The following is a 57,671-nucleotide window of genomic DNA, read 5'->3' as shown; positions in this document are numbered from 1 at the left end:
ACAAGCCGTGGCTGGGCTACGGAGGTGTCGTGCAGGTGATGCACGGTGAGGCCACCGGCGAGGACGAGCAGAAGAAGATCGTCGAGAAGTTCGGTCTGCGGGACGATCCGGCCCGCATCCTGTTCACCGGCGATGTCGCCTCCGAAGGCGTCAACCTGCACCAACAGTGCAACCAGCTCATCCACTACGACCTGCCGTGGTCGTTGATCCGCATCGAGCAGCGCAACGGACGCATCGACCGCTACGGTCAGCAGCAGCCCCCCGAGTTCCGCGCACTCGTCCTCACCAGCGACATCGAGTGGCGCGAGGACGAGGAGACCAGTGAGATCCTCCCACTCGATGACCGGCTGGTCGGCGCCAAACTACTCCGGCGGGAGGAGGAGGCCCACAAGATCGAAGGATCGGCTGAGGCGGTCACCGGACTGTACCGGGCTCAGGAAGAGGACAACCGTCTCACCAGGGACCTCCTCGCTGGTCGCACCGTCGAGACCTCGATCAGGCAGTCACGCCAGGGCAGCGCCGGCTTCCTCGCCAACCTGCTGGGGAACGTGGGCGCGAAACCTGACAACGCCGAGGTCCCCCTCGCGACAGTCCCGTCAGTCTTCGAGTCCACAGCCGCGTACTTCGACGAAGCGTTGCGCCACATCTGCCCGACCCGTCCGGAGGATGACCTGGCGCTGCGTCGTGACGAGGACGGCACCATCGCCTTCGAACCACCGACTGACCTGCGGTACCGGTTCAAGGCGCTGCCCAAGTCCTATCTCGATGAACAGGGCATCCTGCCGACCTCGGCGAGGCCAGGCCGCCTACGCATCACCTTCTCCAAGAAGCTGGCGGAGCAGCGGCTGAGGGCGGCGCGTGACTCGTCGACGACGCTGTGGCCCAACGTCAGCTACGTGTCCGATGTCCACCCCGTGCTGGACTGGGTGACGGACAAGGCTCTCGCCTCAGTCCGCCACGACGAGGCGTTCGTTATGGCCTACACACCCCACGAGCACCTGGACGGCCCGGTCTTCCTCGTCCAGGGGATCTACTCCAATGCCCTCGGGAGGCCGACCGTTGTCGAGTGGATGGCCGTACTCGGTCTACCCGACAGGCCCGAGGTAGTGCCCATGAACGCGGAGTTCCTGGAACTGTGCGGTGTGGGACCGCGCATGCCTGGCCGTGCTACACCGCAGGACCGGGACGGGCTGCAGCGCCTTGTCCCACAGGCGGTCGAGGAAGCCGAACGGTACCTGGTGCTTCGGGAGAACGAGTACGCGGAGCGCATCGACCGGGTTCTCGAGCCCTACAGCAGGCGCGTGCGGCAATGGCAGCAGGAGGCGCTATTCGCTGCCGGCCGAGGGGGCGAACACGGCGTCAGGCTCACCGCGAGTCGGCGCGAAACCCTCATCTCGTCGTTGCGGACGTCCGGAGCACCGATGCTGCGCCTGCTCGCCGTCCTCGAGCCGCTGTCCGCCGTGGGAGGCACCACCCGATGAGCACCGTCTTCGACTCCTTCACCAACCGGGGCGAGTACTTCTCCGCGCACTACTTCGCGGACCAGCTGGGCGTGGATCTCAAGAAGGGGCTCCTAGCCACCTGGTCACTGCGGGAGAGCGACGAGCACGACCAGCGCAGGACACCGAGGCAGAAGCTGCGGGATCTCCGCGGCGACTACCTGGGCGAAGGAGTCCGCACCTACTTCGCCGAGTGCGCGGAGCAGGACGCGGCCGACGACGACGAGTGCGCCGCGCGGCTGCGCACCCACAACAACCCGGAATGGGTGAAAAGACTCGGCGTCTGGCACCAGAAGGTTCTCGCTGCCCTCGGCTACGTGGAAGGCCCCACCCAGCTGACGGTCTACCGGGCCGGCCGCGAACACGTCGTCGAGACCGCCTGGCACGACGACGGGATCGTCGTGATCGAATGCGGCTGGACCGCCATCACCGACTCGGCCCTCGACACCGACGGCCCGGGCCGACTGCTACATCCGTTGCGGCTGGGCGCGAGCGAGTCGTACGAGACAGGACCGGCCCTCGCCACCTGGTTGTTCCAGAGCGAGCTGGAGGAGGCTGGCGGCGCGCCACCGCGCTTCGTGATCATGCTGTGCGGCGGAGTCATCGTGCTCGCCGACCGACAGGCGTGGGCCGAGGGCCGTTTCCTCGCCGTGAACCTGGACGCGGCGTTGGAGCGCAACGACCGCAGGCAACTCGGCGAACTCGCGACCGCTGCCGCACTGTTCAGCCACGAGATGCTGGCTCCTGGCGGGGACGGCACGGGTCCACTGATCGACGTGTTACTCAAGGCGTCGACCGACAACGCGGTCGGAGTCTCGGGAGAGCTCCGCGAAGGTCTCCAGCGCTCGGTGGAGATCATCGCCAATGAGGTGCTCGCACGGCTGGATGCGGCCGGCATCGAACCACGGCAGGTCGAGGACGCCCGGATCCCGTTCGCCAAAGAGCTCACCCGGGAGACGCTGCGCTACCTCTATCGCATTCTGTTCCTGCTGTACGCCGAAGCCCGACCCGAGCTGGGCATCCTTCCCGCGGACGATGGTTCGTACGAGGCCGGCTACTCGGTCGCCCGGCTGCGCGAGCTCGTCGAGCGCGACGAGCAGCTCGTCGAGGAGGAAGCGAGGAACGGCTTTCACCTCTTCGAATCGCTGCACGTCCTCTTCGACAAGGTCAACAACGGGCACCGGCCCTACGGCACGGAGTCCGACGACGACCTGCCCGGCGACGACGAGATAACCCGGAAGTCGAAGGCGGAACGCCGAAGCGAAGACCGTGGCCTGCGCTTCGAGCCGCTGCGCAGCGAACTGTTCGAGCCAACAGCCATTCGGCTGATCGGCCGAGGCGTCAGCGATCCGCGCGGTGCCGAGAACAGCAGCACCTTCCTGGACCTCCGGCTGCGCAACTCCGCGTTGCACGAGGTCCTGCGGCTGCTGACGATGAAGAAGGCCACCCGGCGCGGCGACCGAGGGGGATTCATCTCCTACCGCAACCTGGGCATCAACCAGCTCGGCGCCGTCTATGAGGGCCTGATGTCCTACACCGGGATCATCGCCGAAGAGGAGCTGTGCGAGGTCGCCAAGGGAGGAGACCCGGACAAGGGATCGTGGCTGATCCCCGCCCGCCGGCAGACCGACTACCCGGAAAGCACGCTCGTCACCTACGACGAACACGACGCACACCGAGGTCTTCGCGGTCCGAAGCGCTACCCGGCTGGCACGTTCGTCTACCGGTTGGCCGGACGCGACCGGGAGACATCCGCCTCGTACTACACGCCCGAGTCGCTCACCAAGGTCACGGTCGAGCTCGCGCTGAAGCATCGGCTCGACCAGCAGCGGGACGCTGAGGGAAACACGATCACAACGCGCGCCGCGGAGCTGTTGACGTACAAGATCTGCGAGCCGGCACTCGGATCCGGCGCGTTCCTCAACGAGGCGATCAACCAGGTCGCCGAGGAATACCTGCGGCGACGGCAGGACGAACTCGGGGTCTCCATCCCGCCGGCCGATGCCCTGACCGAGAAGCAGAAGGTCAAGGCGTACATCGCGTTGCACAACGCGTACGGCGTGGACCTGAACGCGACCGGCGTCGAGCTCGCCGAGGTGTCGTTGTGGCTGAACACCATGCATCCCGGTATGCGGGCGCCCTGGTTCGGCCTGCACCTTCGACGGGGCAACTCGCTCATCGGCGGGCGACGCGCGGTCTACGCCGGGGACGACGTTTCGGAGACGAAGGCATGGCTGAAGTCGAAGGGCGGGCTGGCGCCGACCCCGCTGCCGTTCCTGAAGGACGGCGTGGAGCAGCCGCTGCCACCAGACGCGGTGCACCAGTTCCTCCTACCGAACCCCGGATGGGCGGCGATCGCCGGGGCAGGCGAGGCCAAGAAACTGGCGGGAAGCGAGGCGCGGCAGCTCGCGGCGTGGAAGAAGGGCATCCTGCAGCGACCGAAGCGCAGCACGGCGCACCTGAACAAGAAGACGGGCGAACCCAAGCTCAGGAACGGCAGACCGCAGCCCGAGGCCCGCTCACAGTTCACCCGGCTGCGTGACGTCGCCAGGCGAGTGGAGTTCCTGTGGGCGCTCGTCATCAAGAGGATGGAGATCTCCGAACAGGCGATCGCGCGCCGGATCGACGTCTGGGGCGCCGACCCGGCCGATCCCGAGTACGGCTTCCTCCGTCGGCCGGAGCACGCCGTGCCCAAGGAGCAGGTCTTCGAGGACCTTTTCAACGCCGTCGACACACCCTACTGGCGGCTGAAGACCGTGATGGACGCCTGGTGCGCGTTGTGGTTCTGGCCGGTCGACAAGGTCGCGTTGCTCGACGGCACGGACGGGGCGTACGAGGAAACAGGCACCGTGGACGCCATGGCGGTCACCGCGCTGCTGGGTGAAACGCCAGTCGCGAAGACGTCCTGGCCCCAGGTCGAGGAGCGCTTCGCGTTGTTCGCCGTGGGGCCTGAGCAGACCTCGCTCGCGGACCTGGAGCCGCGGCCAGAGGGTGAACTGATCGTCGAGACCACCAGGGTCAAGCCGAGGTCTTCGCCGAAGGCGAAGCCGAAAGCCGCTTCGTTGCGGAACACCATCCCGTTGCAGGGCCTCGACGACTGGTTGGACTTCCTGGAGGCGATGCTCGGCACCGGGGACGTGCATGAGGACGAGATCATCAGCCAGTTCAACAACCTGGATGATCTGAAGGACTTCGAGGCCGTCCTACCGTCGTACATGGGGATGGACACGGCGGACCCGGAGCAGCGGTTCCCCTGGTTGCACACGGTTCGGGACATCGCGACACAACAGGGCTTTCTGCACTGGGAACTGGAGTTCGCGCTCGTGTTCGCGCAGGGCGGCGGTTTCGACCTCCAGGTCGGAAACCCGCCGTGGGTACGACCCCGGTGGAACGAGTCCGCCGTCCTTGCCGAGCACGAGCCGTGGTTCGAGTTGGACAAAGAGGCGCCCACCGGGGAAAAGAAGCGTCGCACCGATGAGCTCCTTCGGGATTCACGCGTACTCGAGTACGTGCTCGGCGAACTGACCAACACGACAGGCCAGGTCGCCCTGTTCGGCTCGCCGCAGGTCTACCCCCTCCTGGTCGGTACTCAGCCGGACCTGTACCGGGCGTTCATGTCCCAGGTGTGGGCCCACGCCTCGGGGGCGGGAACGGCGGGGCTGGTCCACCCGGGTACTCACTTCACTGGTGACAAGGAGGGGAAAATTCGAGAGGCTGCCTATCGACGACTCCGAATACATGGGGACTTCGTCAACGCGGGCCAACGGTTCTTTCCTCGGCCGGTCGGGGACGTTGCTCACTTTGGTGTGCATATCTACGGTCGCCCGGGAGAGATCAGGTTCGACCACCTGTCGTGGTTGGTCTCGGCGGATGCACTTCGGTACTCGGCTCAGCATGACGGATCGGGCGAGGTGCCGGGAATACGTTACCGCAACGGCGAGTTCGACGAGCGGCCGCACAGGAGCCGGGTCGTTCCAGTCGACCTGGACCAACTCGCCGTCTGGCAACGTCTGCTGGACCAGGAGGATGAGCCGGTTGAACAGGCTCGCCTGCTGTTCCCGGTCAGCACGGCGGAAGCGACGGCCATTCAGGCCCTCGCTGACTACCCGCTACGACTGGGAGCCTTGTCGCCGCAAATCAGTCCTGGCTATCACGAGAGCGGAGCCAAGAAAGAGGGCCTCATCGACTACAATCGTCGAGATGCTGCCACCGGGCAGGAGTACCAGCCTGACAGCTGGCGCAGGGTGATCCTCAAAGGAATCCAGTTGGGCGTCGCCACCCCGGTGTTCAAGCGGCACGACGCCAACAGCAACGACCCAAGCGGTGTGGATCTCGTCAAGCTACCTCCGGACTTCGTGCCTGATACTGAGTACGTGCGGGTAGAGGGGATGACACGCGAATACCTAGCGGCGCAGGGCCGCTGGGTTGACGATCGTGCCCTCTCGCGTCTTCGAGTGGACGAGAAAGCAATCACTCGTGCACGGCAGCAGATCTCGAAAGCCGGGGGAGACGCTACTGCCGACAGGATAGACGCGTTGCTCGTCAGTAGAGCCCGACGCCGATACACTGCTTTCTACCGCCTCGCGTGGCGTGAGATGGTGGCACCGAACACTGAGCGCAGTTTGTACGCCGCGCTCATCCCTCCCGGCCCGGCACATGCGAACGTCGTTCGCAGTTCCTGGATTTCGTCGAACCTGACGACAGCGCTTGTGGCGGGAATGTGGGCGGCGCTTCCGGTTGACTATCTGCTGCGCGCGACCGGTACTCGCCACCTCGATGTCGGTCGTGCTGGGCGTCTACCCGCGCCATCGTCGGAACACCCACTTGCTTCAGCATTGCTGCTCAGAACCTTGCGGCTCAACTGCCTCACGAATGCCTATAGTCGACTGTGGGCTGAGTTGTATTCACCCGTCTGGAGTCAGGCTGAAGGCTGGGTGTACGACTGGCCGGGTCTTCAGCCATTGCACGACGTTGGGCCGGAGTGGCGGCCGGATACTCCGCTGCGATCCGAGCGGGCACGTCGTTCCGCGTTGGTCGAGATCGACGCCCTGGTGGCCGTCTGGCTCGGCATGGACGCGGACGCCCTCATCGCCGCCTACCGGGGCCGCTTCCCCGTGCTGCGGAAGTACGAGGCTGTGACCTGGTTCGACGCCGACGGTTGGAAGCTGGCGGGCAACCCCCGCACCTCCGGTCAGCGGCAGTCGAAGGAGTCTTGGGCCCAGTTCGAGGCGTACCGGGCCGCTCCGGATACCGTCCCGGTGCCGGAGGGGTACACGGCTCCGTTCCACAAGGCCGATCGCGAGACGGAGATGCGGGAAGCGCACGCCGTGTTCCAGGCGCGTCTTGACGCCGCCGTCGCGCGGGGCGAGTGGGACCCGGCCCGCCAGGAGGTGCCGCAGACGTGAGGCCGACGCTCGAAGCACGTGGGCTCAAGGAAAGCCTGCTGCAGTACCTGTCGACAACCTACGCCCTCAGCGACGAGGGCGCACGCGAGTCGCTGCACCGGTTCCTCGGGGATGAGACCTCCGGCATGTTCCGCGGCCCGTTCCTGCGCGTCCGCACGCCCTTCCGGACCGCGGATTCCAGCTGGCGGGAGCTGCTGGACTGGAAGCGCGAGGATGGTTGGACGCCGTACGCCCACCAGGCGGAGGCCTTCGCGCGGCTCAGCTCCTCGGCTGGTCGAACCCCGAGGCCCACCGTCATCACCACGGGCACTGGCTCTGGCAAGACCGAGGCCTTCCTCTACCCGATCCTTGACCACTGCGTGCGGGAGAAGGCCGCCGGCCACGACGGGATCAAAGCGGTCTTCCTGTACCCGATGAACGCTCTCGCCACGGACCAGGCGCACCGTCTCAACACCCTGCTTCTCGAGCACGAGACGCTGAGCGGGCTGCACGCGGGTCTGTACATCGGTGAACGAGCCGCGATCAAGTACGAGAAAGTCCACACCCGCCGCTCGGACATGTGGCTCTCGCCGCCCGACATCCTCATCACCAACTACAAGATGCTGGACCTGCTGCTGCAACGTTCCTCGGACGCTCCGCTGTGGGCCGGGGCGGACGTTCGCTACGTCGTCGTGGACGAGTTCCACACCTACGACGGCGCGCAGGGCACGGATGTGGCGATGCTGCTGCGTCGGCTGGCTGCCGCTGTCGGGACACCCGAGCCCGCTCGTCCACTCGGCCGCATCTGCCCGGTGGCCACCTCCGCGACCTTGGTCTCCGATATCGGCGCCGACACCAGCACCCTACTCGACGTCGCCACGCAGGTCTTCGGTACCGAGTTCACCTCCGACGCGGTGATCGGCGAGAACCGGCAGCCGGTCGACGAGTTCATCCCCGTCCAGGATTTCGATCCGGTCCTTCCGTTCCCCCTGCCCGAGCAGCTCGCCGCCCTGCCTGACCCGGGGACCGATGAGGAGGCGTTGGCGGATCTGGTCGAGGCGGTCACCGGAACACGAGATCTGAACCCGTTCGTACTCGGGGCGAACCTCAAGAAGCACATGCTCACCTCGGCGGTCCTACGGTCGCTGGACGGTGTGGTTCGGACGGGCTCCGAGATCCTGGACATGATGTGGCGTACTGGCGCCCAGTCGTGGGTCCAGGCGATCACCCGTCATCCGGAGGTGGCGGCCAAAGCTCTTGCGCGGTTCGTGGGGCTGCTCTCGATGGCGCGTGACCCCGAATCCACTCCAGAACGATCGCGTCCGTTCGCGCATGTCGAGGTACACCAGTGGGCCCGCTCGGTGTCCCGGCTCGTCCGTGGCGTGTTGCCCTGGCCGAAGGCGGAGTTCCGGTGGGACACAGCCGGCACGAACGACGCGCAGGGCGCGAGCCATGGCCGTACCGCTCCGATGACGGTCGCGACATCCGGGCAGTCCGCGAACCTGTTCCTCCCCGCGATCTACTGCCGCGACTGCGGGCGTTCCGGATGGGCGGTGTTCTCCCCCGAGAGCGACGACCAAGTGGTGGAGTTCGACAGTCACAAGATCCGGCGAGCCTCGACCAGTCAGGACAAGATCAGGGTCCGCAACCTGATCGCCGCGACCGACCGAGAAGCGCGTGACGGCTCCGGCATCGCACCGACGGCCGTAGCGGCCCGACCCAGCAGGGACAAGGGTGCACTCGCCCACGGCGCGGGTGGATTCGTGCGGGTGCTGGACGGCCCGGAACGTCGCCTGAGACCGCCCAGCCCGACGAAGGACTACGAACAGGCGACGGGGGAACCACGTCTGACAGCGTGCGACTCGACCTTCGTTCTGGTCAACGTCGGCGAAACCGCCAACACCGCGGCCGCTGAGGACTGGTGCCCGGCATGCGGAGAGCGCAACGCGATCCGGTATCTCGGAACTGGCGCCGCGGCCCTCGCGGCGGCATCGGTCACCCAGCTCTTCACCGGCGGAGAGCTCGACGAGGACCAGGCCGAGGACAAGACGTTGATGTTCAACGACTCGGTGCAGGACGCCGCGCACCGGGCGGGGTTCGTCGCCAGTCGTTCGTACACGTTCTCCCTGCGTGCGCTGCTGAAGAAGCACCTGTCCGAGGAACGGCCGACCTCCCTGAACGACCTGATCGCCGACGTTGTCGCGGCGACCACCGATCCGAGGACCTTGAGCGCTGTCGTACCAACCGACCTGCACGACCACCGGGGGGTGGAACGGCTGCTCTCGGGGCAGGGGCGAGGTGGTGATCTCAGGACCTGGCGGTTAGTCGGCGAGCGGCTCGCTTTCGAAGCGTTGATGGAGTTCGGCTTCCGGTCGCGCAACGGCCGTACCCTCGAGCTGACACGCACCGCCGCCGCCCAGGTACGAATCCCTGACACCGCCGCGGCGGTGGAGCTCGTCAAGGCCGCGCACCTTGAGAGCCAAGGAGGCGGTCTGGTTTTTGACGAGCAGGATGACCGGCGATACCTGGCGTTTCTGCGCGTACTCCTCGAGCGGTTGCGGACTCGTGGCGCGATCAAGCACCGGTGGCTGGAAGGGTACCTGCGGGAAGCGGGCACCAGTCGGTACCACGTCTGGGGTGGCCGGCCGCCAGGGATGCGGGCGTTCCCGAAGGGCGTGGGGGCCCCGAGGTTTCTGCTCGGTCATCCCAAGGCCGCCAGTGAGTTCGACTTCGCTACTGGGCGCCTGTCCTGGTATGAGCGTTGGGCGCAGCGGTGCCTGGAGCTGCCGCGCGAGCAGGTTCCGGCGTTCTGGGGACGGCTGCTGCCCGGGCTCGCCACCGCCGGTCTGCTGTCGGTCGGCACGCCCAAGGACAGCTCGGCCCGGATCTACGGCCTGCGACCGGGGCACATCGACATCCGGTTGTTGACCGACGACGAGGTGAACACGGCGTTCGTACGTTGCCCCGTGTGTTCCTGGGAGCAGACGGTGCACCCGTCACTGTTGGAGCAGTGGCACGGCCAGCCCTGCCCTTCCTACCGCTGCCGCACCGGCCGTCTCGTCGCCGGGGACCGTCCTGCCGAGCTGGGCATTCACCAGCGGGATCGCGACTACCGTGGTGACTACTACCGGCGGCTGTACCGGCGGGCCGGCACATACCAGGTCATCACCGCCGAGCACACCGGCATGCTCAGCCGACCTGAGCGTGAGCGGGTGGAGGCGGCGTTCAAACACGGATCCGGATTCAAGGATCCCAACGTGCTGTCGTGCACGCCCACACTGGAAATGGGTATCGACATCGGTGACCTGTCGGCCGTCGTGCTGGCGGCGTTGCCGCGCCGCCCGGCCAGCTACGCGCAGCAGGTCGGCCGTGCGGGCCGCCGTACCGGGAACGCCTTCCTGCTGACGATTGCCGACCGCAGCCGCCGCGACCTTTACTTCCTGGACCAGCCCAGGGAAATGATCGACGGGCGGGTCCTGCCACCCGGATGTCACCTCTCCGCGATCGAGATCCTGCGTCGTCAGTACCTGGCACACGTGCTGGACCTCGCCGCTCGGGGTCGTCTGCTGCGGGGCGACGGTGTTCCGCTGCGTGCTCTGCCGCGACAGGCTCCCGCGCTGTTCGGTCCTTCCGGATACCTCGCTGACCTGGTAGAGGTGGCCCTCGCCCAAGGAGAACAGCTCGTCGAGGGGTTTCTGGCACTCTTCCCGGCAGGGGTGAACGAGGAGGCACAGGCCGACCTGCGGTCCTATGCGACGAGGGGGCTGCGGAGCGCCGTGGAGGAGGCTGAACGCGGCTGGCGGCGCAACGAGGACATTCTGCGTACGCGCCTGCGGATGATTGACGAAGCCCACGGTGAGCTGCACGAGTCCGATCCTGAGCAGGCGCGCCAGAAAGCCGAACTCGACGCCGAACGGCGGGCGGTCGGCAAACGCCTGCTTGAGCATGGCATGACGCCCGCGCAGAACGCGATGTGCGATCTCGGGCTACTGCCGAACTACGCCCTGATCGACACCGTGACCACGCTGAACGCCACCCTCTACTGGTCCGAGGGTGCGGACCCTGCGACGGGGAAGGAGCGGTTCACCTCCAGACTCCGGTCCTATGACCGGCCCCGGCGGTACGCGTTGGCCGAGCTCGCGCCAGGCAACACCTTCTACGTCAACGGGTACAAACACGAGATCACCGGACTGGAGATCGGCACGACCGTCCACCGCCAGTGGCAGCACTGGAGGTTCTGCCAGGACTGTGGCTTCGTGCGCACGGAGAACGCGGTCGAGGACCGGTCACCCTGCCCGCGGTGCGGCAGCGCGCGCATCGCCGACGACGGCTCGTGCCTGCATCGGGTGGTCGAGCCGGCTGCCGTCACCTCGAGGGGCAAGCGCGAGGATGCGCGGATCGGCGATGACAAGGACGACCGTGACCGGCGGTTCTACACCGTCATCGACGCGGTGGACATCCCGCTCGACGCGATCGAGCCCGGCACGTCGTGGCGCCACGCGACGCAGACATTCGGTGTCGACTTCTGCCGGAGTGCCACGGTCCGGCGTGTCAATGTGGGTCTCACGCGTTTCGACAGGAGTCTGGAGGACGACCTGGCCGGGCAGCCGGTTCGGCTGAGCCCATTCCATGTGTGTACCGGCTGCGGTGCGGCGACAGCGGACGGGAAACCCGTCTTCGACCACGACACGGATGCCTTGACCTCGTCCGCGGCCCGCAACCCGAAGGTCAAGCACCACCAGCCCTGGTGTCCGCTTCGGCGGGGAAGACGTCAGGGGAACGTGGAGCAGGTGCCGGTACTGCTCGCGCACCAGCTGCGTACCGAGGCGCTGCGCGTGCTGCTGCCCGCAGCGACCGTGCTCATCGACGAGAAGGCGTACTCGTTCCGCGCCGCCCTCCGGCTGGGCGTGGACAGGCACTTCGGTGGAGACCCCCAACATCTGGACACGACCGTGGCGTCGATGCCGGACCCGGAGACGGGGGAGCGGCGCCACTTCCTCGTTCTCTTCGACCGGCTGCCCGGCGGCACGGGATACCTGCACAGGCTCACCGATCCACTTGCGTTCAGGGCTACTCTGGCCGACGCCCGCCGGACCCTGCTCACCTGCCAGTGCAAGGACGAGGGCCGGCTTGCCTGCCACCGGTGCCTGCACCGTTACACCGACGAGCGTTACCAGGACATCGTCTCCCGTCGTGAGGCCCTGGAGATCCTCGGTGACCTCCTGGGCACCGTCGACGACCACGGTAGGACTCTTGCCGATACGTGGGCGGTGGAGAAGGTTCCGCACACCGGGTTGATTGGCCTGGACAAGCAGGTGGAGTCTGACCTTGAGGCCCGGTTCCTGGCGGCATTACGTGGATGGGTTCACACTGACGAGAACGCCACACTGGACGAGGATGGCCGGGCCAGTGGCTACCTCCGGTTCGCGGATACCCACGGCGTCATCAACTGGCGTTTGACGGCGCAGCAGGACCTGGACCGCACCCGCACGGACTTCACGTTCGAGCGGGTCGACGGTCCGAGGCACAGCGTGACTGTCTACCTGGACGGCCACCGTTACCACGCGACCCCGCGCCACAACCGGTTGGCGGATGACTGCGACAAGCGCAACCAGCTACGCATTGACGGACGAGTGGTTTTCCAGATCACGTGGGATGACCTCGACCTGTTCGAGCAACGAAACACGCGGACCAAGCCGGTGTGGCCTCCGTACCGGGGACGTGCTCAGGACGCTGCCAAGGGACTTTACGAAGTCTCGGGCGGACAGCGCGCCCAGCTGGCGGACGCCGTGTTCGTCAACCCGATCAGCTCCCTGCTCGCCTACCTACGACGTCCCGACCCGATGCTGTGGGCACGGCGCGCCAAAGCCTTGGTGGCAGGACTGCTGGCGACCTCACCCACCCCGGTCCACCAAGGAGTCGATCGGGCCGGCGTGGAGGTAGCGCTGCGGGCCGAGCTCGCCGGACGTGAGGTCGACGTGGCCTCCGCGAACGCGGGACCGTGGCACGTCATGCGTGGCACTGACCAGAGTGGGTTGCCTCTCGTCTTCGCCTTCGACACCCACGACGAGGCTTCCGAGGTCGAGACACGCTGGAGCGCCATCGCCATCCTCGACGACAGCGCCGAGGCGCTGCGGGCCGACGAGAACAAGCTTCGCTGGCGTTCCTGGCTCTACTGGACGAACCTGCTGCAGTTCCTCTCCCATGCGGAGGGCGACGGCGTGCAACTCACCACCGGCCGGGCTCCCGCATTTCCGGTCGAGACCCTCCACGTGTGCGGCGGCAGGGAAAAGCTCAGTCTCCCCACCGAACCCACAACGCCGCGAGAGAACGCGGAACCGGACCACGCACTGTCAGTCACCGCACAGGGCGTAGCACGTCTGCCGAGGGACGCCTCATGGGATGAGGAAATCCTGCCAATCCTCGAGGAGGACGAACCGGAGTCAGCGCTGACCAGACTTGCCGCGCTACTGGCCGAACACGGCAAACGGGCACCTGTGTTCGGCCATGAACTCGGCGAGCCGCGTTGGCAGGCGGATTTCGCATGGCCCGATTCCCGTGTCCGTGTCGCCGTAGTCAGCGAACCCGATGGCGATCACGACGTGGAGGCGATGAACCGCGATCGCGCGTACGTGGAGGCCGGATGGACGGCTCGTTCCGCGCACGACTGGCTCGACCACCTCGACTCGCTCCTCGACCTGCTCCCCGACGCGGAAGGTACCGCCGCCCGATGACCGCACGGATCAGCCTCTACCAGAAGGCCGAACAGGAGCTGTACAAGCTCGACCGTTCGGTGAAGGCGAAGTTCTACGACTTCTGCCACCTCTTCCGGGACAACCCCGACCACCCTGGTCTCGACCTCAAGCCGCTCAAAGGTGATCGCCGGGTCTTCCGTGCCAAGATCGATCAGTCCTACCGCGCGCTGCTCGCCAAGACGGGCGTTGACGAGCGGGGACGGGAGAACTGGCTCGTCATCGCTGTCCGCCACCGCAAGAACGTGTACGAGGAGCTGTCCGTCGCGGTCAACCGGGTGACCGGCGAGATCGAGTTCGTAGACCTGTCGGTGGTCGGTGAAAGCGTGCTGAGGCGAGCCGGCGTGACGCTCACACCCGTCGAAGTGGAAGCCGAAGGACCCCGAACCACACCAGCCACGCCGAGCGAACCCCTGACCCCGCTTCTCACCAACATCACCGCCGAGGACCTGCGCGGCCTCGGCGTCGCGGAGCAACTGATCGACCTGGCCCTCGCCGTCACCGACAGCGGTGAGCTCGACCAGCTGCTCTCGGGCGCACCGCTGCTGTCCAAGGACGTCCTCTACGGCCTCGCGGCGGGCATGCCGATGGACGACGTCCGTCGGGAGATCACGGCCCAGGTCGAGGTCGAACTCGGCAACGACTACGCCGACAACCTCAGCGCGGCCGTCGCGCGCACCACGGTCACCACCTTCGACGAGGATCTCAAGGCCGCGATCGAGGAGGGTGACTTCCGTGCCTGGAAGATCTTCCTCCACCCCAGTCAGGCCAAGCTCGTCCGCCGCCACTACAACGGACCAGCCCGCGTCTCCGGGGGGCCAGGAACCGGTAAGACCATCGTCGCCCTGCACAGGGTCAAGCACCTAGCGGAACAGTTGCCGCCAGGGTCAACCCAGCCGATCCTGCTGACCACCTTCACGAAGAACCTCACCACCGACCTGCGGGCCCGCCTTGCCTCGCTGCTGGAGCCCGAACTGCTGGACCGCGTCGAGATCACCCACATTGACCAGCTCGCCGCGCGGGTCCTCAGTGAGAACAGCGGCGTCGGCATCAGCAGGCAACGTGTCTACGACACCGTGGCGCTCAACATTCTCCGGCAGATGCTCGCCGAAATCGACGAGCAACGCTGGAACGCCGAATTCCTTCTGGAGGAATGGGACCAAGTAGTCCTCGGTCAATCATTGAACACCCGCAAGGCGTACTTCGACGCCCGGCGCGCGGGCCGCGGGCGTTCGCTCACCCGCCCCGAACGCAACCAAGTCTGGAAACTGCTGGAACAGTTCACGGCGCGCCTGGAGAAGGAAGGTGTGGAAACCTGGGGCCAAGCGGCGGAACGGGCCGCTCGCTTCGAGATGGAGCGGGCCGCGAGAATCGAGGAACGGCAGAACAACCAGGCTGTTGGCGGGGGTGACACGGCGCAGCCGGACGACAGTTCCGGCAGGCGCTACCTCCGCCACCGTTACCAGCACGTCGTCGTCGACGAGGCGCAGGATCTCCGCGCCGCCCACTGGAAGATGTTGCGTGCGATGGTTCCGAGGAGGCCGAATGACCTGTTCATCGCGGGTGACACCCACCAACGCATCTACGACCACCAGGTCACCCTCGGGACGGTGGGCATCAACATTCGTGGGCGTTCCACACGACTGACCCTCAGCTACCGCACCACGCGGGAAATCCTCGCTCGTGCGATCGGAGTCGTCGACCCGCGGAAGGTCTCCTACGACAACCTTGACGATGGTGCCGACACCCTCGACGGCTACCGCTCGGTGCTCACTGGTCCGACCCCTGACCTGGTGGCCTGCCAATCGTGGGACGACGAACTGGTTCGGCTCGGCGCGGTCCTGACGAGCTGGCGCGCGGAAATGTCCACCGGAGACAACGGAGTTCGGCGCGACCCACGAGGTGACGTGGCCGTCTGCGTGGCGGAACGCGACATGGTCAGCCAGGTCATGCACTACCTCGCGACGCAGGTCGGGATCAGTTGCGCGGAACTGTCCAAGGACGGCCCCAAAGGGGATGGCGAGGTTCACGTCGGCACCATGCACCGGTTCAAGGGACTTGAGTACCAGAAGCTGGCGATAGTCGGCGTGCGCGACGGCGTCATTCCCCGCACGGCCGTGATCGAGCGTTACCGAGAGGAGGACCACCAGCGCGCGGCTCGTGAGGAGCGTAAAGCACGTTCCCTGCTGTTCGTTGCCGCCACCCGTGCCCGCGACACGCTGCGGATCAGCTGGCACGGCAAGCCCAGCCCATACCTGCCCCTGTGAATGATGGTCTGGATCCGTTTCAGCCAACCCGCGTGGCGGGCTCAGCCGGGTCGCTCACGACAGTGGTCGTTCCCGAGGACAGCGGAATCAGGACTCGGTGACCTCGGGACCGCCAGCGGTGCGAGCGCGCGCCCAGTACGCCGCCAGCCGCCCCACGTTCCCCCGAGGCGCGGCCAGGCCCGGAACCGGCACCGGCCTGTCGCTGGCAGGTAGGGCAGCGAGGTCCGCGCGACGCTCGACAACCCCCGGTACACCTCTGGTCGCAGGAAGAGCCCCGCGTGCGCGGGGACGACCCCGTAGGCGAAGCCGCCGGCCAGCCGGCCGGCGGAACAGCCCCGCGTGCGCGGGGACGACGGCCCCGTGGCACCGGGACCCGCTGGAAGGAGCGGAACAGCCCCGAGTGCGCGGGACGACACTTCCTGACCTACGGCCTTACGAGCGGCAGGGTTGATTCTCATTCACTTTCCTGCTGCCCCTTCGTGCCACCACCGACTGCCTCCGTACCAGTATGCCGGCCAGCAGCCGAGTGCGGAATGAGGGTGCGGTGTTGGTTTGGACCCGCCGAGGGCGGGGCCGGGACAACGGGCCCTATCGAACTGGCGGAGTAACAGTATTCAAGCCATGTGGTATTCGGCCGGTTTCGGTGGCTGGGCGCTGGTCAGAGTTCCTCGAACCATGCGCGTACTGCTTCTACTCCACCGGCTCCGAGGGCGACCATGAGGGCGATGCGTGCGTGGGTGGGGGTGAGGCCTCGGGCGCTGATGGCGCCGACTTTGGTGGCGAGTCCGGTTCCATCGTGCGGGTGGGCATGGGCCGTGGGATGGGTGCGAGCGCGGGATGCGAGGACGATGGGGATGTCCCATTCGGTGAGTTCGCTGATGGTGGTGAACAGTTCGACGGGGACGTTCCCTGTTCCGGTGCCTTCGAGCACGATGCCTCTCGCGCCGGCATCGACTGCGGTGGTGAGCAGTGATGGCGTGATGCCTGGATAGGTCTTGATCAGGGCGACGTCGGTTTCGGGTGGTGCCTCGATGGGAGCAGGGCGGGCTGGCGGGGCTGCCGTGATGGTGATGCCGTCTGTGCGGGTCACCTGCCCGAGCGGTGGGTGCGGTGCTGAGGAGAACCCCGATGCGCTGGTGGTGTTTGTCAGAGTTGCCCAGCGGGCGGCGTGCAGTTCGCGGTTGAAGCAGACAAGAGTTCCGAGGCCACGTATTGCGGGGTCAGCGGCTGTAGTGATGGCGGCGGCGAGGTTGTGCGGGCCGTCGCTGCCGGGTTCGTCGAGGCAGCGGCTGGCGCCGGTGAACACGATGCCGCCGTGTGCGGCGACGGGGCCGGTGGTCAGGTCGGTGAGGAAGGCCGTTTCTTCGAGGGTGTCGATGCCGTGGGTGACGACCACGCCGTCGAATCCGTCGCTGGCGAGGGCGGTGTGCGCTCGGCGTGCCAGGGTGAGCATCGTGGCTGGTGAGGTGTCCCAGCTGGGCTCGGCCATGACGTCCTCGGCATGCACGTCGACTGCTGGCATGTGGGCGCCTGCGGCGGAGAGCAGTTCGGTTCCGGTCGCGATCGCGGGCCGGCCGGAGTGCTGGAGGTAGGCGATCGTGTCGCCGGTGGCCACGAGCAGCACGCGGGACATCACATCCCTCCCGTCATGACGATCACCAGGAGCGCAGCCAGCAGGGTTATCCCGGCACGCAGGAGGATTCGCCGCAGTTCCCGCACCAGCGGGTCCTTAGCGGACACCTAACCCTCCTCGGCGGTCAGGCCAGTCTGCTGCTCCAGTCGCTCGATGCGATCGACGATGGGGCGCAGCTCCTGACGGACCATGGTGGCGATCATGGTCGCCGCATCCGCCGGGGATGTGGTGCTCGTTTGGGCACGGAGGTGGGTGTAGCCGGTGAGTGCGGCCACGACCGTCCGGCGGGTGGAGCGCAGGTCGATGCCCAGCTCCCGCAGTACGTGCCCGGCGGTGCCGTCGGATTCGCTGATCAGGCCGAGCAGGAGGTGTTCGCAGCCGACGTAGTTGTGTCCCAGCCCGAGAGCCTCGATCACTGTCAACTCCAGCGCGTTGGCTGCGGGACCGCTGAACTGTGTCGCCGCCGGGGTTTCGGAACTCTCCGGCGCTGGCGAGGCGTTGGCCAGCGCCCGGCCCACGTGAGCGGGATCGACCTCCATGGCGTGCAGCACGTGCAGGGCGAGATTGGTCCCTTCGGTGAGCATTCCGTTCAGGAGGTGTTCCGTGCCGACACTGGCGGTCCGGCTCTCCCGCGCTTGCTCGATACCGAGTTTGATCGCGGTGCGCGTGCGTTCGGTGAACTGCGAGAGCTCAGCCGTTGGGTCGTTGGCCTCCAGGTCACCCAGCACGGTTGCCCGGATCGAGCTCACGCGCCGAACCGACTGCTCCAGCGCCCGCTGACAGATCGCCGAGACAGGCACCCCAGTTGCCTTGACTCCGTCGGCCAGGTCATCGGGTAGATACACGTTGATTTTCGGCATCGCAGCCCCTCCTTCCATCAAGCAAGGTCTAACTAACCCCATTTATAACCCTCTGTGGGGTCATAGTCAACTGTGATGGATTGGGTGATCAACGATCGCGCCGGGACGCTGTGTGGGCGGCGAGGTAGGTGGTCCGGTCGTGTTGGGCGTAGTTGGCCCAGGCGTTGGCGGTGTGGATGTTGAGGTCGAGGAGGTCGGCGAGGACGGCGGCGAGGACGGCGGCGGGGAGTTCGGCGGCCAGTGAGGCGAGGGCAGCGCTGCGGGCGCGGCGGAGGTGGACGGGGAGGTGTTTGCGCAGGGCGCGGTAGAGGGCGTCGCGGGCGGGCCGTCCGGGTAGTCCGCCGGGGAACAGCCAGCGCGGTCCGTCGGTGTCGGTGCGGGTGAGCATGGCGGCGCCGGTGCCGTGCTCGCGCTGGGTGTGAAGCAGGGCGGCGACCGCATCCGGCAGCAACAGTCGGTGCTGGGTCATCTGCAGCCAGCTGGTGCCGTCGGCGGCGGTGTGGATATCGGAGTGGCGTAGGGCGGTGACGCGGCTGACCGCGAGCCCGAAGAGCAGGACGAGCGCGCCAGCCGCGCGGACCTCGGTGGGGCAAGTCCTGTTCGTGCAGGCAACGACGCAGCTGTGTCCAGCGATCGTCCTCGGTGATGGGCTGCGGACTGCTGCGGATTGGCCTCTTCGGGATGCTCACCGCGCCGGAGAGATTGTGTTTCCGTGCCCAGTGAAGGAATTCCCGCGCGGCGTAGGTGGCGTCGGTGGGAGTGGCGGTCAACCACTGGTCGATGGCGGTCTGGTTCACGGTGTCCAGGTACCGGTTCCCCAACGAGTACGGCCTGGCGAACAAGGTCGAACATCCCAGGAACGTGTACCTTGCCGAGCGGGACCTCCTGGGGCCGCTCGATGACTGGTTGAGCAGGTCCTTCGCCCCGCACCGGATCTCCGACACCGTGGACGCGCTGTGCGCCGCCCAGCGGGAGAAGGAGGAGGACCCGGTGGAGACAGCAGCGGCCCGGCTGGTTGGGGAGTGCGACAGGGCGTTGCGTCGTCACAGGGCGGCGTTGGAGGCTGGTGCCGACGCGCGCCTGGTGGCCGAGTGGATCGCGGAGACCCAGGCGCGGCGCGCTGAGGCACTCAGCCGTTCCACGACGGCGGGAGCGCGGCGGGTGTGGACCGGCGAGGAGCTTCACGCGGTTCTCGAGGAGATGGGAGACCTGCGGAGCGTGTTGGGTGCGGCGGACCTGACGACAAGGCCGAGGTGTACCGCCGTCTGCGGCTCCAGGCCGTGTACCACCCGGGAAAACGAACTGTGCGGGTCGAGACGAATCTCGACCCGCACAGTTGGGGTTATAGTACGTGTCCGAGGGGGGACTTGAACCCCCACCCTCTTGCGAGGACTAGCACCTCAAGCTAGCGCGTCTGCCATTCCGCCACTCGGACTTGCTCGCTTCGGCTCTCCGCCGTTGCTGTACATAGATTAGACCATGCCTCCAAGGTCGTTTCCACCACCCCCCTCAAACGGGTCAGGGTGGTAGAAAGTGCAGGTGAGCGAGCAGACCAACACTCCGTCAGGGCTCAGCCTCGCCGAGGACGAAGCCGTCCGCATCACCAGCGAGCTGATCCGGATCGACACCACCAACACGGGTGATGCGGACACCGTGGTGGGGGAGCGGGCCGCGGCCGAGTACGTGGCGGAACAGCTGTCCGAGGTCGGCTACGAGGTGACCTACGTCGAGTCGGGTGCTCCCGGGCGGGCCAACGTCATCGCGAGGCTGGCGGGGTCGGACCCCTCGCGAGGTGCCCTGCTGGTGCACGGCCACCTCGACGTCGTCCCGGCCGACGCCTCCGAGTGGTCGGTCCACCCCTTCTCGGGTGCCGTGCAGGACGACTACGTGTGGGGTCGCGGCGCGGTCGACATGAAGGACATGCTGGGCATGTCGATCGCGGTGGCCCGGCACTTCAAGCGCAACCAGATCGTGCCGCCCCGGGACATCGTGTTCGCGTTCTTCGCGGACGAGGAGGCCGGTAGCTGGTACGGCTCGCAGTGGTTGGTGGAACACCGCCCGGAGCTGTTCGAGGGCGTCACGGAGGCCATCAGCGAGGTCGGTGGTTTCTCGGTCACCTTCAAGGACGGGGTGCGGGCCTACCTGGTCGAGACGGCCGAGAAGGGCATCGCCTGGATGACGTTGCGCGTTCGGGGCCGTGCGGGGCACGGGTCGATGCTGCACGAGGACAACGCGGTGTCGAAGCTGGCCGCCGCGGTCACCCGTCTCGGGCAGCACCGGTTCCCGATCGTGCTCACCGACTCCGTTCGCGAGTTCCTCGCCGGTGTGAGCGAGATGACGGGGTGGGACTTCCCGGAGGACGACCTGGAGGGCTCGGTCGCCAAGCTCGGCGCCATCTCCCGCATCGTCGGTGCCACCCTCAGGGACACGGCGAACCCGACGATGCTCCAGGCCGGGTACAAGGCGAACGTGATCCCGTCGGTGGCCGAGGCGACGGTTGACTGCCGTATCCTGCCCGGTCGGCAGGAGGCCTTCGAGCGGGAGCTCGACGAGATCCTCGGGCCGGACGTCGAGCGGGAGTGGCGGGGGCTGCCTCCGGTGGAGACCACCTTCGACGGCGCGTTGGTGGACGCGATGACCTCGTCGATCGCGGCGGAGGACCCGGCCGCGCGCACGCTGCCCTACATGCTGTCCGGGGGTACCGACGGCAAGGCCCTCAGCCGGCTGGGTATCCGCTGCTTCGGGTTCGCGCCGCTCCGGCTCCCGGCTGACCTGGACTTCTCCGCCCTGTTCCACGGTGTGGACGAGCGGGTGCCCGTCGACGGCCTCAAGTTCGGGGTCCGGGTGTTGGACCGCTTCCTGCGCTCGTCCTGACCGCCCGGGGCCTGTTCGCCGGGCGGGTGGGGTGGTTCGGCGCCCGCCCGGCGGGTGGTCCCGGACGGCCGCCCGAGGTGGCGATGGCCCCTGGCCGGGTCGGACGGGCGAGGAGTGGTCCTTCGTCGCCGCGGTGGCGGTGAGCTGGCCGGGTACGTGGCGGGTGGTCGTCAGGTGTGCAGGCCGGGGATGCCGACGGTCGTCCGCTTCCGACGCAGCCACACCTTGCGGGTGCCGTCACCGAACAGCAGGACTCGCGACAGCTCCCACCCCGCGTACTCGGCGTGGATCGCCAGTTGGGTGCTGGCCGCCCGCCTCGACACCCCCGGCGGGAGTCGCAGCGGGCGGTACTCCCAGTCCCCGTCGATCACCGGCTGGTCCGTCACGGTCGCACCACCTGTATCCCTTCTCCGGCCGCCGAGCCCACGAACACCGCCCCGGTGCTCGGGTCCACGGCCACCTCGTTCGGTTGCCGCACGGTGGGGAAGCGGTGGACCTCCACGGGCTCGCCGCCGAGCATCTCGTACCCGACGAGTTCGTTGGTCTCGGTCAGGGTCACCCAGGCGAGGTCGCGTTCCTCGTCGTAGGCGATCCCGTACGGGGCTCCGGGGACCGGGTAGCGCTGACGGAGCAGGAACGGTTCGGCGGAGAACGCCAGGAGTTCACCGGACCGGGTCTCGGTGACCAGGATGCGGCCGTAGCTGTCGGTGACGGCGTTGGTGGCTCCCTCTCCGGCGCGGAGCCCGAGCCCCTTCTCCCGCTCCTGCTCGTCGAGCCGGATCACGGCCGACTCGGCGACGTCGAGCACGAAGACGCGCCCTTCGGCGGCGATGACCTCCACCGGCTGGTGGAAGCCCTCGACGCGGACCGCCTCGTCCCCGCGGTCCAGGGTGACGACGCCTTCCTCGGCGTGTGCGAGCCCGGTGGTGGAGTCGAACCGGGTCGCGGAGGTGGCCGGCAGTGGAGTGGGGCGTTCGTGCGTGCCCAGGGTGTCCGGGTCGACCTCGACCAGGAGCTCGGCGTCGGGGACGGACACGAGCAGCGGGCCACCCGGGGCGGCGAGGGAGACGCTGGCACCGGGACCTGGCAGGTCGACCTCGTCGGCGGTTCCCTCGGGGTCGTCGAGGGGGAGGACCAGCAGCTGGTCCTCGACGAGAGCGGCCAGCGTGCGGCTGTCGGGGTCGGCGACGAGTGCGGTGACATCGCCTGCGAGGTCCATGACGTCCCCGGCTGGTCTGTCGGCGGCTGGGGCCTCGGCTGGCCGGGCCGGTTCGACGGCCTGTTCGGCGGCCTCGTCCTGGGCTTCGACCCCGAAGCACCCGGTGAGGCCGACGGTGGTGATGGCGAGAATCCCGACCAGGCGGCGCACGCTTGACTCTCCTCGGCTCGAGACGCGGTCCAGGTCGGGCGGCCGACCTGGGCGAGTACTCGTCCAGCATCCCCCATCGGTCGCGGAGGGTCACGCGCAGGCCCGGTCGCGGGGCGGGCGGGGGACCGTCCCGTCGTGGTGCCGGTGAGAGCCGTACGCCGGCCCCCGGTGGCCTCCATTCGGGCGCGGGACTCGACGGTGGGTGGAGGTTCGCGCCGGGCGGGTGGTGGTGGTGCCGCGCGGGTGGGGCCGCCGTGGGGGAGGAGCGGCGGTTCCCGTTCCTGCGCTCACGAGCCCTGGGCTGCCGCGCCATCTGGGGGCGACGAGGTGTTCGGAGGCTCGCCTACCTGGCGGTGGCCTGGGCGCGGTGCCGCGCCCAGGCACTCATCCCCAGTGGGTCGCGGTGACGTCCGAGGGGGTCAGAGACGGTCGACACGACCCGTCTCGAGGTCGTAGACCCCGGAGACGACCCGCACCCCGGAACCGTCGACGAGGTGGCGGACGATCGCGGAGCGTTCCCGCAGGGTGCGGGCCGCGCTCCGCGCCTGTTCCTCCACGCAGGCCCGCAGGTACTCGGCGTCGCTGCCCACACGTGGGGTGCGCAGCACGCCGGCTTCGATGGAGTGGGCCAGGTAGCTGATGCTGTCGTGGAGTTCGGCTCCGTTGTGCACGAGGTCCACGGCGGCCTGCACGGCTCCGCACCCGGAGTGGCCCAGCACCAGGACGAGGGGGGTGTGGAGGTGCTCGACGGCGTACTCGATGCTGCCGATGACCGCGTCGTCGAGTACCTCGCCTGCGGAGCGCACCGTGAACAGGTCGCCGAGCCCCTGGTCGAAGACGATCTCCGGCGGTACGCGGGAGTCGGCGCAGGCCAGGACGGTGGCGAACGGGTCCTGCCCGTCCGCGAGGTCCTCGCGGCGTTCGACGCTCTGGTGGGGGTGTCGGAGGTCGCCTCGTACGAACCGGTCGTTGCCGGCGCGCAGGGCGGTCCAGGCCTCGTCGGCCGTGCGGGGACGCCGGCGGCCGTGCGAGGGGAGGTGGGTGGTGCCACCGGTGGTGTTGGTCGTCGCGCTCGCCGCGGACGCTCCGACGGCCAGGGTGGCGGCGACTCCTCCACCCAGGCCGAACAGTCTGCGCCGCGACAGCCCTAATGCGCTGTTGGAGTTGCTCACATGCTTACGTTAATTGTTGCGCGAAGGAATGAGTACGCGTTTCCGCCGAGAATTTTCCGGACAATCGACGCCTATGGGATCACCGGATTCCGGTGGTGGTGGAAAAGCGCGGGATCGGTGTTCTGTCCGCTCGGTCCTGTCTGGGAGGCATGGGGCGGTTTCACTGGACGAGGTGGTGTTCCGGGTACCCGACGGGCGGGGAGCTGATGTCGTCGAGCGCCGCGCGGATCGCCAGGGGGAGGTGAAGGTGTTCCGTGTTCAACGAGGTGGTGAGCTGGTGCCTCGTGCGGGCACCGACGACGGATGCCGTCACCCCCGGTCGGTCGCGTACCCAGGCGAGGGCCACCTCGAGTGGGCTGACGCCAAGTCCCTCTGCCGCGGTGGCAACCGCCTGCACGATTCGCGCGGTACGGTCGTTCCGGTGGTGTTCGACGTAGTTGGCCATTCTCTCGGAGGCGCCACGAGAATCGGGAGGGGTGGCGTGGCGGTATTTACCGGTCAGCACACCCCGGCCCAGTGGTGCCCACGCGAGCAGGCCCACGCCGTGGTGTTCGGCGGCGGGGACGACCTCCCGTTCGACGCCACGCTCCACGAGCGAGTACTCCACCTGGGCGGAGATGATCGGGGTGCCCCCGAACGGGCGGCGGTGGTGCTGGGTCGTCGCGGCGGTGGCCAGCTGCCACCCCGCGTAGTTCGACACCCCGGCGTACCGGACGCGTCCGCTGGTGACCGCGTGGTCCACGGCGGCCAGGGTCTCGGTCAGGGGCGTGTGCCCGTCCCACGCGTGGAGCTGCCAGAGGTCCACGTGGTCCACGCCGAGCCTGCGGAGGGAACCGTCGAGCGCCGCCAGCAACGCGCCTCGGGACGCCCCACCCCCGAAGGGGCCGTCCTCGCGCCGGGCGACCGCCTTGGTCGCCAACACCACCTGGTCGCGGGGGACGACCTTGTCGAGCAGTTCTCCCACCGTGGTCTCGGCGGCGCCGCCACCGTAGACGTCGGCGGTGTCGACCAGGGTCCCGCCGGCCTCGGTGAAGGCGGCCAACACCTCCGCCGCCTCCTCGGTGCCCGTCTCCTCGCCCCAGCCCATCGTTCCCAGCGCGAGCCGGGAGACGCGCAGTCCACTGTGACCGAGCTGTCGGTGTTCCACGACCGCGCAGCCTAGATGCCTCGCGGCGTTCCCGCTGGATGACGGAGTGCTCCTGGACCGCCTGGCCGCTGACAACTCACGTTACTGGCCGGTAGGGTTCGCCGATGCGACTTGGGTTGAATCTGGGCTACTTCGGCCGCGCCGAGGACGCCGAGCGCCTCGAACTGGCGGTGGCCGCCGAACGGGCCGGCTACTCGATCGTGTGGGCGGCCGAGGCCTACGGGTCCGACGCGCCGACCGTGCTGGCGTGGATCGGGGCTCGTACGCAGCGCATCGAGGTGGGCAGCGCGGTCATGCAGATCCCGGCGAGGACACCGGCCATGACCGCCATGACGGCCGCGACCCTCGACACCCTCACCGGGGGTCGGTTCGCGCTGGGCCTCGGCGTTTCCGGCCCGCAGGTGTCGGAAGGGTGGCACGGCGTGCCCTTCGCCCACCCCCTCGGCCGAACCCGCGAGTACGTCGAGATCGTCCGTGCGGCGTTGCGCAGGGAACGCCTCCGGTACGAGGGGCGGCACTACCAGCTCCCGCTGCCCGAAGGCCCCGGTCAGGCGTTGCGGCTCACGATGGCCCCGCCCCGCCCCGACCTGCCCGTCTACCTCGCCGCGGTCGGCCCCCGGAACCTGGAACTCGCGGGAGAGGTCGCCGACGGTTGGTTGTCCGTGTTCTTCGCACCCGGGCACGCGGACGCCTCGTTGGCCGCTCTGCGGGCCGGCCGCGAACGGGTCGGCCGCGATCTCGACGGTTTCGATGTCGTCGCCTCGGTCCCCCTGGTCGTCGGACCGGACTGGCGACGGTGCGCCGACGCCGTCCGCCCCCACGCCGCCCTCTACGTCGGGGGCATGGGCAGCAGGAAGCAGAACTTCTACCGGGACATGGCCGCCAGGATGGGATTCGAGCGCGAGGCCGAGGAGGTGCAGCGCCGCTACCTCGACCGCGACCACGCCGGGGCGATGGCGGCCCTGCCCCTGGAGTTCCTCGACGCCGTCTCGCTGCTGGGCCCCAAGGAACGGATCACCGAACGGATGACTGTTCTCGCTGGCGCCGGCGTCACGACACTCGCGGTCAACCCGCTTGTCCCCGACGTCACGCAGGCTGCGGATACGCTGCGGATCGCGGCTGAGGCATGGGATGCGTCAGGAGTCGGTTAGGTGACATGGGTCGAGGTCCTCGTCCTGGGGATCGTGCAGGGGCTGACCGAGTTCCTGCCGATCTCCTCGTCCGGACATCTGCGGATCGTCTCCGAGTTGTTCTTCGACGCCGACGCGGGGGCCTCGTTCACCGCCGTCACCCAGCTCGGGACCGAGGCGGCGGTGTTGGTCTACTTCGCCGGGGACATCGGCCGCCTGGTCACGACCTGGTTCCGGGGGTTCCGCGACACCGAGGTGCGCCGAACCGCCGACTACCGGCTGGCCTGGTACGTCATCATCGGCTCGATCCCCATCGGGGTCCTGGGCCTCCTGTTCGCCGACCAGATCCGCACCACGGCCCGCAACCTCTGGCTGATCGCGACGATGCTGGTGGTGTTCGGGATCCTGCTCGGCCTGGCGGAGCGGATCGGGCGGCAACGGCGGTCGATGGACCAGCTCACCGGCCGCGACGCGGTGGCGATGGGATTCGCCCAGTCCCTCGCCCTGATCCCCGGCGTGTCCCGGTCAGGCGGAACGATCACCGCGGGGCTCTTCCTGGGTCTGGACCGTCCCACCGCCGTGCGGTTCTCGTTCCTGCTCGCGATCCCCGCCGTGGTGGCCTCCGGGTTGTCGGAACTCCCCGAGGTGTTCGAGGAAGGGGGGCCAGGGCTCCAACCCACCGGCATCCAGATGGTGGTGGCCACCGTGATCGCCGGTGTCGTCGGCTACGCGTGCATCGCCTGGCTGCTTCGCTTCGTGGAGCGCCACAGCGTGTACCTGTTCGTGTGGTACCGGATCGCGTTGGGCTGCCTGGTCCTCGGCCTGCTCGCGACCGGCGTGATCGACGCGACCTGACGGTGCCCCGCCCGGTGGCGGGGACGGCGGTGGGTGTGTCGGTCGCCGCCGGGAGCCGAGCGCGGACGCTGGCCCCCGGCGACCGGGATGACCTCGGGATGTCGGTCAGGACGAGGGCTCCGTCGACTCCTCCAGCTTGCTGACCTGGAGCGTCACCGTGTCCTCCGCGGTGATCTCGGTTCCGGCCTCCGGATCGGTCTCGTCGACCACCCAGTTCCCGGGCGCGACGATGATGTCGTCCTCGGGGTCCACCGACCGGTACTCGAACTCGGTGATGCCGGCCTCGTCCAACGCGTCCTCGGCGTCCCGGCCGTCCAGACCGATCACGTCGGGCACCGTCACCGGCTCCCCCTCCTCGGCCGGGTCCGAGGTGGGCGCTTCCTCCACCGTCTGGTCCGCCGGTGGTGGGGCCGCCGGATCCGGGGACGTCTCCTCGCCGTTGGAACATCCCACCAACGCCAGCGATAACGCGGCGGCCAGGGAACCGGCGGTGAGGGCACGTCGGGCCATGATGTCCTCCTCATCTCGCGGCCGGTCGTGATCGTCACCGGCCTCTCGACGGCCAACTACCCCGCGATCCCGGCTTTCACACCGGCGATCTCGCCGAGGGTGCCGGTCTCCTCCGGACGGCCCAGCGTGGGTGCCGTGAAGTGCTGGGGACACGTGCCCTGCCGCATCCCTCCCGGGCCGGGACGGAGCGGCACCCGGGGCCGGCCGTGACCCGCTGGCCGGGTCCGGTGCCCACGGATGGTCATGCGAGGGCACCGACCAGCGGTTAGCGTCCGGGTGCCACCCGCTGCCCCGCTGCCCCGGGGCCCGGGTGAGGGCCGTGGGAGGGAGGGACATGGGGACATCGGAACCGCACCCCCCGGGAGCCCGTCCGGCGACGCCCCCGGGCGGCGCGGCGGCCGAACTCCGGGACGCCCTCACCCCGAGGGCCGTGCTGCTGGTGTTGGCGGTTCTCGCGCTGCACCTGGCGTTCGTGCTCTCCTACGCCGGAGCCTTCCACGCCCCGACCCCGCAGCGGGTCCCGGTGGCCGTGGTCGCGCCCCCCGGCCAGGCAGACCAGCTCGCCGAACAGCTCGACGACCTGCCTGGTCAGCCGCTGCGCGCCCACGTCGTCGACGATGAGGCGGCCGCCGTTGCACGGCTCGAGCGACGCGAGGTCGACGCTGCCATCGTCGCGAACCCGGACTCCGACACCGACACCGTGCTGGTGGCCTCCGCGGCCGGAGCCTCCGTCGGGGAGGCCGTGCGCGGGGTGCTCACCCCCGTCCAGCAGGAGCGGGGCCGGCAGCTCCAGACCCGGGACGTGGTGCCCGCCGCCAGTGGCGACGCCCGGGGCCTCACCCCGTTCTACCTGGTCATCGGTTGGATGCTCGGCGGGTACCTCGCCTCGGCCATCATGGGGCTCGCCGGTGGTGAGCACCGGGCACGGCCCGCCAGGGTCGGAGTCCGGCTCGCCGTCCTCGCCGGGTACGCGGTGCTCTCCGGTCTCGGGGGAGCGCTCATCGTCGGCCCCGTGCTCGATGCCCTCCCCTCGGGGAACGTCCTGGTGCTGTGGTGGGTCGGCGCGCTCGTCGCGTTCGCGTCCGGCGCGACGACGATGGCCCTCCAGGTGCTGTTCGGCGTCGTGGGCGTGGGGGTGGCGATCCTGGCGTTCGTCGTGTTGGGCAACCCGAGCGCGGGCGGGGCCTACGACGCCTCGCTGCTCCCGCCCTTCTGGCGGGCCGTCGGTCCCTGGCTCCCGCCGGGTGCGGGCACCACCCTGGTCCGCGACACCGCCTACTTCGGCGACGCCCCGATCGCCGGACCGGTGGGGGTGCTGTCCGGGTACGCGGTGTTGGGTGTCGCGGTCGCCCTGATCGCGGCGGCCCTGCTGTCCCGGCGCCCCGGAGGACGGGGACAACGCCGGCGGGGATCGGCGCCACCGGGAACCCCCGGTGACCGGAGGTGCTCCGGCCACCGGGGCGCGCCTCACTTCCGGTGTGAGCCGGGTACGAGCCGCAACGTCACACCGAACCGGTTCCACGCGTTGATCGTGGCGATCGCGGTGACCAACGCGGTCAGCTGCTCCTCGTCGTAGTACCGAGCCGCGTCCGCCCACACCTCGTCGGACACCCCGTCCGAGTCCAGGCGGGTGGCCTGCTCGGTCAGGGCGAGCGCGGCCCGCTCCTCGGGGGTGAAGAACGGGGCCTCCCGCCAGGTGACCACCGAGAAGAGCCGCTCGTCGGTCTCCCCGCCGGCCTTCGCGTCGTGGCTGTGCATGTCCACGCAGAACCCGCAGCCGTTGAGCTGGCTGGCGCGCAGCTTGACCAGCTCACGGGTGGTCCGGGGCAGGGGACTGGACTCCAGGTAGCGCTCCAGCCCCAGCATCGCCCGGTAGGCGGGGGACGTGGGGTCGATCGTCATCCGGGGTGTCATCTCACTCCTCCTCGCTCTCCGTTCGTCGAACGGAGTCGTGCCGCCGCTCCCCGCGCCCCGTGGGCAGCGGGAAGCGTCACCGTCACCTCCTGGACGGGACAGCGAGGCGTGCCGTGACAGCGACCGACACCCCGACCGATGTGATGCGGGACACGACCTCCTGGTGGGGAGGAGGACCGCCGAACGGCCGAGGGAGCAGCGGCGTGCGGAGCAGGGGGTTCTCGCTGGGCGGCCGGCGCCCGTGGTCCCGGTTAGGCTCGACGGACGTGGCCACCCTCATCCTGCTCCGCCATGCCCGATCCGTCGCCAACAGCCAGGGCCTGCTCGCCGGGAGAGCCCCGGGAATCGGGTTGGACCCGGACGGCGCGGCCCAGGCCGCGGCGCTCCCCGGTCGGCTCAGCGACGTTCCCCTCGCCGCCGTGCACACCTCACCGCTGCAACGCTGCCTCGAGACGCTGCGCCCCCTGGAGCAGGCCCGCGGCCTCGAGCCCGCCGTGCACGACGGGCTGCTGGAGGTCGACTACGGGGACTGGACCCTCGCCGAACTGGGCGCGTTGAGCACGGAGCCGTTGTGGCGGGTCGTCCAACACCACCCTTCCGCGGCGGTGTTCCCCGGCGGGGAGGGCCTCGCCGACGTCCACGCCAGGGCCGTCGCCACCGTGCGCCAGCTCGACCGGCAGATCACCGCCGAACACGGCCCGGACGCCGTGTGGCTGGCCTGCACGCACGGCGACGTCATCAAGTCGGTCCTGGCCGACGCCCTCGGCATCCACCTGGACTCCTTCCAACGGATCGTCGTCGAGCCGTGTTCGGTCAGCGTCGTCCGTTACACCGAACTCAGACCGTTCGTCCTGCGCGTCAACGACCAGGGCGACGCGTTGGGCGGGCTGGCGCCGAAGCCCCAGGCCGAGCCGGGGACCAGCTCGGACGCCGTGGTGGGAGGAGCGACCGGGGGCTGACCGACGGGCGGGGCCGGCGCACCCACGGCCCCGCCGTCGCCTCACCAGGAGCCGCCGCCGCCCCCACCGCCACCTCGACCGCCGATGCTCCCACCCCGGAACCCGCTGCGGCCGCCGCCGAACCCACCGGTGTTGCCCTTCGACCGGGGAACCGTGGGCAGGGTGGTCCGCATCGACCGGTGGAAGTTCTGGTACGCCGGGAAGAAGCCGGCTCGCCCGGGACGCCCCCGGTACCAGCCGTCCGGCTCCGCGGCACCCACGGCCGCGAACTTCTTCGTCCACACCTCGGCCAACCCGAACACCTGGGCGTAGGGCAGGTAGCGGTTGAAGATGGTCTGCCGCTCCTCCTCGCTGATCTGGTCCGCCTCGGCCACCTCCAGGTACCGCCGGAAGTCCCGCGTCTGCGCCAGCGCCGTCGAGCCGAGGGCCGTGCGCGCCGGCATCCGACCGGCGAGCGCCGTCATCGCCAGCCCCGCCAGGATGATCGGGAGGCCCACCAGACCCAGGTCGACGGGCACCAACAGGAACCAGGTCACCAGCGCGGCACCCCCAGCGACCGCGAGCCCACCCATCCGGTAGCCGTCCCGGACCCGGTCGGGGCGGTGCTTGTACCAACCGCGCCGGGTCGTCTGGTCCAGGATCCGCTGCCTGGCCGAACTCTGCGTCTGGTGGAACTTGCCGGAGAGGGACTTCATCGTGCGCTGGCCGTCGCGCGCCCCGGAGAACAGACCGTTGAGGATCAGGCCCTCGAAGTCGGTGAGATCGGCATCGGCTCTCCGCAGCCGTACCAGGACGTGGTCCGAGCCCTTCTCCTCCACCCGCAGGTACCCGCGCACCGCCAGGTCGGTGACCGTGGCCGTCACCTCGGCGGTGTCGGCGTTCTCCTTCAGGATCGCCCCGCACAGCGCGGGCGGGATGTCGTCTGGTGGGGTGAAGCGGACCGCGACCTCGTCGCGCTGTCCGAGGCCCCGGACGGCTTCCTGGGCCTGCTGTCCCTCGGCCGGCGCCAAGCCGGGGGTCTGCCCCACGAAGTAGGAGTCCCGACCGCGCCGCAGGGTCCTGGCCAACAGCGCGCCGGCGCCACCGAGCATGACCGCCGCTCCGCCGAACACCCAGCCCGCACCGATCCCGGCGCCCTCACCGGGCCGGGTCAGGTTGGACATCACCAGGGCGGCGGGCGTCTGCCGGGTCCGCTCCATCGCCGGCGGCACCGTCACCGTGTCCGGGAGCGCCACCACGACCGTGACCGCGTTGCGTGGTCCGAGCGGACCCGCCTGGAAGCGCGCGGTGTCCCCGTCGGAGGTGGCGACCGGGCAGTCCACGTCGGGCTGGGCGGGGTCGCCGGCAGCGCAGCGCACCCTGCTGATCGGCCCAGGGGCGGTGACCGCGACCGACACCGACTCCACCGGCACCTCCCACTGGTCACCGAAGGCGTTCCAGAACAGCTCCGGTTCCCCCTCGGGAGCGTTCAGCAGGCCCCGCATCTCGTAGGAGATCTCGTAGGTGTGGGTCCCGGTGACCTGGGAATTCGGGTCGCCGAGCCGGATGACGTCGGCGGACCCGTCGTTGTCGGCGCCCTCCGGGTTGATGGCCGTCTCCACGGGAGCGCCGTCCATCGTCGCGCTGACGTCCACGACCTCGATGTAGCGCTCCTTGACGTCGTCGACGCTCCCGTCGGCGCGTTCGATCGGATAGGACACGGGGATGTGGCGGAAGATCCCGCGCCGGCTGTACATGCCGAAGCTGTACTCGATCGTCTCCACGACCCGCACGGCGCCGTCCTCGGTGACCTCCGCGTCGATGGCCAGGTCCACGATCCGTTCCCGAAGGTCGCCATCCGTCGTCGACGACGCCACGGCCGCCTGCGGAACGACCAACAGCAGGAAGCCGAGGACCGCGAGAAGAGAGGAGAACCTGCGCAGCATGGCCCCAGTATGGCCGGCGGTCACCCTCCGGATACCCCAGGCGGGAAAACTCGGGTAGACGGTCGACGCACCGCTGGTCGACCGTGACGTACCGTGTGCGATCTCGGGCGCGGTGGCACGCGGCTGGGCGGACCGCTGCCGCCCGCCCCGGACGCCGCGCCGAGCCTGGTGCGAGGGCCCGTGGTGCCCTCGGGGCGGTCGCGGAGAGCGAATTCCGGCCGGCGTGACCGGCACGACCCCCCGGTGTGGGTGTCGGATTCGACGACGCGGCGTCACCGACGCGCGGGGGAGGCGCCCGTCCGCACCGACCGTCCCCCGGCCGGGGTCCGACGCGCCCCGCACGGCGAAGGGGGAGGTCAGGCGAGGCGGCCGGCGACGGGTTCCTCGGCACGCCCTTTCCCGGAGCGATCACCACAGATCACGTCCGTGCCTGGACGATCACATCCCACCTTTTCACCCTATTGACGAGTATTTCCCGCCGTTCTTTCTTGGATCTTCTTCGCTCACTACCGTGGAAATCGTTCGCGCTACTCCCAGCGGACAACGACGATGTGTGGAACAGCGGAATTCCGCGAACATCATTTCTTCGAGAGGTTGAGGAGCGACGATGAGAACCGAGCGAGCGACACGGAACCTGGAAATCGCCCCGCCGACCGAGCTGGAGCTCGTCGCGGACCTCGAGGAGGTCCAGGAGAAGCGGGAGGGCACTCCGCCCCTCTACCGGGAACCCTCCGACCTGTTGTTGGCGGTCGTGCTCTCCACGGGAGAACCGCCCGAGCCGAAGCGGCCCCGCCGCTAGCAGCCAACCGGTCCGGCGAGGGAAGGGAGCTCGAGGTGTCGCGCCTTGACGCGGATCCACCGCCCAGGCTCAGCTACACGACGGCGGTGGACGCCCTCGCCGCCAGTGTCGTCCGCGCCTTCCGGGGCGCGGACGACACGTACCGGGTCAGCGACCACGTCGGCCTGCTCCCCGACCGCAGGGCGGAACTGGCGGCACTGCGGGTCCTGGGGGTCGACGCGCTCGCCCCGTACCTGGTCCGCGGCCGTCCGGTCCTCGCCGATGACCTGGCCGTCTTCGACGAGGTGACCACCGTCTTCCCCTCCGACAGCACCCGGGTCACCACGTCGGTGGTCCGCCGGCTCCGCCACTGGTTCCTGGAGGAGGTCCTCACCGACCTCACCGGAGCGGGGAAGGGCTCCGCCTACCCGAGGTCGGCCGACCAACTCGCCCCCAACGAGGGCACCCCGTGGCAGCCGTGGTCGGTCTTCATGGCCCAGGTCTCCACGATGGCCCTGCCCGGCTGGGTGACGCCGGTGCACCTGGCCGCCAGTCGGCGTACCGAGGACCTGGCCAGGGGAGCCGCGCGGGCACTGCTGCGGGGAGACCCCTACACCGCTGCCCGGCTCGGCCGGTGGCTCGCGCTCCAACCCGACGTGCCACCCGAACTCGGGCTCACCGGACTGCTGGAACACGTGGACCTGCTCGGGTCCCGCGACCCACGCACCCAACTCGAGGTCGCCGTCGCCCAACACCTGCTGGAGGTCGGACGCTCATGAGGGACGCACTGCTCTCCATCGGCCACCACGTCGGTACGAGCGCCCTGGAGTGGTTGGACGGTGCCGCCCACCTGTTCGCCTTCCCTCCCGACGTCCCCGTCCTCGAGGTCAACACCAACCGCCACGTGAAACCGCTCGCCGAATTCGCGTTGGCCGGCTCCATCGCAGTTCGGGAAGGGGCCATCGGAAGCCGGCAGGCCCAGATCTCACCGGTGCTGATGGACTACGCCTGGAACGCACTCGGGAACGGGTCGTTCCTGCACGAACTGCAACTGGCGATGCCGGTCGAGACCTACCCGATGGAGATCTACGCGATGTTCACCCGGGCCGGTTACCGCCACCCGGAACTCGAGGAACTGCTCGCCCACCTGGGGCGGCTGCGGGCCGCGCACGCACGGGAACTGCTCCCCAACCGCCAGCTGGCACTGACCAACTCGGCCAGGCTCATCGGACTGGAAGCACACGCCGACGAAGCCGAGCTGGTCGGCCGCACCTGGCTGGGCAACGCGTCGGAACCCTGGGCCCTGGACTTCGCCACCGCCTACGCGATGACCCACACCGTCTTCCACCTCAGCGACTGGGCCGGCCAACCCGGACGGCTCCCCCCGGCGATGGTCGACTACCTGGGCCGGTGGCTCCCGGTGTGGCTGGACGTCTACCGCGAGGCCCAGCAGTGGGACCTGGTCGGCGAACTCCTCATGGTCGACCTCTGCCTGCCCCACCCCGAGTTCCCGGCCGACACGTGGATCGCCTACGCGACGGCGCAGAACGAGGACGGGCTGATGCCCTTCGGCAGTGAGGCACCACCGGAGGGCACCGAGGACGCGTTCCGCAACTACTACCACCCCACGGTCGTCGCCGCCGTCGCCGGCACCCTGCTCGTGTCCCGGGGGATCTCGACCCTGACCGGCGCCACCGACTCCCGCGAAACCGTCGGCGGATGACCTCCTCCCAACCCACCGGGCGGTCCACCGGACCAGTCGGGTCCCCTGCCGGCCCGAGCGACCCGGCCTCCCCACCTCCCGCGAGACCAGGCCCGACCCAGCCGCCCGACCCGAACCAGGCGACGCGCGCGGCACCGTGGCTGGACGCCGACACGCTCCGGCGCGCCCTGCGGCACGCGGCCCGGGACGCCCGCGCACCAGGTGCCGTGGTGGGCCTGGTGACGGCCACCGGCGGCCTGGCCATCGGCGTCGGCACCCCGGACCGTTCCTCGGACGAGGCCGTCACCGCCGACACCCACTTCGAGTGGGGGTCGATCACCAAGACGGTCACCGCGCTGACCCTGGCACGGCTGGTGGCCGAGGGCGTCGTCCACTACGACGACCCGGTGACCAGGTACCTGCCCGACCGGGCTCGACCCACCGGTCGGCACCCGGTACCGACGCTGCACCAGCTGGCCACGCACACCGCGGGGCTGCCCCGGCTTCCCCGGAACCTCGCCGGCTCGCTGCTGCGCGGCGGCCCGCGCAACCCCTACGCCCACTACGACGCCGAAGCGCTCTACCGAGCGGTGCGCGCCACCACTCCGCGCGACCCGCCCGGCACCAGGGTGCGCTACTCCAACCTGGGATACGGGCTGCTCGGACACGCCCTGGGACGTGCCACCGGCGGCGACTACGAGACCGCCGTCGATCTGTGCGTCGGTCGGCCGCTGGGGTTCACCCCGGCCGCCGGACCCCCCGCCGGGGCCCGTCGCGCCACCGGGCACCACGGGCGCCGCCGCACCCCACCGTGGCGCATGACGGCGCTCGCCGGGGCCGGGGTGCTCGCGGGTAGCGTGACCGAACTCGCCCGCTACGTGCGCGCGCACCTCCGCCCCGACGAGACCGTCCCCCCTGGGCATCCCGCGCTGTCCCGCGCGCTGCGGGACGTGCAACGCCCCCGCGCCGATCTGGACGCCCCCCAGCAGACCTGCCTCGCCTGGCACCGCCGAACCACGCCCGACGGCGTGCCCGTGCTGCTGCACAGCGGTGTGACCTGGGGGTTCACCAGCTTCGTGTCCTTCGCTCCAGCCGCCGGCCTGGGAGTGGTCGCCGTAGCCAACACCGGAGCGGTGCTCAGGGCGCCGGTGACCCGGGCCGCGTACCACCTGCTGCGGGGCCTGGTCGACGACTGGGTGGCGGCGGGACGTCCCTGACCACGTCGCGGCGGTACGAGGGGCACACCCGGCCCAGGAGGGGCGACGATCGTCCGAGGCCGACGGGGTCCGGGAGCACCGCAGCCCCCAGCAGCGACGCCGCTCCCACCGGGCAAGCGCCGCCCGTCCGGGCGCGCCCGGGTTCACCCCGCCCACGTCCCCGCGATCGGAACCCAGCGCTGCGGGGTGGCACCCGCCCGGAGCGCTGCCGGATCACCGGATCGGCCGAACCCACGGAGGACCGGCCTCCCGCCGACCCGGCACGACACCCCCGGGGTGGGGGAGGGGATCCGCGCCGGACACCCAGTCGAGGGGAGCACGTCCCACCGAAGTCCTCGTCCGAGGCCCGGCGTGCGGGAGCGGCCGCACCCTGCGCGGCGGACGGGAGAACGTGCCGGGGCGCGGTCACCACGCGCACGGCGTTGATGCCGCCCCCGGCATCTGTGCTATCGGCCACACCACCCGACGCATTACGGATCGTCTCGCCGCGAGCCTCGCCCGGCGCGGGGCACGCCCTCCGCCGGACTGATCGGGGCGACGCCCCCGACACCGCCAGCGGAGCACCGGCCGCCGTGGGTCCCCTCGGTGGCGAATCCGTAGTCTTCCCGACCAGGCCTAGGCGTGGAACGCGTCACTGCCCCGGCGGGCCCGACCAGTGCGCCCGTCCACATCAGCGCAGGTCACAGGGTTGCGCTGTCGCCGACTGGGGAGAGCGGGGGACACGGACACCGACCTCGACCCCGGACCACGGGCTCCATCGGCGCGCACGGCTGTAATAGTGGGGACGTGCGGCGCGATTCCCCCATCGTGCGAGCCGGAGACCACGAACCGACCGGTCACTCGGGGAGCTGACCACGGCGGTCACGGCCCGACCGGACTCCACGAAACGGTGAACCCCGACGGCCGGCGGAACCCGCTACGGGAACGTAGGCCACCCGTGGTCCCACGCCAGAGCGTGCGGTGGCCCACCCAGTCGGGGAAATCCGGGAAAGCCGGAATAGTTCGCTCGACGTCGTGGTTGAGGGGTGTTCCGGTGCGCACGATCTGGAGCGCATCGCCGCGTACTCCTCGAGCCGGTGAGTGAGCACCGTAGCCACCGTCCGGCCCGGCCCGCCGACAGGCGGCCATCCCTCCCCGCTCCACCAGCACGTGATCAGCGCGCGTGCCGACCAGGACCACGCTCCGGGTCGGATGCCGTGCGTCCCCGTGACGGGCGCCCAGGTGCTCGCCACCGTCCGCTCTCGCCGTTCACCAACACCGGAGGTTCTGTCAGTTGGCTGCGGACCGCACCTCGCGGCAGGCATGGGTCATCTGGACCGCCGCCGTCATCGTCTACCTGGCCGCCGTGTTCCACCGGGGCTCCCTCTCCGTCGCCGGCCCGCTCGCGGGCGAGCGGTTCGCCGTGGGCTCGGCCGCGCTCGCCGTCTTCACCGTTCTCCAGCTCGGCGTCTACGCCGCGATGCAGGTACCCACCGGGGTCCTGGTCGACAAGTTCGGCGCCAAACGCGTCCTCATCGCCGCCACCGTGCTCCTGGGCCTCGGCCAGGTGCTCTTCGCGTTGGCCTCCTCCTACCCGGTCGCGTTGGGCGCCCGCGTCGTCGTGGGCGTGGGTGACGCCCTGACCTGGGTGAGCCTCCTGCGTCTTGTGGCCTCCCACTTCGCGGCGCGCAGCTACGCGATGGTCGTGTCCGTCTCCAGCGCGCTCGGCGCGCTCGGCGGGGTCATCGCCACCGTGCCGCTGTCGATGGCGCTGGGCAGCGCCGGGTGGACCCTCACCTTCATGGCCGTGGGCGCCGTGACCCTCGCCTACACCGCGGCCGTGTCCCTGGGCGTGCGCAACACCCCGGCCGGGCAACAGCCCACCCACGTCGCATCGCAGAACGTGCTCCGGCAGGTTCCCGCCGCGTGGAAGGTGGCCGGCACCAGGCTGGCCTTCTGGGTGCACTTCTCCACCGGGATGCTGCCGGGTGTGCTCGGGCTCCTCTGGGGCTACTCGTACCTCGTCGACGGCGTCGGCGTGGAGCCCGGCACCGCGAGCGTCCTGGTCGCCACCCTGGTCCTCACCGGCGTGCTGGGCGGCCCCATGGTCGGTGCGGTCATCGGCCGTCGCCCCGCCTCCCGCATGGGGATCGTCATCACCTACCTCGCCAGCTCCGTGGGCCTGTTGGCGGTGCTCTCGGCCTGGCCGGGGGGCCAGCCGCCGGTGCTGCTCGCCGCCGTGGCCTTCGTCGTGTTCGCCTCGGGCGGCCCGGTCTCCTCGGTGGCCTTCGCGCTGGTCCGTGACTACAACCCGATGGCCCAGGTGGGAACCGCCACCGGTGTCGCCAACGTCGGCGGCCACTCCGCGACCGCCATCGGGTCCCTGATCATCGGTCTGCTCCTCGACGTCGTCGGTCACCTGCCCGGCAACGAGGCCTACCGGGTGGCGCTGCTCGGCGCGGTCGCCCTCCTGCTCCTCGGCGGGGTCCGCACCGTGGTGTGGTGGCGCCGGGCCAGGGCCCAGGTCTTCGAGGCGGAGAAGCGTGGCGAGCAGGTGCCCGTCCGCCTCCGCCAGCGCCGCTGGGACCTGCCGACGGCGCCCGCTCGGGACACCGAGCCCGTCCCGGCGCCCGCCTGACCCCCACGTCCGCCCACCCACCAGGGCCAGGACGAACCGACCGGAGCACGAGTGCCCCCGCCCACGGCGGGGGCACTCGTCATGTCCACCCCCGGCGAGGGCCGGCACCGGACACCGGTTCCTCCTCCGTGACGGTACTTCCGCCAGGACGCCGGAAGTGCCACCCTGTTCCGCGGTGATCATGATCGGAGGAACCGGGTGGTGGACACCTCGACACGTCTCCCGGCCGAGCTGCGGCGCGCGCGGGTCGCGGTGGCGGTGCTGTTCTTCGCGAACGCCTTCGCCATGGCCAACATCGTGCCCCGCTACCCGGAGATCCGGGATGCCCTCGGCCTGAGTAACAGCGCGCTTGGCCTGGCCATCGCGGCCATGCCCACCGGGGCGCTCGTGGCGGGGCTGCTCGCCGGAGTGCTGTCGGGTCGGTTCGGCAGCGGCCGGGTCGCCGTCTGGTGCATGGTTGGAGCTGGGCTGGTGCTGCCCCTGGTGTCGGTGGTCGGTGGCTGGGCCGCCCTGGCCGCGGTGCTCTTCACCATGGGCGCGTTGGACGCCTGGGCAGATGCCGCCTCCAACGCGCACGGACTGCGGGTGCAACGCCGGTACGGGCGGTCCGTGCTGAACAGCTTCCACGGGGTGTGGAGCGTGGGGGCCGTGGCCGGCGGTGTGGTGTGCAGCGCGCTCATCGGGTTCGGTGTGCCCCTCACCTCGCACCTTCCCCTCGTGGGACTCGTGATCGTGTCGCTCGCGTTGGCCGCGCGCCTACACCTGCTGGCGGGGCCGGAGGCGAGCGAACGGGACCAGGAGAGCGCCTCGTCCCTCCCCTCGGCGCCCCGCGCCGCGTGGCCGGTCCTGCGCATGGTCGTCCTGGGCTGCCTGCTGCTGGCCGCCTGCGCCGTCGAGGACATCCCGTCCTCGTGGGGGGCCGCGTTGCTCCTCGACTCCTACGGTGCTCCCGCCGGGCTCGCCGGCGCCGTGTTCGTCGCCTTCCAGGCCGCGATGACCGTCGGGAGGTTCCTCGGCGACCGCATCACCGACCGGTACGGCCACGTGGCCGTCGGCCGGGCCGGAGGCCTGCTCATCACACTTCCCTTGGCACTGGCCCTTCCTTTCGACTCGGTTCCGGTGTTGATCGCCGCGTTCGCCTGCGCCGGGCTCGGTACCGCCACGCTGTTCCCGTCGGCGGTGCACGCGGCCGGGAACATCCCCGGTCTTCGCAGCGAACACGGGATCGCCATCGTCACCTGGTGCTCCCGTCTCGGCTTCCTGACGGTCCCGCCCCTCATCGGGGTGCTGTCGGACCTGCTCGACCTGCGGGTGGCGGTGGGGACGGCGATCGTTTTCGGGCTCTTGGTCCTCCTGCTGTCCGGTGCTCTGGTCCACCGCGATCGGCGGTGAGCGTCGTCCGGACCACCTCCACCCCCAGCCCGCCGGCGGGAGCCGGGAGGCCGGGTGCCGGGCGGCCCGAGGTGCGCCTCATGGGAGGGACCGGGCAGGGCAGGGAGGCACAGGCCAGTCGATTCGGTGGCACCGCCTCCCCGGCGGGCGGTGCCACCAGGCCCGCGACGCCGCCCGCCGCGTCCCTCCGCGATCATCACCGTCGCACGGCCACCCACCCGCCTTCGCGGCCGCACACCAGCCCGGCGTTCCTCAGCACAGCGAGGGTGGTCGCGGTCACGGCGGGGGCGACTCCGGACAGCACGGACACCTCGGCCGCGCTGCGCGTCCTGGCCGCGTCGAGCGAGTCCAGCACCCGCAACTGCTCCCCGCTCAACGCGTCCGTCGCCCTGGACGGCGAACCCGGACCCTGGTCCTCCGGAAGATCCGACCCGAGACGCCCGGCCGCCTCCGCGACGTCATCAGCGCTCGTGACGAGGAGCGCACCGCCATCCCGCAGCAGATCGTGGCACCCGACCGACATCAGCGAGGTCACCGGCCCCGGCACGGCCATCACGACCCGTCCCAACGCGGCCGCGGCTCCGGCCGTGTTCCGGGCACCACTGCGACGCCCGGCCTCCACCAGGACCAGACCCTCACCCAGTGCGGCGATCAGCCGGTTCCGCACCAGGAAACGGTGCCGGGCTGGGGGAGTGCCCGGTGGGTACTCGCTGACCACGGCCCCGCCCCCGGAGACGATCCTCCGCAGCAGCGTCTGGTGTCCGGCGGGGTACCCGGCGTCCAGGCCGCTGGCCAGGACCGCCATCGTCCGACCCCGCACGGCCAACGCGCCCCGGTGAGCGGCTCCGTCCACCCCGTACGCCGCACCCGACACCACGGTGAACCCCCGCCCGGCGAGGTCGTGCGCCAGCTCCGCCGCGACCTGCTCCCCGTAGCCGGTCGCGGCCCGGGCGCCCACCACCGAAACCGATCGCGCGCTCAGCGCCCCCAGTTCCCGGGCACCCCGGACCCACAGGGCCAGTGGCGAGCGACCCGGCCCCTGACCGGCCAGGCTCGCCTGGTCCAACCGCGAGAGGCGGTCCGAGGGCCAGTCCGCGTGTTCCGGTACCAGCAGCTCCGAACCCACCGCTCGCGCCGCCGCCGCCTCCTCCTCGCCGCACCACAGGTGACGACGGGCCTGGACCTCGTCGGTGACCTCACGAGGCGTCCTGCCGGTGCGCACCAGCTGGGCCGCGCGGACGGGACCGTGCTCGGCGACGAAGTCGCACAGCGACCGACCCGGTGGCTCGGCCACCCTCAGCAGGTAGGCGCGCGCCCGCAACACCTCCTCGCACACCTCGGTCATGCCGGCACCCTCCAATCCCGGAACTCCAACGCGCGGGTGACGTGCTCCGCCGTCGGCCTCTCCTCCTCGGCCAGGTCGCAGAGGGTCCACGCCACCCGCAGGCAACGATCCGCGCCTCGAGCGGTCACCGACCCGCTGCACAGGCCGCGGTCCAACACCGCCAACACCGTGGACGGGGGGCGGAACCGGCCCCGCAACGCCGACCCCGGCACCTCGGCGTTCGTGCGCCAGCCGTGGCCAGCCCACCGCTCACCGGCCCGCTGCCTCGCCCGCCGAACCCGTTCGCGCACCACGGCCGTGCTCTCCGGGGCCACGTCGGCCTCGGTCGGCGTCATGGCCAGCACCGGCCTGGTCCGGACCCGCAGGTCCACCCGATCCAACAGCGGCCCCGACAGCCGACCGAAGTACTTCCGCCGGGCCGTGGGCGAACACACGCAGTCGGTGTCCCGAGGCGGCGCGCACGGGCACAGGTTCGTCGCGAGCACCAGCTGGCAGCGAGCCGGGTAGCGCGCGATGCCGTGACTTCGCGCGATGCGCACCTCACCCTCCTCAACCGCCGTGCGGAGCGCCTCCAGCCGGTGCGCGCCGAACTCACAGGCCTCGTCGGCGAAGAGCACCCCACGATGCGCGCAGCTCACCGCCCCCGGCCGGGCCACCCCGGACCCACCCCCGACCAGCCCCGGCACGGTCGTGGCGTGGTGCGGTGCCACGAAGGGAGGGGAGGTGACCAGCGGTGCGTCCGGGGTCAGCAGCCCGGCGAGCGAGTGGATGGTGGTCACCTCGAGCGCGTCGGCGCGGGACAACTCGGGCAGCAGCCCGGTGAGCCGGCGGGCCAGCATCGTCTTCCCAGTGCCCGGAGGACCAGCGAGCAGGAGGTGGTGGCCGCCGGCCGCCGCGATCTCCAGCGCCCACCGCGCCGCGGGTTGCCCGACCACGTCGGCCAGTTCCGGGGCCTGCGGGCGTTCCGGCACGGTCGGGGCGGTCGAGCTCAGGGGCTCGTCCTCCCGCAGCCACCGCACCACGGCGCCCAGGTCCGCCGCGCCCAGCGCCCGCACGCCCTCCACGAGGGCCGCCTCAGGCAGGGCCTCGACGGGAACGACGGCGGTCCGCAACCCAGCGGCCCGCCCGGCGAGCAACGCTGGTAGCACTCCACGCACCGCTCGCAACCGGCCGTCAAGGGCCAGCTCGCCGAACAGCAGCGTCCCGGCCAGCCGTTCAGCGGGAACGGCGCCGGCCGCGGCCAGCACGACACAGGCCAGCGCGAGGTCGTAACCGGCCCCGGTCTTCTGGAGGGCGGCGGGGGACAACGCCAGGGTGACGCGTTGCCTCGGCCAGCTCTCCCCGACGTTGCGGAGCGCGGCCCGGACGCGGTCCTTCGACTCGTTGACCACCGCGTCCAACCGCCCCAACAGCCGCACACCGGGCAACCCGGCCCCGACATCGGCCTCGATCTCGACCGGCACCCCGTCCACCCCCAGCAGGCCCACCGACCAGGCCTTCGCCATCGCCATGTCACGACACCCCCTGGAAGTGGCGCAGCGTGGCGGGCCCCCGCGTGGGCAACACGACGCTGACCACGTCGAAGCGGACCGCGCACCAGCCGACGTGGTAGCGGGACAACCACGCCGCGGTGAGCGTTCGGAGACGTTTCAGCTTCGCCGGGGTGACGGCCGAGGCAGGGTCCTCCGCTGATGGCCCGAACCGGGTTTTGACCTCGCAGACCACCAGCGTGTCGTCGTCGACCGCCACGACATCGAGCTCACCGTGCCGGCACCGCCAGTTGCGGCTGAGCACCACCAGTCCCTGGCGTTCCAGGTGTGCCACCGCGACGTCCTCACCCCACCGGCCTAGCTCGCGGGTGGGCACCACTCTCGTGGCGACCCCGACACCGCCGCACGTTCCGTCGCCCACCTTCGTCATCGTGGCCCCCGTCCTCCGCTGCTTCCGCGGACAACAGTGGCCGACCACGCCCCGGTTTCGCGGCACCCCGGGCCACGCCCTGTGGACAACCTCGCCCTGTGGACAACTCCCCTCGCGGTTCGGGCCGCCGGGTGCGCCGCCTGCCAGGGACGACGCGGGAGGAGGTCACCAGGGATGCTGCCAAGGACGTCGTCGACGGTCCTCGCCACCGGTCACGACGCGCTGAGGGCGACCAGACGAAGGAGGGTGGACGACGGACACCGGTGGCGATGCCGCGTGGACCAACCAGGGTGCTCGGTCGGCCTCAGGGACACACCTCGACCTGGCGGCCGGGAGCACGCGGGGGCCCCGGGGCCGGCAGCGGAGATCAGGCAGGGTCAGCGGAAGAGGCCGCCGCTGCCGTACTTCTTGTGCACGGCCTGCTTGCTGACACCGAGCACCTCGGCGATGCGGGCCCAGGAGACACCCGCCACCCGAGCCCGTCGCACCTGCACGGCCTCCAACCGTTCGGAACGGCGGCGCAGTTCCGCCGTGGCGCGCAGCGCGTCCAACGGGTCCTCGCCTTCGGCCGCGCTGACCAGATCCGCGAGCACACTGTCCGACATGTCGGCAACATACCCCGAGGCCGCCACGGCCGGGCCACCTCGGGGCCGGCGGAAGGCGGCGGCCAGCCGATCATCATCGTGCCGCCGGTCACCTCCCACCGGCAGCGCTCAGCCGGACGTCGAGAACGACACCGAGTACAGCTGGCCCGGGAGGTCGTTGACCAGGTAGAGCTCGCCGTCGGCGTCCGTGCCGAAGGTGGTCACCTGGATTGGGGTCTCCCCGATCACGGCGCTCTCGTACCCGTCCTCACCCGGCACCACCCCCCAGGCGGTGGCCGAGCAGTAGTCCGCGGTCACGTAGGTGCCGGCGGCGATGTCCTCGTACAGTTCACCCCGGTAGACGTGCCCACCGATGATCGCGCACCCGTCCAGGGACGTGCGGTACCAGAAGACCGGGTCCACGTAGTCGATGTCCTCCTCGCAGCGGGATTCGTCGAAGGTCGCTGGTCCCTCCAGGCAGGACCAGCCGAAGTGGGCCCCCGCGAGGTCCGCGGGCACGTGGTTGATCTCCTCGTAGGCACCCTGCCCGACATCGGCGATCCACAGCGTCTCGTCGACGTGGTCGAAGGAGAAGCGCCAGGCGTTGCGCAGCCCGTAGGACCAGATCTCGGGCTTCGCCTCCGCGTTGTCGACGAAGGGGTTGTCCTCGGGGACGCAGTAGCCGGCGGCCGCGCAGTCCGGTCCCACGTCGATGCGGACTATTTTCCCGAGCAGGGTGCCCAGGTCGGTCGCGTTGTTGTCGGGGTCCCCCGAACCGCCGCCGTCGCCGAGGCTCCAGTAGAGGTGTCCGTCGGGGCCGAACGCCACCTCCCCACCGTTGTGGTTGTTGTAGGTGGGATGTTCCTCGGTGAGCAGCACCTCTTCGCTGGCCGGGTCGATCGCCCGCTCGGCGGCGGTGTCCAGGGTGAAGCGCGAGAGGGTGACGTCGCCGTCGGGCTGGCTGGTGTAGCTCACGTACACCTGCGGGTTGGTGGTGAAGTCAGGGGCGGTGGCGATCCCGAGCAGACCGCGCTCGTTGCCGGCACCGTTCACCCGGTCGACGATGTCCAGCAGGGGAGACGAGGACAGGCCGGTGTCGGGGTGGTAGCTGCGGACCGTCCCGGGTTTCTCGGTGATGAAGAGCCGACCGCTGCCGTCGTCGGGCGCGGCGATCGCGGTGGGGCGGGAGAGTCCGCTGGCCACGAGTGTCGTGTCCAGGGAGAGCTGGTCCAGGTTGGCCGTGTCGGCGTTCTCCGTCGCCTCGGCAGCGGGAACGTGCGCGGTACCGCCGACCGGGGTGGACGTGGTGGCTCCTACTAAGAGGGGGACGAGTGCGACCGAGACGGCCGCGGACAGACGGGTCGTCAACCGATGGTGCGGCATGAAGCCTCCTACCGGAAACGGGTTCTTCGTCGAACACGCGTTGGTATCCCGTGCGAACACAGGTCAGGATTCGGTGCGCCCGCAAGGGTAACGTGGAGTTTCGTCAGGAAAGGAAGTCGCGCGTCATTCGGAGCAGTCCCGGATGGCGCGGACGAACGCACGCGATGGGAATGGGGGACCAGTCCCGTTATTCTGGCCTCTCGGCCAACTGCGTGAAAATCGCTGCCCTCCGTTCTGGGCCTGGCGGCGACGGCGCGCCCCACCCGCTGCCGCTGGGCGATATGGCCGGTGATCAGCGCGTCGCCGAGGTGCGGCCGGCCTTGGGAACACGATGTGGGTCGTTTCGGACACCAGTTGTGGAATGGGTGCCGGAAGTGCGGTCGTCCCGTCTGGTGGGCTGGATCGAATGGCCCAGTTCCCCATCGTTCGTCCGGCCCTGGGCGGATGGCCCAGTCGAACTCCAACCGGGGTTCCGGCTATTTCCGTGCCCGTGGGGTCGGCGGGTGGGGGAATTCGTCCCGGGAGGCCAGAGGTGGCGGGACCGACCGATCACGAACGCGGTGGACGGTCCTCGACCGAATCGCCACGGATGCCCTCGCGAGGTGGCACGGCCAGCCCTTCCGTCGGCTGCGCGGGGACGGGTGTGACCAGATGTACCGGAGCGGAGCTGGCTGTGGGCCCCGAGGACGTCCAACCGCAAACAAATTTCAGAGATATTTATCGCTTCAGTCTCAACTAAAATCAGTACTCAAAAAACCGAAGCAAAAACCCGCCAAGACCCGTCGAAACCCACCTCAGGACGAACCGGCAGCCCTCAGCATTCGAAGGCGGACAGGCATCGCTGTCGAGCTGGACGGGTCACTGGGCCGGCGGGGCGAGGTTGAGCGCGCGGAGAGCGGGCAGATCTCCGCAGCCCGTGCAGTGCAGGGCAACGCGCAGTTCCCACAGGAAGTTCTCGATCCAGGCCCGCACGGCATCCGCTGACTCCGTGGCGGGCCGGAGGAGGGGCCGCGCGACCGCGACCACGTCGGCGCCCAACGCCAGCGCCTTGGCGGCCTCGGTGCCGGTGCGGATACCGCCGGAGGCGATCACGGGGAAGCCCGGCAGGGCTCGTCGGATCTCGGTCAGGGCCTGCGCGGTGGGCAGCCCCCACTCGGCAAGCTCGGGGTGCCGGACGGCTCCGTAGCGGACGTACTGCTCGACCTTGGCCCACGAGGTGCCGCCGGCTCCCGCCACGTCCACCGCGGCCGCTCCCACCTCGGCGACCCGAGTGGCGACTCCCGCTCCCAGGCCGTGTCCCACCTCCTTGACCAGGATCGGGAAGGGGACGGCCTCGATCACCTCGCCGAGCCGGCCCACGAGGCCACGGAAGTCGGTGTCACCGTCCTCCTGCACCGCTTCCTGGAGCGGGTTGGTGTGGAACGCCAGGGCGTCCGCCTCCACGTCCCGGACCGCGCGCAACACCTCCGCGGCGCCGTACCCCTTGTTCAGTTGAGCCGCCCCCAGGTTCCCGATCAGCAGGGCGTCCGGAGCGAGATCGCGCACGGCGAACGACGAGGTGACCTCGGGTCTGGCCAACATGATGCGTTGGGAGCCCAACATCAGGCCCACCCCGAGCTGTTGCGCCGCCGTGGCGAGGTTGCGGTTGATGCGGGCGGCGAGCTCCGCTCCTCCGGTCATCGCCCCGATGAGGAGCGGCGCTCGCAGGGGCCTCCCGAGGAACCTGGTCGACAGGTCGACGGAGGCCAGGTCGGTCTCGGGCAGCGCGGAGTACGGGAGGTCGTACCGCTCCAGGCCGGTGGTCCTCGTGGTGTAGTCGACGTCGTGGCGCAGGCACGCCTCGATGTGCCGTAACTTCCGCGAACGGATGTCCCCACCCGCGTCACGGTCTGCTCGGCTGGTCACGGAATGCGCCCCCCGGATCCCTTCGCGTGCTCCCGGCGGGGGAGCGGCTTGGTCTGGTCGTGTTGGCTGACGGAGGCATTATGACCGGGTGGGCGTCGAAGTGCCCGTCCTCAGCCGAGGACGGAGGAGTAGCCGTTGATCGCGGGTTGACCGCCCAGGTGCGCGAACAGGACCGTGGAGTCCTCCGGGATCTCCCGTCGCCGCACCAGGTCGATCAGCCCGGCCATCGACTTCCCCTCGTACACCGGGTCGGTGATCATGCCCTCCAACCGGGCGGCCGTCCCGATCGCGGCCAGGGTGGTGTCGTCCGGGACACCGTACACACCACCGTGGTAGCGGTCGTCGAGCACGATCTCCGCCTCCTCCAGTTCCCGCTCGACGCCCAGTAGCCTGGCGGTGGCCCTGGCGATCCGGCTGACCTGCCCCCTGGTCGCGGTGGGGTTCGCTGACCCGTCGATCCCGATGATGCGGCGCGGTCGGGGGCTCAGCGCGTTTCCCGCGATCATGCCGGCCTGGGTGCTCCCGGTGACCGAGCAGACCACGACGGTGTCGAAGTGGACGCCCAGCTCGGCCTCCTGGGTTTCGAGTTCGCGGATCCAGCCGGCGAAGCCGAGGCCGCCCAGTCGGTGGTCGGAGCCGCCGGCGGGGATGGGGTAGGGGCTCCCGCCGGCAGCTCGGACCTCAGCGATGGCCTTTTCCCAGCTTTCCTTCACGCCGATGCCGAAGTCGGCGTCCACGAGTCTGACGTCGGCGCCGAGCATGCGGGAGAGCTGGATGTTCCCGACCCGGTCGTAGTTGTCGTCGGCCCAGTTCACCCAGCTCTCCTGGACGAGTACGGCCCGGAGGCCGGCGCGGGCCGCGGCGGCGGCCACCTGGCGGGTGTGGTTCGACTGCACGCCGCCGATGGAGACCAGGGTGTCCGCTCCGGTGGCCAGCGCGTCGGCGACCAGGTACTCGAGCTTGCGGGTCTTGTTGCCACCGAAGGCGAGGCCGGAGTTGAGGTCCTCGCGTTTCGCCCAGATGCGGGCGCCACCGAGTTCCTGGCTGAGGCGGTCGAGGGGGTGCAGCGGAGAGGGGCCGAGCAGGAGGGGGAAACGGGGGAAGCCGTCGAGGGACATGGTTTCCTTCCGGTGGGCCGGGTGGTCAGGTGGTGGGGTGGGTGACTCGGTGTCCTTCGTCGTCCGCGTGCTGGTGGGGCGCTGGTGTGGTGGGGAGGTCGAGCAAGGGGCGGAGCGTGTTCCAGTTGGTGCGGGTGGCCCGCGCCGCGTTCTCGGCGTCGCCCTGGGTGCACAGGTTGAGGATGTGGTCGTGTTGGGCGACGGAGTCCCGTCCGGTGAGCGCGGAGAACCTGAGGCGTTCCACGCGTCGGAGCAGGGGGGTGAACTGGTCGAGGACGGCGGTGATGGCGTGGTTGGCCGCTGCTGAGACGGCGACGGAGTGGAAGGCGTCGTCGGCGGCGATGGCGGTGTCGGGGTCGCCGGCTTCCAGTGCGGCGGCCAGTTGGTGGTTGGCGGTGCGCATGGCGTTGTGGTGGGTGGGGCCCAGGTGGGGGGTGGCTTCGCGGACGGCGAGTTCGTGCATCGCCGAGACGACGAGTTGTGCGTCGTGGACCTGTCGGGGGTTGAGGGGGGCGACGACGGTGGAGCGGCCGGGGACGGTGTGGACCAGGCCGGCCTGTTCCAGGCGGGCGAGTGCTTCTCTGATAGGGGTTCGGCTGACTCCGAGCCAGTGTTCGAGTTCGGTGTCGCGGAGGCGTTCACCGGGTGCGAGTGTGCCGGTGACGATGGCGTCTCGGAGCAGGTGGAAGGCGTTGTCGCGGAGGAGGGTGCGGCGGAGTTGGGGTTGGGTGGGGTGGGGGACGGGCATGCGAAATATTGCATTTCGGGTGGCGTCGTCGTCAACCCCGGTGTGGTGGTGGGGCCGGGTTCGGTGGCGGGGGCGTGGCGGTCTGGATCGTGGTGTGGTGATCGGGTAGGGAGTGGGGTGTGACTGATCTGATCGCGGTGACGGGTGCGAGTGGCCAGTTGGGGCGTCGTGTCGTGCGTCGTCTCGCCGAGCGGGGGGCCCGCCAGCGGGTGGTGGTTCGGGATCCGGGTCGGGTTCCGGTGGGGGCGGGTGCCGCGGAGGTGGCGGTGGCGTCCTTCGAGGAGGAGGCGGCGTTGGTTGAGGCGTTTCGGGGGGTGCGGACGGTGTTCCTGGTGTCGGCGCCGGAGGCGGCTGATCGGATGCCGTTGCACCGGGCGGCGGTGCGGGCGGCGGTGGCGGCGGGGGTTGAGCGGGTGGTCTACACGTCGTTCATGGGGGCGGCTCCTCGGGCGAGTTTCCGGTTCGCGCGGGAGCACGGGGAGACCGAGCGGCTGATCAGCGGCGCGGGGCTGCGGTTGACGTCGTTGCGCAACACGTTCTACGCGGATGTGGCGCCGGGGTTCGTGGGGGAGGACGGGGTGCTTTCGGCTCCGGCTGGGGGTGGTCGGGTGGCGTGGGTGGCTCGGGAGGATGTGGCCCGGTTGGCGGTGGAGGTGTTGGTGGACGAGGTGCACGCGGATCAGGTGTATGACGTGTCGGGGCCGTGTGCTCTTGGTTTCGGGGAGACGGTGCGGGTGTTGTCGGAGGTGACCGGGCGGAACATCCGGTACCGGGAGGAGACGGTGGAGGAGGCGGTGCGGGCGCGGGCAGGGGCGGCGGAGTGGCAGGTGGATGCGTGGGTGGGGTCGTACCTGGCGGTGGCCTCGGGGGAGAGTTCGGTGACCAGTCACACGGTTCAGGCGGTGACGGGTGTGCGTCCGTGGACGTTCGGGGAGTTCCTGGAGGCTGAGCCGGAGGTGTGGCGTCACCTTGCCCGCCGGTAGGGGTTGGTCGGGGCCGGGGTGCGCTGGTCGTGGTGCGCGGTGTGGTCCCCGGTGCGTTCCGCGTCGAGGTGCTCCTCGGTGGCCGTTGGAGGGGGACTGGGCCGGGGTCGTGTGGGGTTGGGCCGGTCGGGGTAGGTGGTGCGGGGTGGGGTGGGGGAAGTTGGGGTGGGTGGTGTGTGGAGGTCTGTACCTGGGGGTATGGGCGGGGTAGCTTCCTGTTCCGGGCGCGCACCTGTACTCACGAGAAGTCAGGAGAGCGGTATGCCTTGGGTACGTGGACTTGTCGTCGTCGGGTTGGCGGCGGGGTTGGGGTTGGCCGGGCCGGTGGTGGTTGCCGGGGCCGGGGATCGTGCGGGGGTCGGGGTCGCGCAGGACGTTCCGTTGCGTGATCTGGCCGCTGAGCGTGGGGTGCGCATCGGGAGCGCCGCCACGGTCGAGGAGCTGCGGGACGGTGAGTACGCGGCGGTGTCCGCGCGGGAGTTCGACATGCTCACGCCGGGCAATGACATGAAGTGGGATGCGACCGAGCCGGCGCGTGGTGTGTTCAGTTTCGAGCGGGGGGACGCCGTCGTGGAGGCGGCGAGGGCGGCGGGGCAGCAGGTTCGTGGCCACACGTTGGTGTGGCACAGCCAGTTGCCGGGGTGGTTGACCGAGGGGGACTTCTCGGCGGTGGAGTTGGACGGGATCATGCGTCACCACATCGCGGAGGTCGCTGGTCACTACCGGGGTGAGGTGTATGCGTGGGATGTGGTGAACGAGCCGTTCAACGAGGATGGTTCGTTGCGGGACACGTTGTGGACCAGGGCGTTCGGTGTGGATTACGTGGCGACGGCGTTGCGGGCGGCGCGGGAGGCTGATCCGGGGGCCAAGTTGTACGTCAATGACTACAACGTGGAGGGGCTGAACGCGAAGAGTGATGCGTTGTACGAGTTGGCGCGGGATCTGGTGGCGGCGGGGGTGCCGTTGGACGGGGTGGGTCTTCAGGGGCATCTGATCGTGGGGGCGGTGCCGGGTGGGATCCGGGAGAACATCGAGCGGTTCGCGGCGTTGGGGTTGGACGTGGCGATCACGGAGCTGGATATTCGGATGGGGTTGCCGGTGACGGCGGAGAAGTTGGCCACGCAGGCGGAGGACTACCGTGCGGTGGTGGAGGCCTGCCTGGCGGTGTCGCGGTGTGTGAGTGTGACGACGTGGGGTTTCACGGATCGGTATTCGTGGATCCCGGACCACTTCCCGGGGGAGGGGGCGGCGTTGCTCTTCGATGAGGATCTGCGGCCCAAGCCCGCCTATGACGCGGTGCACCAGGCGTTCGGTGGTGGTGGAGCGCCGGTGGAGGGTTGTCGTGTGGGTTATCGGGTGACGAACAGCTGGTCGACGGGGTTCAGTGGTGAGGTCGTGGTGACGAACGTGTCGGGTCGGCCGGTGAGCGGGTGGATCCTGGAGTGGGATTTCCCTTCCGGGCAGCGGATTGATCACGGGTGGAACGCGGTGTTCTCGCAGGAGGGCACGGCGGTTCGTGCGAGGGATGAGGGGTGGAACGCGACGATCGGGGTGGGAGGTTCGGTCACGGTCGGGTTCACTGCGCGTCATGCCGGGTCCAATGAGGCTCCGGTGTCGTTCCGGTTGAATTCGGCGGGGTGTGACGGCTGAGTTCGTTGGGGTGCCGGCGGGGTGCGGTGTGGTGGCCGTACCCCGCCGTCGTGTTGTGCGGGGTGTTCGGGTTCCGGGTGGTGGGGGTTGGGGGATCTTGTTGTGTTGGGTGCGGGGAAAGGCTCGACGGGACACCCTGGTGTGGCGCGTTTCCGCGTCGAGCGGGAGCGGTGCGCGGCGTGGCGGTGAGTGGCGTGGCGGTGAGTGGCGTGGCGGGGGCTGAGTGTGGGAGGCGGTTGTGGTGGTGTCGTTGTTCGAGGTCGGCGGGTATGTCGGGTGGGTGTGGGCGTTTGCTCGGGGTGGGGGTGGAGTTGTTCGCGGGGGGTGCGCGCCTTGTGTGTGTGTGGGCGGGAACGGGGCGGGAAGTCGACGGGGTGGCCGTGTTGGCGGGTGTGGGCCGGCCGGATGTCGGCAGTTGCGGGTGGATGGGGTGGTGTGGCGTGCTTCTGGTCTGGCGGAGGCGTGTTCCGCTGGTATCGCGGTGCGTCGTCCGGGGCCGCGCCGGTGATCCGCGGTCGCGGAGGACGTGTTCATGGGTGGTTCGCGGGCGTGGTTCGGGCGGTGGGTTGTTGGGTGGCGGATGTGGTTCGCGGGCGTGGTTCGGGCGGTGGGTTGTTGGGTGGCGGATGTGGTTCGCGGGCGTGGGGTTGTTCGATTGGCTGGGGGTGGATCTGGATCCGTGGCGGCCGGTGGGGGCTGTCGATCGCGGATCAGCGGTGTGTCGAGATCGCGCGGGCTCTGTCGTGGGATGCGCGGGTGATCGTGATGGACGATGCGATGTCGGCGTTGACTGAGGGGGGTGGTGTTCGGTCCTGCGGGTGGAGGTGACCGAACTGCCGTGGGGGTCGGCGTCGCCGGTGGGGAAGGAGCCGGCCGGGTTCGAGGCCCGGGGGAGTGCCTTGCGGGGCTGTCGGGATGCGGCGGTGGGCCGGGGCGCGGGGTGTCCCGGCCGTCGGCACCCGCGTCGGTGTGCTGGGGGTGGGGGTGTGGGGGTGGGCGGCCGGGTGGCGGTCAGGATGCGGATCGCGCCGGTTGGGGGGTGGTGGTGTTCGCCGTGCCGGTCCCGGCGGGGGAGGGGTGGTCGGGCAGGGGCGCGAACCGGCGGAGTCGTGCGCTGTTGAGCACGACGAACACCGAGCTGAAGGCCATCGCCGCGCCGGCGAGCATGGGGTTGAGCAGTCCGGCGGCGGCCAGGGGGAGTGCGGCGACGTTGTAGGCGAACGCCCAGAACAGGTTGCCCCGGATGGTGCCCAGGGTGCGGCGGGACAGCCGCACGGCTTCGGCGGCGGCGCGCAGGTCGCCGCGCATCAGGGTCAGGTCGCTGGCGGCGATGGCGGCGTCGGTTCCGGTGCCCATCGCCAGGCCGAGGTCGGCCTGGGCCAGCGCGGCGGCGTCGTTCACGCCGTCGCCGACCATGGCCACTACGCGGCCCTCCTGCTGGAGCCGGCGGACGACGTCGACCTTGTCCTGGGGGAGGACCTCGGCGATGACCTCGGTGATGCCGACGTCGTGGGCGACGGCGGTGGCGACGGTCCTGTTGTCCCCGGTGAGCAGGACCGGGGACAGCCCGAGGCGGCGGAGTCGTTGGACGGCCTGGGGGGAGGTGGGGCGCACCGCGTCGGCGACGACCAGCAGTCCTCGGGCCTGCCCGTCCCAGGCGACGGCGACGACGGTGCCGCCGCGTGCTTCGGCGTGGTCTCGGGCCGAGGCGAGTTCGGTGGGTAGCTGGTAGCCGTGGTCGGTGAGGAGGGTGGGGCGTCCGACGAGGACGGTGTGGCCCTCGACGTGGCCGGACACTCCGAGGCCGGGGGTGGCGTGGAAGTCCGTGACGGCGGGTGGTGCGCCGAGTTCGTCGGTGGCGGCCGTGGCCACGGCGCGGGCGATGGGGTGTTCCGAGGCGTGTTCCACGGCCGCGGCCCTGCGCAGGACGGTGTGGCGGGTTTCGCCTTCGGCGGGGATCACCTCGCGCAGCGTCATCTGGCCGGTGGTGACGGTGCCGGTCTTGTCGAGCACGACGGTGTCGACGCGGCGGGTGGACTCCAGTACCTCGGGGCCTCGGATGAGGATGCCCAGTTGGGCGCCTCGGCCCGTGCCGACCATCAGGGCCATCGGGGTGGCCAGGCCCAGGGCGCAGGGGCAGGCGATGATCAGGACGGCGACGGCGGCGGTGAACGCGGCGGCCGCGCCGGCGTCGGCTCCCAGCCAGAACCCGAGGGTGCCGGCGGCCAGCAGCAGGACCAGGGGGACGAAGACGGCGGAGATGCGGTCGGCGAGCCGTTGCGCGGCTGCCTTGCCGTTCTGCGCCTGTTCGACCAGTCGGGCCATCTGGGCGAGTTGGGTGTGGGCGCCGACGTGGGTGGCGCGGACGATGAGGCGGCCGCCGGAGTTGATGGTGGCGCCCACGACGGTGTCGCCGGGGCCGACCTCGACGGGCACTGATTCGCCGGTGAGCAGGGAGGCGTCGATCGCCGAGGAGCCGTCGAGGACGGTGCCGTCGGTGGCGATCTTCTCGCCGGGGCGGACGAGGAACTCGTCGCCGACGGTGAGGTCGTCGATGGGGATGCGTCGTTCCTGGCCGTGGTGCAGGACGGTGACCTCACGGGCGCCCATCTCCAGCAGGGCCCGCAGGGCTTGTCCGGCGCGGCGTTTGGAGCGGGCTTCCAGGTAGCGGCCGGCCAGGATGAAGGTGGTGACGCCGGCGGCGGCCTCGAGGTAGATGTGGGCGGTGCCGTCGCCGCGGGTGATGGTGAGTTCGAAGGGGTGGGTGAGGCCGGGTGTGCCGGCCGTGCCCAGGAACAGCGCGTACACGGACCAGCCCAGGGCGGCGAGGGTGCCCAGGGAGATGAGGGTGTCCATGGTGGCGGTGGCGTGTCGGAGGTTGATCCAGGCCGCCCGGTGGAAGGGCCAGGCCCCGTAGGCCACGACCGGGGCGGCCAGGGTCAGGGAGAGCCATTGCCAGTAGGTGAACTGGAGGGCGGGGATCATCGCCATGGCGATGACGGGGATCGACAGCAGCAGGGAGATCAGGAGGCGGTGCCGCAGGGGGGTGAGGGGGTCGGTGGGGTCGTCGCCGCGTTGGGTGTCGGTGGTGGCGGGGGGTGGGGGGAGGGTCGCGGTGTAGCCGGCGCGTTCGACCTGGTCGATGAGGTCCTGGGGGCGCAGGGTCGCGGGGTGGGTGATGCGGGCGCGTTCGGTGGCGTAGTTGACGGTGGCGACGACGCCGTCGAGCTTGTTCAGCCGGCGTTCGATCCGGGCGGCGCAGGAGGCGCAGGTCATGCCGCCGATGTCGAGTTCGAGGTCGCCGGTCGTGGTGGGTGGGGTGTTGGTGGTCATCGTGGTGGTCCTCTTCCTGCGGCCTGCGGGGTGTCGGTCAGTGCCGGGGGTGGCCGTCGTGGGGTGACGGGCTGGTGGCCGGCGGGTGCTCGGCGTGGTCGGGTGGGGCGCCGAGGGTGTGGCCGAGGCCGAGGCCACCGGCGAAGACCAGGGCGGTCGCGGCGGCGAAGGCGGCCAGCCGCAGGGGTGGGGGCAGGGCGCGGGAGGGGGTGGTTGGGGTGGTCATGGTGGGTCTCCACGGGTGCGGGTGCTCGCGGTCGCCCACCGACTATACCCCCTGGGGGTATCAGGGGTCGGGGCGTACGGCGGCGGGCCCGGTGCGTTGGCACCGGGCCCGCCGAGGGTGATCAGGTCAGGGAGGCGGGATCATTCCCGCCGTGACCGGGGGTCGCGGTGTGTGGGTCACACCGGCGGGTGGGCGTTGGCCAGCAGCTCCTGGAACTGGGCGGAGAACCAGTGGCCGGAGATCGGCGCGTCGCCCAGGGCACCGGAGGGGTTGTGGTTGTTGCGCGGGTTGCCCTCGTAGGTGGGGTCGCACATCCGGTCGAAGCTCTTGCCCTCGTCGTTGGGGATCTCCTCGCTGGAGCCGTCGGACTCGCCCGGGGGCTTCATCCAGACGTAGGCGTCGATGCCCGGCTCGGGCGCGGTGGTCGGGCGCTCGCCGAGGCCGGCGCCGGCCTGGTTGCACCAGTTGCCGATGTGGATGCGGCGGTCGTAGCGGCCGCCTTCGACGTAGGCTTCGGCGCTGGTCTGCGGCCCGGGGCCGGTGGGCCGGTTCGGGCCGCCCCACCCGTTGCGAGAGGTGTCGATGAGCATGCCGATTCCCGGGTCGAAACCGGCCTGTACGAGGCGCTCGCGGAATCCCTGGGCGAAGGACAGCTCGTCGACGTAGTTGTTCCAGTCGATCCAGCTGGACTCGCCCCGGATCTGCTGGCCGTTGACCACGTCGGTGATGCTGAAGTTCTCCTCCACCAACGCGCTGTAGTTGGAAGTGTTGGCGATGAAGCCGTGCACGTCGGCGGGGGTGGCGCCGTTGGCGTTGGCGGCCTCGAAGAACAGGTCGGCGGAGGGGCCGAAGTTGTCCTCCCAGCCGATCCAGCCGTGGTGGCCGGCGTCGATGTAGTTGTAGACGTTGGGGATCGCGCCGAGCTGGGCGAGCGCGTAGCCCACGCCGTCGACGTAGCCACCGTTGGCCTTCATCACGTCACACTCGGGTGTGGCGGTCGGGCGCGGGGTGACGTTGGTGATCAGGTTGGGCAGCGAGTCGATCTCGATCGTGGTGACGATGCGCAGGTCGGCGTAGGCCGGGTCCGAGAGGATCTCGGCGATCGGGTCGATGAACTCGGACTGGTAGCGCGGCAGGTCGTTCGGGCCGAGTTCGCCGCTGGAGGCCACGGCCGCGCAGTCCCGCCCGGGCAGGTTGTAGATGACGACCTGGAAGACGAAGTCCTGCCCGTTGGCCTGGCTGACCGCCTCGTCGAGGTGCTCGCGCAGTCCCATCTTCCCCTCCGGTCCCTCGATGGCCGCGATGCGGTCCATCCAGACACCGGTGGGTTGGTCGGCGACGGCGCTGCCGCCCGGTTCGGCGGCGGCGTTGGCCGACCACTCCGGGTTCACGTAGACGTCCGCGCCGACGTAGGGGTTGTCCACCCTGGCCTGTTGCGGGCTGGCGTCGTCGGCACCGGCCGCTCCGCCGGTCACGAACAGGCCCGACGTGAGTGCGAGCGCGGATGCCGCGGTGAGTCCGCGGCGGAGGCGCGAGCCGCGCGCCCCCCGTGCCGAGTCAGTCTTCATGTGGGCTCCTTCGTCGTTCCCTCATGACGTCCTTGTCCGAGTTCTGGGAGCGCTCCCATGAGAGGGACTGTACCAATGGGGTAACACTCTGAAAAGAGTCGTTCACCATTCGGTGCCGATATTTCTGGTGCCACGATCGACGGCCCCAGGGGATTCCCCCGGATGCGGGGTGGTGGCACCTCCGAATCGGGGAACCCGCACATCTGATTACGACCGATGGTCCTGTGACCTGCGGAGACGTCCACCGGCACGTCGATTCTCGCCTTCGCCGCCGACGACTGGACCCGGCCTGGTACGGATCCGGCGGAAAACACGTCGGAATGGGTGGAGCACGCTGTTCTCTTCTGTTCGCGGGAGCGCCGGTGGCATTCGCCGGACCCGTTCTGACTCCGACCGCCCCCGTCGGGAGTGCGGTGGTTGGCCTCCGGCGCGGGCCGCCGATCGGCCCCACTCGCGGGCCGGGCGTTCCTGGCCAGCGCGAAGGGCCCGCCCCCGCGTCGCGGGGGCGGGACTCCCCCCGGTGGTGTTCCCTCCCCGCCTGCCTGCTCCTGTCGCGCACCTCGGCTCCCCAGGCGGTGGTCCGGTTGGACCTCGTACCTCGCGCCGGGGGACCGAGTCGAACCGAACGCCCGGTCTCCTGAACTCTGGGAACGCTCCCACGGCCCGGGAGGGTGGGCGAGCGCCCTCCGAGGCGTCCCGGGTGCCCGACGGCGCCTCCTCCTCGGCGCGCGCCCGACCGGTGATGACCGGCGGGGCGCGCCGAGGACGTTCTCGGGGATGCCCGGCCAGTGGGCCGCTCGGGCACCGACACGGCCGGGGGCACGCGGACGCGGCCGCCCCGTGGGAAGCCTCCCGAGGGCCACGCTTCGGGCGCGGCACCGGGCCGGGGAGGGTGGGGGCAGCGGAGCCGGGCAGCGTCCCCGCTCCTCAGTCGAGCGGCCCGGACCTCGGG

At 70.1% G+C, this 57,671-nt stretch carries 40 protein-coding genes and 1 tRNA gene (2 of these 41 cut by a window edge); 18 read left to right on the top strand and 23 right to left on the bottom strand.

Annotation, left to right across the window (positions count from 1 at the left end):
- The 4 genes in view from G443_RS04100 to G443_RS04085 are tightly spaced (each overlapping or abutting the next) and all read left to right on the top strand, a layout consistent with a single transcriptional unit that may run on beyond the window.
- Positions 1–1,481, top strand: partial view of a DEAD/DEAH box helicase gene (locus tag G443_RS04100; protein ID WP_245588724.1) — the final stretch only. Its footprint begins 1,516 nt before the window's first position; the window shows 1,481 of its 2,997 coding nt (coding positions 1,517–2,997); its start codon lies off the left edge, out of view; the stop codon is at positions 1,479–1,481.
- Positions 1,478–6,904 (top strand): hypothetical protein, encoded by a 5,427-nt coding sequence (locus tag G443_RS04095; protein ID WP_026417969.1) that lies wholly within the window; start codon positions 1,478–1,480, stop codon positions 6,902–6,904. Before G443_RS04100 ends, G443_RS04095 begins: the two co-directional genes overlap by 4 nt.
- On the top strand, positions 6,901–13,617 hold the full coding sequence (locus tag G443_RS04090) for a DEAD/DEAH box helicase (protein ID WP_026417970.1): 6,717 nt from the start codon (positions 6,901–6,903) through the stop codon (positions 13,615–13,617). Before G443_RS04095 ends, G443_RS04090 begins: the two co-directional genes overlap by 4 nt.
- Positions 13,614–15,902 (top strand): UvrD-helicase domain-containing protein, encoded by a 2,289-nt coding sequence (locus G443_RS04085; RefSeq protein ID WP_026417971.1) that lies wholly within the window; start codon positions 13,614–13,616, stop codon positions 15,900–15,902. Before G443_RS04090 ends, G443_RS04085 begins: the two co-directional genes overlap by 4 nt.
- A 658-nt stretch (positions 15,903–16,560) precedes the next feature.
- On the opposite strand, the gene G443_RS04080 is transcribed toward G443_RS04085, so the two are convergent.
- The 3 genes from G443_RS04080 to G443_RS04070 all read right to left on the bottom strand — a co-directional run bounded on the left by G443_RS04080 (position 16,561) and on the right by G443_RS04070 (position 18,864).
- The gene (locus tag G443_RS04080) at positions 16,561–17,535 is read right to left on the bottom strand and encodes an asparaginase (RefSeq protein WP_035291623.1); all 975 of its coding nucleotides are present in this window, start codon (positions 17,533–17,535) and stop codon (positions 16,561–16,563) included.
- A 107-nt stretch (positions 17,536–17,642) separates the two neighbouring features.
- Positions 17,643–18,395 carry a Clp protease N-terminal domain-containing protein gene (locus tag G443_RS04075; protein ID WP_026417973.1) on the bottom strand — a complete coding sequence of 251 codons (753 nt, stop codon included), beginning with the start codon at positions 18,393–18,395 and terminating at the stop codon, positions 17,643–17,645.
- Between the two features lie 88 nt (positions 18,396–18,483).
- The gene (locus G443_RS04070) at positions 18,484–18,864 is read right to left on the bottom strand and encodes a hypothetical protein (protein WP_026417974.1); all 381 of its coding nucleotides are present in this window, start codon (positions 18,862–18,864) and stop codon (positions 18,484–18,486) included.
- Positions 18,865–19,148: 284 nt separating this feature from the next.
- On the opposite strand from G443_RS04070, the gene G443_RS04065 reads away from it, so the two are divergent.
- Positions 19,149–19,766, top strand: coding sequence for a hypothetical protein (locus G443_RS04065; protein WP_155886056.1), 618 nt, complete (start codon positions 19,149–19,151; stop codon positions 19,764–19,766).
- Here the strand turns inward: G443_RS04065 and G443_RS04060 are convergent.
- Positions 19,748–19,830: transfer RNA gene (locus G443_RS04060), tRNA-Leu, on the bottom strand. The genes G443_RS04065 and G443_RS04060 overlap by 19 nt on opposite strands.
- Before the next feature lie 98 nt (positions 19,831–19,928).
- Here G443_RS04060 and G443_RS04055 point away from each other — a divergent pair.
- Complete coding sequence (locus G443_RS04055; RefSeq protein ID WP_026417975.1) at positions 19,929–21,269, top strand: M20/M25/M40 family metallo-hydrolase; 1,341 nt, start codon at positions 19,929–19,931, stop codon at positions 21,267–21,269.
- A gap of 170 nt (positions 21,270–21,439) precedes the next feature.
- Here the strand turns inward: G443_RS04055 and G443_RS04050 are convergent, their stop codons facing one another.
- From G443_RS04050 to G443_RS04035, 4 genes are all read right to left on the bottom strand, one after another.
- Entirely contained in the window at positions 21,440–21,655 is a 216-nt protein-coding gene (locus G443_RS04050) for a DUF5703 family protein (protein WP_016697990.1), read from the bottom strand.
- On the bottom strand, positions 21,652–22,638 hold the full coding sequence (locus tag G443_RS04045) for a YncE family protein (RefSeq protein ID WP_026417976.1): 987 nt from the start codon (positions 22,636–22,638) through the stop codon (positions 21,652–21,654). Before G443_RS04045 ends, G443_RS04050 begins: the two co-directional genes overlap by 4 nt.
- Before the next feature lie 419 nt (positions 22,639–23,057).
- Complete coding sequence (locus G443_RS25315; RefSeq protein WP_026417977.1) at positions 23,058–23,810, bottom strand: carbonic anhydrase; 753 nt, start codon at positions 23,808–23,810, stop codon at positions 23,058–23,060.
- A gap of 160 nt (positions 23,811–23,970) precedes the next feature.
- The gene (locus G443_RS04035) at positions 23,971–24,957 is read right to left on the bottom strand and encodes an aldo/keto reductase (RefSeq protein WP_026417978.1); all 987 of its coding nucleotides are present in this window, start codon (positions 24,955–24,957) and stop codon (positions 23,971–23,973) included.
- 104 nt (positions 24,958–25,061) lie between these two features.
- Here G443_RS04035 and G443_RS04030 point away from each other — a divergent pair, with 104 nt between their 5' ends.
- Positions 25,062–26,108: an LLM class F420-dependent oxidoreductase gene (locus G443_RS04030; RefSeq protein ID WP_026417979.1), complete on the top strand. Its 1,047-nt coding sequence runs from the start codon at positions 25,062–25,064 to the stop codon at positions 26,106–26,108.
- A complete protein-coding gene (locus G443_RS04025; RefSeq protein WP_026417980.1) occupies positions 26,109–26,942 on the top strand; it encodes an undecaprenyl-diphosphate phosphatase in 834 nt (277 codons plus the stop codon).
- A 105-nt stretch (positions 26,943–27,047) separates the two neighbouring features.
- Here the strand turns inward: G443_RS04025 and G443_RS04020 are convergent, their stop codons facing one another.
- The gene (locus tag G443_RS04020; protein ID WP_026417981.1) at positions 27,048–27,452 is read right to left on the bottom strand and encodes a PASTA domain-containing protein; all 405 of its coding nucleotides are present in this window, start codon (positions 27,450–27,452) and stop codon (positions 27,048–27,050) included.
- Between the two features lie 334 nt (positions 27,453–27,786).
- Here G443_RS04020 and G443_RS04015 point away from each other — a divergent pair, with 334 nt between their 5' ends.
- Positions 27,787–29,028 carry an ABC-2 transporter permease gene (locus G443_RS04015; protein WP_253860119.1) on the top strand — a complete coding sequence of 414 codons (1,242 nt, stop codon included), beginning with the start codon at positions 27,787–27,789 and terminating at the stop codon, positions 29,026–29,028.
- On the opposite strand, the gene G443_RS04010 is transcribed toward G443_RS04015, so the two are convergent.
- Entirely contained in the window at positions 28,920–29,366 is a 447-nt protein-coding gene (locus G443_RS04010) for a carboxymuconolactone decarboxylase family protein (protein ID WP_026417983.1), read from the bottom strand. The genes G443_RS04015 and G443_RS04010 overlap by 109 nt on opposite strands.
- A 266-nt stretch (positions 29,367–29,632) precedes the next feature.
- On the opposite strand from G443_RS04010, the gene G443_RS04005 reads away from it, so the two are divergent.
- Positions 29,633–30,325, top strand: coding sequence for a histidine phosphatase family protein (locus tag G443_RS04005; protein ID WP_026417984.1), 693 nt, complete (start codon positions 29,633–29,635; stop codon positions 30,323–30,325).
- Positions 30,326–30,366: 41 nt separating this feature from the next.
- On the opposite strand, the gene G443_RS04000 is transcribed toward G443_RS04005, so the two are convergent.
- On the bottom strand, positions 30,367–32,250 hold the full coding sequence (locus tag G443_RS04000) for a DUF2207 domain-containing protein (protein ID WP_026417985.1): 1,884 nt from the start codon (positions 32,248–32,250) through the stop codon (positions 30,367–30,369).
- Between the two features lie 607 nt (positions 32,251–32,857).
- Here G443_RS04000 and G443_RS03995 point away from each other — a divergent pair.
- The 6 genes from G443_RS03995 to G443_RS03970 all read left to right on the top strand — a co-directional run bounded on the left by G443_RS03995 (position 32,858) and on the right by G443_RS03970 (position 39,956).
- Positions 32,858–33,049, top strand: coding sequence for a hypothetical protein (locus G443_RS03995; RefSeq protein WP_026417986.1), 192 nt, complete (start codon positions 32,858–32,860; stop codon positions 33,047–33,049).
- A 35-nt stretch (positions 33,050–33,084) separates the two neighbouring features.
- On the top strand, positions 33,085–33,807 hold the full coding sequence (locus G443_RS03990; RefSeq protein ID WP_155886057.1) for a hypothetical protein: 723 nt from the start codon (positions 33,085–33,087) through the stop codon (positions 33,805–33,807).
- On the top strand, positions 33,804–34,751 hold the full coding sequence (locus tag G443_RS03985; protein WP_030104966.1) for a DUF6895 family protein: 948 nt from the start codon (positions 33,804–33,806) through the stop codon (positions 34,749–34,751). The genes G443_RS03990 and G443_RS03985 overlap by 4 nt, the downstream gene beginning before the upstream one ends.
- Positions 34,748–35,947 (top strand): serine hydrolase domain-containing protein, encoded by a 1,200-nt coding sequence (locus G443_RS03980; protein ID WP_081715299.1) that lies wholly within the window; start codon positions 34,748–34,750, stop codon positions 35,945–35,947. The genes G443_RS03985 and G443_RS03980 overlap by 4 nt, the downstream gene beginning before the upstream one ends.
- Before the next feature lie 1,273 nt (positions 35,948–37,220).
- Complete coding sequence (locus G443_RS03975) at positions 37,221–38,564, top strand: MFS transporter (RefSeq protein WP_026417990.1); 1,344 nt, start codon at positions 37,221–37,223, stop codon at positions 38,562–38,564.
- A gap of 201 nt (positions 38,565–38,765) precedes the next feature.
- On the top strand, positions 38,766–39,956 hold the full coding sequence (locus G443_RS03970; RefSeq protein ID WP_035291677.1) for an MFS transporter: 1,191 nt from the start codon (positions 38,766–38,768) through the stop codon (positions 39,954–39,956).
- A 196-nt stretch (positions 39,957–40,152) separates the two neighbouring features.
- Here the strand turns inward: G443_RS03970 and dprA are convergent, their stop codons facing one another.
- The 8 genes from dprA to G443_RS03930 all read right to left on the bottom strand — a co-directional run bounded on the left by dprA (position 40,153) and on the right by G443_RS03930 (position 48,959).
- Positions 40,153–41,301: a DNA-processing protein DprA gene (gene dprA / locus G443_RS03965; protein WP_051313665.1), complete on the bottom strand. Its 1,149-nt coding sequence runs from the start codon at positions 41,299–41,301 to the stop codon at positions 40,153–40,155.
- Complete coding sequence (locus G443_RS03960; RefSeq protein WP_026417991.1) at positions 41,298–42,812, bottom strand: YifB family Mg chelatase-like AAA ATPase; 1,515 nt, start codon at positions 42,810–42,812, stop codon at positions 41,298–41,300. The genes dprA and G443_RS03960 overlap by 4 nt, the downstream gene beginning before the upstream one ends.
- A 1-nt stretch (position 42,813) precedes the next feature.
- On the bottom strand, positions 42,814–43,125 hold the full coding sequence (locus G443_RS03955; protein WP_026417992.1) for a YraN family protein: 312 nt from the start codon (positions 43,123–43,125) through the stop codon (positions 42,814–42,816).
- A 473-nt stretch (positions 43,126–43,598) separates the two neighbouring features.
- The gene (locus G443_RS03950; protein WP_026417993.1) at positions 43,599–43,826 is read right to left on the bottom strand and encodes a hypothetical protein; all 228 of its coding nucleotides are present in this window, start codon (positions 43,824–43,826) and stop codon (positions 43,599–43,601) included.
- A 108-nt stretch (positions 43,827–43,934) separates the two neighbouring features.
- Positions 43,935–45,188, bottom strand: a complete 1,254-nt coding sequence (locus G443_RS03945) for a PQQ-dependent sugar dehydrogenase (RefSeq protein ID WP_051313668.1) — start codon at positions 45,186–45,188, stop codon at positions 43,935–43,937.
- An 858-nt stretch (positions 45,189–46,046) separates the two neighbouring features.
- The gene (fni, locus tag G443_RS03940) at positions 46,047–47,093 is read right to left on the bottom strand and encodes a type 2 isopentenyl-diphosphate Delta-isomerase (protein ID WP_051313670.1); all 1,047 of its coding nucleotides are present in this window, start codon (positions 47,091–47,093) and stop codon (positions 46,047–46,049) included.
- Positions 47,094–47,203: 110 nt separating this feature from the next.
- Positions 47,204–48,211, bottom strand: coding sequence for a 1-aminocyclopropane-1-carboxylate deaminase (locus G443_RS03935; RefSeq protein ID WP_026417995.1), 1,008 nt, complete (start codon positions 48,209–48,211; stop codon positions 47,204–47,206).
- Between the two features lie 25 nt (positions 48,212–48,236).
- Positions 48,237–48,959, bottom strand: a complete 723-nt coding sequence (locus G443_RS03930; protein WP_026417996.1) for a GntR family transcriptional regulator — start codon at positions 48,957–48,959, stop codon at positions 48,237–48,239.
- Positions 48,960–49,078: 119 nt separating this feature from the next.
- On the opposite strand from G443_RS03930, the gene G443_RS03925 reads away from it, so the two are divergent.
- Both G443_RS03925 and G443_RS03920 read left to right on the top strand, forming a co-directional pair.
- Positions 49,079–49,942 carry an SDR family oxidoreductase gene (locus G443_RS03925; protein WP_035291626.1) on the top strand — a complete coding sequence of 288 codons (864 nt, stop codon included), beginning with the start codon at positions 49,079–49,081 and terminating at the stop codon, positions 49,940–49,942.
- A gap of 261 nt (positions 49,943–50,203) precedes the next feature.
- Complete coding sequence (locus G443_RS03920; RefSeq protein WP_026417998.1) at positions 50,204–51,592, top strand: endo-1,4-beta-xylanase; 1,389 nt, start codon at positions 50,204–50,206, stop codon at positions 51,590–51,592.
- 1,011 nt (positions 51,593–52,603) lie between these two features.
- Here the strand turns inward: G443_RS03920 and G443_RS03915 are convergent.
- The 4 genes from G443_RS03915 to G443_RS03900 all read right to left on the bottom strand — a co-directional run.
- Positions 52,604–54,925, bottom strand: a complete 2,322-nt coding sequence (locus tag G443_RS03915; protein WP_051313672.1) for a heavy metal translocating P-type ATPase — start codon at positions 54,923–54,925, stop codon at positions 52,604–52,606.
- Between the two features lie 37 nt (positions 54,926–54,962).
- Entirely contained in the window at positions 54,963–55,151 is a 189-nt protein-coding gene (locus G443_RS03910; protein WP_026417999.1) for a hypothetical protein, read from the bottom strand.
- Between the two features lie 176 nt (positions 55,152–55,327).
- Positions 55,328–56,719, bottom strand: a complete 1,392-nt coding sequence (locus tag G443_RS03905) for a glycoside hydrolase family 6 protein (RefSeq protein ID WP_026418000.1) — start codon at positions 56,717–56,719, stop codon at positions 55,328–55,330.
- Between the two features lie 927 nt (positions 56,720–57,646).
- On the bottom strand, positions 57,647–57,671 hold the 3' portion of the coding sequence (locus G443_RS03900; protein ID WP_253860118.1) for a hypothetical protein. 332 nt of this gene lie beyond the right edge of the window; 25 of the gene's 357 nt are visible here — the last part of the coding sequence; its start codon lies off the right edge, out of view; the stop codon is at positions 57,647–57,649.

Source organism: Actinoalloteichus caeruleus DSM 43889 (assembly GCF_000429185.2).
Taxonomy (GTDB): Bacteria; Actinomycetota; Actinomycetes; order Mycobacteriales; family Pseudonocardiaceae; genus Actinoalloteichus_B; species Actinoalloteichus_B caeruleus.
Note: the sequence above shows the minus strand (reverse complement) of the source record. Positions and strands in the feature narration are given on the sequence as shown.

Excerpts from the sequence above, each read along its gene's own strand:
- G443_RS04095 (WP_026417969.1), top strand. The coding sequence starts at position 1,478 with ATGAGCACCGTCTTCGACTCCTTCACCAACCGGGGCGAGTACTTCTCC.
- G443_RS04085 (WP_026417971.1), top strand. The coding sequence starts at position 13,614 with ATGACCGCACGGATCAGCCTCTACCAGAAGGCCGAACAGGAGCTGTAC.
- G443_RS04080 (WP_035291623.1), bottom strand. The coding sequence starts at position 17,535 with ATGTCCCGCGTGCTGCTCGTGGCCACCGGCGACACGATCGCCTACCTC.
- G443_RS04075 (WP_026417973.1), bottom strand. The coding sequence starts at position 18,395 with ATGCCGAAAATCAACGTGTATCTACCCGATGACCTGGCCGACGGAGTC.
- G443_RS04070 (WP_026417974.1), bottom strand. The coding sequence starts at position 18,864 with ATGACCCAGCACCGACTGTTGCTGCCGGATGCGGTCGCCGCCCTGCTT.
- G443_RS04030 (WP_026417979.1), top strand. The coding sequence starts at position 25,062 with ATGCGACTTGGGTTGAATCTGGGCTACTTCGGCCGCGCCGAGGACGCC.
- G443_RS04020 (WP_026417981.1), bottom strand. The coding sequence starts at position 27,452 with ATGGCCCGACGTGCCCTCACCGCCGGTTCCCTGGCCGCCGCGTTATCG.
- G443_RS04015 (WP_253860119.1), top strand. The coding sequence starts at position 27,787 with ATGGGGACATCGGAACCGCACCCCCCGGGAGCCCGTCCGGCGACGCCC.
- G443_RS04010 (WP_026417983.1), bottom strand. The coding sequence starts at position 29,366 with ATGACACCCCGGATGACGATCGACCCCACGTCCCCCGCCTACCGGGCG.
- G443_RS04000 (WP_026417985.1), bottom strand. The coding sequence starts at position 32,250 with ATGCTGCGCAGGTTCTCCTCTCTTCTCGCGGTCCTCGGCTTCCTGCTG.
- G443_RS03995 (WP_026417986.1), top strand. The coding sequence starts at position 32,858 with ATGAGAACCGAGCGAGCGACACGGAACCTGGAAATCGCCCCGCCGACC.
- G443_RS03985 (WP_030104966.1), top strand. The coding sequence starts at position 33,804 with ATGAGGGACGCACTGCTCTCCATCGGCCACCACGTCGGTACGAGCGCC.
- G443_RS03980 (WP_081715299.1), top strand. The coding sequence starts at position 34,748 with ATGACCTCCTCCCAACCCACCGGGCGGTCCACCGGACCAGTCGGGTCC.
- dprA (WP_051313665.1), bottom strand. The coding sequence starts at position 41,301 with ATGACCGAGGTGTGCGAGGAGGTGTTGCGGGCGCGCGCCTACCTGCTG.
- G443_RS03960 (WP_026417991.1), bottom strand. The coding sequence starts at position 42,812 with ATGGCGATGGCGAAGGCCTGGTCGGTGGGCCTGCTGGGGGTGGACGGG.
- G443_RS03950 (WP_026417993.1), bottom strand. The coding sequence starts at position 43,826 with ATGTCGGACAGTGTGCTCGCGGATCTGGTCAGCGCGGCCGAAGGCGAG.
- G443_RS03945 (WP_051313668.1), bottom strand. The coding sequence starts at position 45,188 with ATGCCGCACCATCGGTTGACGACCCGTCTGTCCGCGGCCGTCTCGGTC.
- G443_RS03935 (WP_026417995.1), bottom strand. The coding sequence starts at position 48,211 with ATGTCCCTCGACGGCTTCCCCCGTTTCCCCCTCCTGCTCGGCCCCTCT.
- G443_RS03930 (WP_026417996.1), bottom strand. The coding sequence starts at position 48,959 with ATGCCCGTCCCCCACCCCACCCAACCCCAACTCCGCCGCACCCTCCTC.
- G443_RS03920 (WP_026417998.1), top strand. The coding sequence starts at position 50,204 with ATGCCTTGGGTACGTGGACTTGTCGTCGTCGGGTTGGCGGCGGGGTTG.
- G443_RS03915 (WP_051313672.1), bottom strand. The coding sequence starts at position 54,925 with ATGACCACCAACACCCCACCCACCACGACCGGCGACCTCGAACTCGAC.
- G443_RS03910 (WP_026417999.1), bottom strand. The coding sequence starts at position 55,151 with ATGACCACCCCAACCACCCCCTCCCGCGCCCTGCCCCCACCCCTGCGG.
- G443_RS03905 (WP_026418000.1), bottom strand. The coding sequence starts at position 56,719 with ATGAAGACTGACTCGGCACGGGGGGCGCGCGGCTCGCGCCTCCGCCGC.